Annotated in this window: 60 protein-coding genes (1 of these 60 only partly in view); 41 read left to right on the top strand and 19 right to left on the bottom strand. The window is 51.1% G+C overall.

Annotated elements, in window-relative coordinates; all coding sequences use genetic code 11:
* The 4 genes from hslO to WBL83_RS13545 all read right to left on the bottom strand — a co-directional run.
* Positions 1 to 79 carry the 5' end (the start) of an Hsp33 family molecular chaperone HslO gene (hslO, locus tag WBL83_RS13560; RefSeq protein WP_424589642.1) on the bottom strand. Its footprint begins 800 nt before the window's first position, so 79 of the gene's 879 nt are visible here — the first part of the coding sequence; its start codon is at positions 77 to 79; the stop codon falls past the left edge of the window.
* A gap of 91 nt (positions 80 to 170) precedes the next feature.
* Complete coding sequence (gene hslR / locus WBL83_RS13555; protein ID WP_424589641.1) at positions 171 to 572, bottom strand: ribosome-associated heat shock protein Hsp15; 402 nt, start codon at positions 570 to 572, stop codon at positions 171 to 173.
* Complete coding sequence (gene yrfG / locus WBL83_RS13550; protein ID WP_424589640.1) at positions 572 to 1,252, bottom strand: GMP/IMP nucleotidase; 681 nt, start codon at positions 1,250 to 1,252, stop codon at positions 572 to 574. Before yrfG ends, hslR begins: the two co-directional genes overlap by 1 nt.
* 61 nt (positions 1,253 to 1,313) lie before the next feature.
* On the bottom strand, positions 1,314 to 3,455 hold the full coding sequence (locus tag WBL83_RS13545) for an intracellular growth attenuator family protein (RefSeq protein ID WP_424589639.1): 2,142 nt from the start codon (positions 3,453 to 3,455) through the stop codon (positions 1,314 to 1,316).
* Between the two features lie 453 nt (positions 3,456 to 3,908).
* On the opposite strand from WBL83_RS13545, the gene nudE reads away from it, so the two are divergent.
* Entirely contained in the window at positions 3,909 to 4,469 is a 561-nt protein-coding gene (nudE, locus tag WBL83_RS13540) for an ADP compounds hydrolase NudE (protein ID WP_424589638.1), read from the top strand.
* Positions 4,470 to 4,539: 70 nt separating this feature from the next.
* On the opposite strand, the gene mrcA is transcribed toward nudE, so the two are convergent.
* On the bottom strand, positions 4,540 to 7,092 hold the full coding sequence (mrcA, locus tag WBL83_RS13535; RefSeq protein WP_424589637.1) for a peptidoglycan glycosyltransferase/peptidoglycan DD-transpeptidase MrcA: 2,553 nt from the start codon (positions 7,090 to 7,092) through the stop codon (positions 4,540 to 4,542).
* Positions 7,093 to 7,211: 119 nt separating this feature from the next.
* Between mrcA and WBL83_RS13530 the strand changes: the two genes are divergently transcribed.
* From WBL83_RS13530 to trpS, 12 genes are all read left to right on the top strand, one after another.
* Complete coding sequence (locus WBL83_RS13530) at positions 7,212 to 8,036, top strand: pilus assembly protein (RefSeq protein WP_424589636.1); 825 nt, start codon at positions 7,212 to 7,214, stop codon at positions 8,034 to 8,036.
* Positions 8,033 to 8,587 (top strand): PilN domain-containing protein, encoded by a 555-nt coding sequence (locus WBL83_RS13525; protein ID WP_424589635.1) that lies wholly within the window; start codon positions 8,033 to 8,035, stop codon positions 8,585 to 8,587. Before WBL83_RS13530 ends, WBL83_RS13525 begins: the two co-directional genes overlap by 4 nt.
* Positions 8,571 to 9,038, top strand: coding sequence for a hypothetical protein (locus tag WBL83_RS13520; protein ID WP_424589634.1), 468 nt, complete (start codon positions 8,571 to 8,573; stop codon positions 9,036 to 9,038). The genes WBL83_RS13525 and WBL83_RS13520 overlap by 17 nt, the downstream gene beginning before the upstream one ends.
* Entirely contained in the window at positions 9,028 to 9,414 is a 387-nt protein-coding gene (locus WBL83_RS13515; RefSeq protein WP_424589633.1) for a HofP DNA utilization family protein, read from the top strand. The genes WBL83_RS13520 and WBL83_RS13515 overlap by 11 nt, the downstream gene beginning before the upstream one ends.
* Entirely contained in the window at positions 9,353 to 10,600 is a 1,248-nt protein-coding gene (pilQ, locus tag WBL83_RS13510; RefSeq protein WP_424589632.1) for a type IV pilus secretin PilQ, read from the top strand. The genes WBL83_RS13515 and pilQ overlap by 62 nt, the downstream gene beginning before the upstream one ends.
* Before the next feature lie 319 nt (positions 10,601 to 10,919).
* Complete coding sequence (aroK, locus tag WBL83_RS13505) at positions 10,920 to 11,441, top strand: shikimate kinase AroK (protein ID WP_034460280.1); 522 nt, start codon at positions 10,920 to 10,922, stop codon at positions 11,439 to 11,441.
* Between the two features lie 60 nt (positions 11,442 to 11,501).
* On the top strand, positions 11,502 to 12,590 hold the full coding sequence (gene aroB / locus WBL83_RS13500) for a 3-dehydroquinate synthase (RefSeq protein ID WP_424589631.1): 1,089 nt from the start codon (positions 11,502 to 11,504) through the stop codon (positions 12,588 to 12,590).
* 97 nt (positions 12,591 to 12,687) lie between these two features.
* Positions 12,688 to 14,007 (top strand): cell division protein DamX, encoded by a 1,320-nt coding sequence (damX, locus tag WBL83_RS13495; RefSeq protein ID WP_424589630.1) that lies wholly within the window; start codon positions 12,688 to 12,690, stop codon positions 14,005 to 14,007.
* Between the two features lie 64 nt (positions 14,008 to 14,071).
* The gene (dam, locus tag WBL83_RS13490; RefSeq protein ID WP_424589629.1) at positions 14,072 to 14,890 is read left to right on the top strand and encodes an adenine-specific DNA-methyltransferase; all 819 of its coding nucleotides are present in this window, start codon (positions 14,072 to 14,074) and stop codon (positions 14,888 to 14,890) included.
* Positions 14,891 to 14,935: 45 nt separating this feature from the next.
* Positions 14,936 to 15,613 (top strand): ribulose-phosphate 3-epimerase, encoded by a 678-nt coding sequence (rpe, locus tag WBL83_RS13485; protein WP_424589628.1) that lies wholly within the window; start codon positions 14,936 to 14,938, stop codon positions 15,611 to 15,613.
* Positions 15,606 to 16,319, top strand: coding sequence for a phosphoglycolate phosphatase (locus WBL83_RS13480; RefSeq protein ID WP_424589627.1), 714 nt, complete (start codon positions 15,606 to 15,608; stop codon positions 16,317 to 16,319). Before rpe ends, WBL83_RS13480 begins: the two co-directional genes overlap by 8 nt.
* Complete coding sequence (gene trpS / locus WBL83_RS13475; RefSeq protein ID WP_424589626.1) at positions 16,312 to 17,316, top strand: tryptophan--tRNA ligase; 1,005 nt, start codon at positions 16,312 to 16,314, stop codon at positions 17,314 to 17,316. Before WBL83_RS13480 ends, trpS begins: the two co-directional genes overlap by 8 nt.
* Before the next feature lie 47 nt (positions 17,317 to 17,363).
* On the opposite strand, the gene WBL83_RS13470 is transcribed toward trpS, so the two are convergent.
* Positions 17,364 to 17,633 carry a hypothetical protein gene (locus WBL83_RS13470; RefSeq protein ID WP_424589625.1) on the bottom strand — a complete coding sequence of 90 codons (270 nt, stop codon included), beginning with the start codon at positions 17,631 to 17,633 and terminating at the stop codon, positions 17,364 to 17,366.
* A 51-nt stretch (positions 17,634 to 17,684) separates the two neighbouring features.
* Here WBL83_RS13470 and yhfZ point away from each other — a divergent pair, with 51 nt between their 5' ends.
* The 8 genes from yhfZ to WBL83_RS13430 all read left to right on the top strand — a co-directional run bounded on the left by yhfZ (position 17,685) and on the right by WBL83_RS13430 (position 25,163).
* Entirely contained in the window at positions 17,685 to 18,587 is a 903-nt protein-coding gene (gene yhfZ, locus WBL83_RS13465) for a GntR family transcriptional regulator YhfZ (protein ID WP_424589624.1), read from the top strand.
* A 25-nt stretch (positions 18,588 to 18,612) separates the two neighbouring features.
* On the top strand, positions 18,613 to 18,969 hold the full coding sequence (locus tag WBL83_RS13460; protein WP_424589623.1) for a PRD domain-containing protein: 357 nt from the start codon (positions 18,613 to 18,615) through the stop codon (positions 18,967 to 18,969).
* Between the two features lie 89 nt (positions 18,970 to 19,058).
* Entirely contained in the window at positions 19,059 to 20,234 is a 1,176-nt protein-coding gene (locus tag WBL83_RS13455; RefSeq protein WP_424589622.1) for a YhfX family PLP-dependent enzyme, read from the top strand.
* Complete coding sequence (locus WBL83_RS13450; protein WP_424589621.1) at positions 20,227 to 21,462, top strand: phosphopentomutase; 1,236 nt, start codon at positions 20,227 to 20,229, stop codon at positions 21,460 to 21,462. The genes WBL83_RS13455 and WBL83_RS13450 overlap by 8 nt, the downstream gene beginning before the upstream one ends.
* The gene (locus WBL83_RS13445) at positions 21,455 to 22,345 is read left to right on the top strand and encodes a phosphotriesterase-related protein (RefSeq protein WP_424589620.1); all 891 of its coding nucleotides are present in this window, start codon (positions 21,455 to 21,457) and stop codon (positions 22,343 to 22,345) included. Before WBL83_RS13450 ends, WBL83_RS13445 begins: the two co-directional genes overlap by 8 nt.
* 9 nt (positions 22,346 to 22,354) lie before the next feature.
* The gene (locus WBL83_RS13440; protein WP_424589619.1) at positions 22,355 to 22,708 is read left to right on the top strand and encodes a DUF2620 domain-containing protein; all 354 of its coding nucleotides are present in this window, start codon (positions 22,355 to 22,357) and stop codon (positions 22,706 to 22,708) included.
* 10 nt (positions 22,709 to 22,718) lie between these two features.
* On the top strand, positions 22,719 to 24,023 hold the full coding sequence (locus WBL83_RS13435; protein WP_424589618.1) for a YhfT family protein: 1,305 nt from the start codon (positions 22,719 to 22,721) through the stop codon (positions 24,021 to 24,023).
* 54 nt (positions 24,024 to 24,077) lie between these two features.
* On the top strand, positions 24,078 to 25,163 hold the full coding sequence (locus tag WBL83_RS13430) for an aminotransferase class V-fold PLP-dependent enzyme (protein ID WP_424589617.1): 1,086 nt from the start codon (positions 24,078 to 24,080) through the stop codon (positions 25,161 to 25,163).
* 43 nt (positions 25,164 to 25,206) lie between these two features.
* Here WBL83_RS13430 and WBL83_RS13425 read toward each other — a convergent pair whose 3' ends face one another.
* The 5 genes from WBL83_RS13425 to nirB all read right to left on the bottom strand — a co-directional run bounded on the left by WBL83_RS13425 (position 25,207) and on the right by nirB (position 30,720).
* Positions 25,207 to 25,380 (bottom strand): YhfL family protein, encoded by a 174-nt coding sequence (locus tag WBL83_RS13425; RefSeq protein WP_424589616.1) that lies wholly within the window; start codon positions 25,378 to 25,380, stop codon positions 25,207 to 25,209.
* A gap of 127 nt (positions 25,381 to 25,507) precedes the next feature.
* A complete protein-coding gene (cysG, locus tag WBL83_RS13420) occupies positions 25,508 to 26,881 on the bottom strand; it encodes a siroheme synthase CysG (RefSeq protein WP_424589615.1) in 1,374 nt (457 codons plus the stop codon).
* A gap of 18 nt (positions 26,882 to 26,899) precedes the next feature.
* Complete coding sequence (gene nirC, locus WBL83_RS13415; RefSeq protein ID WP_424589614.1) at positions 26,900 to 27,706, bottom strand: nitrite transporter NirC; 807 nt, start codon at positions 27,704 to 27,706, stop codon at positions 26,900 to 26,902.
* Between the two features lie 138 nt (positions 27,707 to 27,844).
* Positions 27,845 to 28,171: a nitrite reductase small subunit NirD gene (gene nirD / locus WBL83_RS13410; RefSeq protein ID WP_424589613.1), complete on the bottom strand. Its 327-nt coding sequence runs from the start codon at positions 28,169 to 28,171 to the stop codon at positions 27,845 to 27,847.
* A complete protein-coding gene (gene nirB / locus WBL83_RS13405; protein WP_424589612.1) occupies positions 28,168 to 30,720 on the bottom strand; it encodes a nitrite reductase large subunit NirB in 2,553 nt (850 codons plus the stop codon). Before nirB ends, nirD begins: the two co-directional genes overlap by 4 nt.
* A 227-nt stretch (positions 30,721 to 30,947) precedes the next feature.
* Here nirB and WBL83_RS13400 point away from each other — a divergent pair, with 227 nt between their 5' ends.
* The gene (locus tag WBL83_RS13400) at positions 30,948 to 32,231 is read left to right on the top strand and encodes a cytosine deaminase (protein ID WP_424589611.1); all 1,284 of its coding nucleotides are present in this window, start codon (positions 30,948 to 30,950) and stop codon (positions 32,229 to 32,231) included.
* A gap of 346 nt (positions 32,232 to 32,577) precedes the next feature.
* Here the strand turns inward: WBL83_RS13400 and tsgA are convergent, their stop codons facing one another.
* Positions 32,578 to 33,762, bottom strand: a complete 1,185-nt coding sequence (gene tsgA, locus WBL83_RS13395; RefSeq protein ID WP_424589610.1) for an MFS transporter TsgA — start codon at positions 33,760 to 33,762, stop codon at positions 32,578 to 32,580.
* Positions 33,763 to 34,041: 279 nt separating this feature from the next.
* Here tsgA and ppiA point away from each other — a divergent pair, with 279 nt between their 5' ends.
* The 4 genes from ppiA (at position 34,042) to argD (ending at position 37,232) form a co-directional block, all read left to right on the top strand.
* Positions 34,042 to 34,614, top strand: a complete 573-nt coding sequence (gene ppiA, locus WBL83_RS13390) for a peptidylprolyl isomerase A (RefSeq protein WP_154151319.1) — start codon at positions 34,042 to 34,044, stop codon at positions 34,612 to 34,614.
* Positions 34,615 to 34,721: 107 nt separating this feature from the next.
* Entirely contained in the window at positions 34,722 to 35,324 is a 603-nt protein-coding gene (locus tag WBL83_RS13385; protein WP_424589609.1) for a putative adenosine monophosphate-protein transferase Fic, read from the top strand.
* 33 nt (positions 35,325 to 35,357) lie between these two features.
* Positions 35,358 to 35,921: an aminodeoxychorismate synthase component 2 gene (pabA, locus tag WBL83_RS13380; RefSeq protein WP_424589608.1), complete on the top strand. Its 564-nt coding sequence runs from the start codon at positions 35,358 to 35,360 to the stop codon at positions 35,919 to 35,921.
* 87 nt (positions 35,922 to 36,008) lie between these two features.
* Positions 36,009 to 37,232 (top strand): bifunctional acetylornithine/succinyldiaminopimelate transaminase, encoded by a 1,224-nt coding sequence (gene argD / locus WBL83_RS13375; protein ID WP_424589607.1) that lies wholly within the window; start codon positions 36,009 to 36,011, stop codon positions 37,230 to 37,232.
* 42 nt (positions 37,233 to 37,274) lie between these two features.
* Here the strand turns inward: argD and WBL83_RS13370 are convergent, their stop codons facing one another.
* Positions 37,275 to 39,365, bottom strand: a complete 2,091-nt coding sequence (locus tag WBL83_RS13370) for a YccS/YhfK family putative transporter (RefSeq protein ID WP_424589606.1) — start codon at positions 39,363 to 39,365, stop codon at positions 37,275 to 37,277.
* Between the two features lie 189 nt (positions 39,366 to 39,554).
* On the bottom strand, positions 39,555 to 40,187 hold the full coding sequence (gene crp / locus WBL83_RS13365; protein WP_003852956.1) for a cAMP-activated global transcriptional regulator CRP: 633 nt from the start codon (positions 40,185 to 40,187) through the stop codon (positions 39,555 to 39,557).
* Between the two features lie 314 nt (positions 40,188 to 40,501).
* Between crp and WBL83_RS13360 the strand changes: the two genes are divergently transcribed.
* Positions 40,502 to 40,906, top strand: coding sequence for an OsmC family protein (locus tag WBL83_RS13360; RefSeq protein ID WP_183272338.1), 405 nt, complete (start codon positions 40,502 to 40,504; stop codon positions 40,904 to 40,906).
* A gap of 21 nt (positions 40,907 to 40,927) precedes the next feature.
* Here the strand turns inward: WBL83_RS13360 and WBL83_RS13355 are convergent, their stop codons facing one another.
* The 3 genes from WBL83_RS13355 to WBL83_RS13345 all read right to left on the bottom strand — a co-directional run bounded on the left by WBL83_RS13355 (position 40,928) and on the right by WBL83_RS13345 (position 43,198).
* A complete protein-coding gene (locus WBL83_RS13355) occupies positions 40,928 to 41,806 on the bottom strand; it encodes a phosphoribulokinase (protein ID WP_424589605.1) in 879 nt (292 codons plus the stop codon).
* A gap of 155 nt (positions 41,807 to 41,961) precedes the next feature.
* Complete coding sequence (locus WBL83_RS13350; RefSeq protein WP_034460225.1) at positions 41,962 to 42,180, bottom strand: YheU family protein; 219 nt, start codon at positions 42,178 to 42,180, stop codon at positions 41,962 to 41,964.
* Position 42,181: 1 nt separating this feature from the next.
* A complete protein-coding gene (locus WBL83_RS13345) occupies positions 42,182 to 43,198 on the bottom strand; it encodes a hydrolase (RefSeq protein WP_424589604.1) in 1,017 nt (338 codons plus the stop codon).
* 61 nt (positions 43,199 to 43,259) lie between these two features.
* Between WBL83_RS13345 and WBL83_RS13340 the strand changes: the two genes are divergently transcribed.
* Positions 43,260 to 43,859, top strand: coding sequence for a LysE family translocator (locus WBL83_RS13340; RefSeq protein WP_424589603.1), 600 nt, complete (start codon positions 43,260 to 43,262; stop codon positions 43,857 to 43,859).
* A gap of 34 nt (positions 43,860 to 43,893) precedes the next feature.
* On the opposite strand, the gene WBL83_RS13335 is transcribed toward WBL83_RS13340, so the two are convergent.
* Positions 43,894 to 45,798, bottom strand: a complete 1,905-nt coding sequence (locus tag WBL83_RS13335) for an ABC transporter ATP-binding protein (RefSeq protein WP_424589602.1) — start codon at positions 45,796 to 45,798, stop codon at positions 43,894 to 43,896.
* A 122-nt stretch (positions 45,799 to 45,920) separates the two neighbouring features.
* Here WBL83_RS13335 and kefG point away from each other — a divergent pair, with 122 nt between their 5' ends.
* The 4 genes from kefG (at position 45,921) to slyD (ending at position 49,181) form a co-directional block, all read left to right on the top strand.
* Positions 45,921 to 46,475: a glutathione-regulated potassium-efflux system ancillary protein KefG gene (kefG, locus tag WBL83_RS13330; RefSeq protein WP_424589601.1), complete on the top strand. Its 555-nt coding sequence runs from the start codon at positions 45,921 to 45,923 to the stop codon at positions 46,473 to 46,475.
* Entirely contained in the window at positions 46,475 to 48,283 is a 1,809-nt protein-coding gene (gene kefB / locus WBL83_RS13325; protein ID WP_424589600.1) for a glutathione-regulated potassium-efflux system protein KefB, read from the top strand. The genes kefG and kefB overlap by 1 nt, the downstream gene beginning before the upstream one ends.
* Before the next feature lie 14 nt (positions 48,284 to 48,297).
* Entirely contained in the window at positions 48,298 to 48,498 is a 201-nt protein-coding gene (locus tag WBL83_RS13320) for a YheV family putative zinc ribbon protein (RefSeq protein WP_424589599.1), read from the top strand.
* Positions 48,499 to 48,596: 98 nt separating this feature from the next.
* Positions 48,597 to 49,181, top strand: coding sequence for a peptidylprolyl isomerase (gene slyD, locus WBL83_RS13315; RefSeq protein WP_424589598.1), 585 nt, complete (start codon positions 48,597 to 48,599; stop codon positions 49,179 to 49,181).
* A gap of 55 nt (positions 49,182 to 49,236) precedes the next feature.
* On the opposite strand, the gene WBL83_RS13310 is transcribed toward slyD, so the two are convergent.
* Positions 49,237 to 49,455, bottom strand: coding sequence for a protein SlyX (locus WBL83_RS13310; RefSeq protein WP_034460204.1), 219 nt, complete (start codon positions 49,453 to 49,455; stop codon positions 49,237 to 49,239).
* A 227-nt stretch (positions 49,456 to 49,682) separates the two neighbouring features.
* Here WBL83_RS13310 and fkpA point away from each other — a divergent pair, with 227 nt between their 5' ends.
* From fkpA to WBL83_RS13265, 9 genes are all read left to right on the top strand, one after another.
* Complete coding sequence (fkpA, locus tag WBL83_RS13305) at positions 49,683 to 50,519, top strand: FKBP-type peptidyl-prolyl cis-trans isomerase (protein ID WP_424589597.1); 837 nt, start codon at positions 49,683 to 49,685, stop codon at positions 50,517 to 50,519.
* Between the two features lie 178 nt (positions 50,520 to 50,697).
* Positions 50,698 to 51,420 carry a helix-turn-helix transcriptional regulator gene (locus tag WBL83_RS13300; protein ID WP_424589596.1) on the top strand — a complete coding sequence of 241 codons (723 nt, stop codon included), beginning with the start codon at positions 50,698 to 50,700 and terminating at the stop codon, positions 51,418 to 51,420.
* Positions 51,420 to 51,806, top strand: coding sequence for a sulfurtransferase complex subunit TusD (gene tusD, locus WBL83_RS13295; protein ID WP_424589595.1), 387 nt, complete (start codon positions 51,420 to 51,422; stop codon positions 51,804 to 51,806). The genes WBL83_RS13300 and tusD overlap by 1 nt, the downstream gene beginning before the upstream one ends.
* Positions 51,806 to 52,165, top strand: coding sequence for a sulfurtransferase complex subunit TusC (gene tusC, locus WBL83_RS13290; protein ID WP_424589594.1), 360 nt, complete (start codon positions 51,806 to 51,808; stop codon positions 52,163 to 52,165). The genes tusD and tusC overlap by 1 nt, the downstream gene beginning before the upstream one ends.
* 6 nt (positions 52,166 to 52,171) lie before the next feature.
* The gene (tusB, locus tag WBL83_RS13285; RefSeq protein ID WP_424589593.1) at positions 52,172 to 52,459 is read left to right on the top strand and encodes a sulfurtransferase complex subunit TusB; all 288 of its coding nucleotides are present in this window, start codon (positions 52,172 to 52,174) and stop codon (positions 52,457 to 52,459) included.
* A 126-nt stretch (positions 52,460 to 52,585) separates the two neighbouring features.
* Positions 52,586 to 52,960, top strand: a complete 375-nt coding sequence (gene rpsL, locus WBL83_RS13280) for a 30S ribosomal protein S12 (RefSeq protein ID WP_003023654.1) — start codon at positions 52,586 to 52,588, stop codon at positions 52,958 to 52,960.
* A 90-nt stretch (positions 52,961 to 53,050) separates the two neighbouring features.
* The gene (rpsG, locus tag WBL83_RS13275; protein ID WP_034499040.1) at positions 53,051 to 53,521 is read left to right on the top strand and encodes a 30S ribosomal protein S7; all 471 of its coding nucleotides are present in this window, start codon (positions 53,051 to 53,053) and stop codon (positions 53,519 to 53,521) included.
* Between the two features lie 93 nt (positions 53,522 to 53,614).
* The gene (fusA, locus tag WBL83_RS13270; protein WP_424589592.1) at positions 53,615 to 55,729 is read left to right on the top strand and encodes an elongation factor G; all 2,115 of its coding nucleotides are present in this window, start codon (positions 53,615 to 53,617) and stop codon (positions 55,727 to 55,729) included.
* A gap of 72 nt (positions 55,730 to 55,801) precedes the next feature.
* Positions 55,802 to 55,929 (top strand): GTP-binding protein (locus WBL83_RS13265; protein ID WP_016197641.1); only part of this gene is annotated, 128 nt, incomplete at its 3' end.

Raw genomic sequence — 55,929 nt, 5'->3', positions numbered from 1 at the left:
TATCGGAAACCGTTACCAGTTCACCGCGCACGGCGAAGTTTTCAAACAGGTAACGATGTAATTGATCTTGTTGAGCCATAATTTTCTCTCATGCATATGACAGCTATACCCTTCAGCTTTCAAGTTGCAGGTGCGATAGCTGCCTTCCTGCATCTCGAAATCTATCGGGTCTATTCGTTGCCACCGTGTTTAAATTTCATCAAATCGCGACGCTCTTTTTTATCGGGGCGACGGTCGGGGTGGGGCATCGTCAGCGCATTCATTTTGCGTGCCAGCGCCACTTTTTCCCGCTTAGTAATACTTTCTGCTGTCTCTTCATAGAGCTGCGAAGCATCCGTGGCCGGACGGCGTTGCTCAGTGATTGCCAGCACTTTGACGGTCTTCTCGTCATTGCCCTGGCGTAACGTCAACATGGCGTTCAGCTCAACGATTTTACTCGGCTTGCTGCGCTGGCCGTTGTAATGCACCTTGCCGCCTTCCACCATTTCCCGGGCTAACGCGCGGGTTTTATAAAAACGCGCTGCCCACAGCCATTTGTCGAGACGTACACCTTCAGACGATTTTTCTTTCATCACGACTCCTTAAACATCAACTTCGGGAGTAGTCGGCGATAGTCGTTCAATGCCGGATGGCGTTGATAGGTTTTGTCGATCTCGCCTGAGTCGGGATTGGTCACGCCCAGGCAATAGCGAATGCCAAACTTCGCGGCAGAATCCAGAATCGGTTCGCTATCATCGATAAACAGCGTTCGCTCTGGTTCCAGCCCGGTATGTTCAGCAACAGCTTGCCACAACCGCTGATCTTCTTTCGGATAACCAAATGTGTGGGTGGAAAGTAATAAATCAAGGTGCTGAGCTAAACCGGTGTGTTCGAGTTTGACAGCCAGATTATGTGGATGCGCATTTGTCAGCAAAATGCGGCGCTTGCCGCAGGATTTCAGGGCATCGAGGAACGGAACCGTGTCTTCACGTAATATCGCGTTCGGCCCCTGGGCGGTAGTCATCGCACAAATATCCAAACCCAGCCGCTCACTCCAGTAATCCAGACAGTACCAGTTTAGCGTATGTTGCACGGCGTGATATTCGCGGGCTATCAGCTGGTGTGCTTCATCAAGTGGAATCGCTCTTTGCTGACTGACGCTTTCTGGCACCAGTTTCTGCCAGAAGTGATTATCGAACGACAGATCCAACAAGGTGCCGTCCATATCCAGCAAGACGGTATCGACATCTTGCCAGGCAATATCAATATGCATAGGGTCTGGGCCTGATTAAAAGAGACTGCGTGACAGGTTAGCACAACCTGTCACACGAAGTTTAGAACAGCGGGCGTACAGCGGAGATCGTGGTCAGCGATGGATTCATACAGTTGTCATAGTACTGCTGGATTTGCGTCAGCCGGTTGCGATTGCGGCGATAACGACGAATAGCCAGCCCACCGTTAACCAACAGACAAACAATCATGCTGATAAGCAACAACGTGGTACTAATGTAACTCCAAAGGCTGCTGCTGTCCGGAACGCGGTGCAGGGAAATATGCTTCGTTCCGTTCGCATCCTGCCGAATGCCGGTAATGATTCCTTCTGCTTTAAAAGGTGTCTGGAGCAGCATATCAGCCAGCCGTTGGAACTCAGTCCATTGCTCTTGCGCCGGAATGTCATACAACGGAACCGGTGGCAGAGGTTGGTCAACCAGGTCGCTGCCTTCGTCACTCATAATCACGTATCCGCCGGGCGCTGGGCTATTGAGAGCCTGTGCCGCACGAGACGTTTCACGGATAAAGAACGGAGCCGTAGAGGTGGTAACCAGATTATCCAGCGACTCGGCACTGACCGGGCGCAGCAGCACATTCACGCCAGTGAGTTTCCCGGAATCCGCTTTTTTGGTCAGCGTATCCCAGTCTTTAGTGTTGCCAAGGTTCACCAACGCATTTTTCAGGCGGATACATTCGTCATCGCTGGTGCACAGTGCCTGAGTTTTCTGAACAATTCCGGCGAAATCATCCAGTAACACCATGCCTGATTTCTGAATGGCACTGCGTAACTGTGGGTTAACTTTGGAATCATCGCTTTGTTGTGGATGAATTTGCCCACTGACAGCCTGCGTCAGTGCCGTGGCTTTATCCATAATTTCTGATTCCGGCACCGGCAGAGCCTGAGCGGTATTCCAGACAATTTGTGAACAGTCGAAGGGCGTAAACGGGTAAGTTTGTCGCGTGGTGTAGTTACCCGGCGTGTGGATATTACACATACCCGTGCCGTTAACTTTCAATGTGTCGCCAATGCGCAGCGTTTTTTTATCGAGATCCGCTACCGTTTTTGCTTCGATAGTTTGCGCGCCTTCCAACCACGACATACTCAGTTTGAGCGGCATTTCTAACGGTACCCAGATGGTGAGCATCGTCAGCACCAACAGGCTACCGATGGCGATAACCAGATTACGCACCCAATGCTGAATAGGGAAGTTGCGTACTTCGTCGTGCAACGACAAAAAACGCCCCTGGCGAATCACATGGCGGTCCAGGTAAATATCGATATCGGTCTTTTGCCCGAGATCCTGTGCAACATACGGTTGCCAGTGAGCCGGGTAAATCAGGTCGATTATCCCTAACGAGATATTGTTAATCTGTTCCTGATTAGATTCACCGAAAAGCCCCCAACGCTTAGGCGTACCGCGTAAGCAGTGAACTTCACGCAGCGCATTTTTGGCCGGAGGCGCAAATAAACCCCACAAGCTTGCCGCCAGCAGCATAAAAGCGCCACCTACTAACCAGGGTAAAACCACCGATGGGGTCACGAGGCACAAAAACAGCATGATGAAAGCCACACAAATGAGGATGGCCTCGCGCAAGCCATCAGGGCGACTAAGTGCGTACTCTTCAGGGGTTTCCTGACGAATATTCAGCAGCTCTATTTGTTCGCTTTCCTCACCACGAATGGAAGCCTGGCTATGAGGATTCTTTTCCAGAGCGAAACCAAAATTTTCGCTGCTGTACTCGATAAGTGTATGACCGTTAAGGGAAATGACTAACGGCATGGTTTCAGTACGTATCAACTCAACGTAGTTGTCGTTGGTAATATACTGTTCCCAGAATGGCGGCAGATGCACTTCTACAGAATCGAGGTAGTAACGCCACTTGTTAGGATCGTCAGTGGATAAGCCATAGCGGGTGATGGAGCGGGTAAGCGACAGCGCGGTGTTACTCAGCGCATTAAGAACCAGTTTGGTCGGCGCAGTACTGGCACCAGAAGGCCCTACGATATCCTGCGTACGAGCTAAAGATTCAATGTAGTTTTCAACAGCGGCGCGTTCTTCGGCGGTCAGCTTGCGCGAGGTCGCACCACTAAATGACGGTGCTTGTGAGACTCGAGCGCGTAAGCGCAGGCTTCGCCAAATCAGCCACCCCGCAATTAAGATGCAGGCCAGCATAGCAGCTAAAAGAAGTAATAAGGTGCTCATGCTTTCCCCATCAAACACTCGTTTTTTTATTAAAACGCAGCAAGTTGCACCCCATACACGTTCGGGTGTCTATCCAACAGACTTCAAGCTACATCTTTTTTGGCAATTTTCACTCACCTGAGTCACAGACTCACGCAAGCTTATGGAAACGTGTTCTCTTCCTGCCCCGATGAAACGCAAATTATGTTGGGCACAGAAGTCACTATCGGCAGCCATGACTTCAATCTTGAGATATTTATTTGTCCATAGCGCGCTGTAACATAATGTTAGCAAAGCGACTTTACGAGAAATATCAGCAAATTCCTATTTCATTTGCAACCTATTGACATGTAGCCGGGACTTTGAAAAATCACTTAAAGTTACAGAAATGTAAATAATATTGAATCTTCATTGCGTGAGATATGTGGCATACCGCACAATGAGGGACCTGCATTTACTGTTAGCCCAGCCACGATGAGTAAACCATTACAAAAACCGACCATTTTACATGTTGAAACCGTGGCCCGTTCACGGCTGTTTAATGTCGAAACGGTGGACCTGGAATTTAGCAACGGTGTGCGCCGCGTTTATGAGCGGATGCGACCGTCTGCACGTGAAGCTGTCATGATACTGCCAATCATCGATAACCATGTGATTCTTATCCGAGAATACGCGGTTGGAACCGAATCCTATGAACTGGGGTTCTCTAAAGGGTTAATCGATCCGGGTGAGAGTGTCTTTGAAGCAGCGAATCGCGAGCTGAAAGAAGAGGTTGGATTTGGCGCCAATCAGCTGACCTTTGTGAAAAAGCTGACGATGGCCCCGTCCTATTTCTCCAGCAAAATGAACATCGTCATTGCTGAAGACCTCTATCCAGAATCACTTGAAGGTGACGAGCCAGAAGAGCTGCCGCAAGTTCGCTGGCCGCTGGAATCGCTGCTTGATTTGCTTGATGAAGAAGATTTTAGCGAAGCGCGAAATGTGAGTGCGCTGTTCCTGCTGCGGGAATGGCTGAAAGAAAAGGGGCGTTTATAAAACGCCCCTCTGAATACTAACCAGGCTTTGAAGGGTGGATGTCGTTATCGCCAATCCACCCTAAACCTCTCTAGAACAACTCGTGACTCTCGCCGTTATCAATTATCGTCGTACCCACTTCATGCACAGCCTGCTGCGTCGGTTGGGTGCCTTCGATAAAGAACTCCGGACGACTACTCCCGCCATTCGCCAGTTGCCCGGTATAACGGTCGATATTCACGGTGACGATGCCCGGTGGCGGCGTTAATGGTTCTTCCGGCACGCCTTCCAGAGCGGCCTTCATAAAATCATCCCATGCCGGTTGAGCACTCTTCGCGCCACCTTCGTAACCTGAGATTTGATCTTTGATTGCGCCTGATGCGGATGTACGCCCGAGGTCACGACGGTGATCGTCAAAACCAATCCATACAGATGTCACAACCCCAGGCCCGTAACCTGAGAACCAGGCATCTTTAGAACTGTTTGTGGTACCGGTTTTGCCGCCAATATCATTACGTTTCAGGTCACGACCCGCACGCCAGCCAGTACCTTGCCAGCCCGGTTCGCCATAAATATTGGAGTTAAGCGCACTTTTGATAAGGAACGCCAGCGGCGTGTTAATCACATGCGGTGCGTACTCCGGTGGGCTGCTTTGGGCAACCAACTCGCTGTTCGCTTGTTCAAGCTTCGGCATAGGAACGCTGGCGTTCTGTTGTTCCTGTGACTGCGCGACGTCTTCCACATCCTGATTTTCCAGAACGTTAGACTTCTGTGTTTCGCCGTAAATCACGGGAATATCGCAATCAGGGCAGGCAATTTTCGGCTTCGCTTCAAAGATCGTCCCGCCGATTTCATTCTCAATTTTTGAGATGTAGTACGGGTCAACCAGGAAGCCACCGTTGGCCATCACGGAATAACCGCGCGCGACCTGCATCGGCGTGAATGAGGCTGAGCCTAATGCCAGTGATTCAGTATGCACGATGTTTTGTGCCGGGAAGCCGAAGCGCTGTAGATACTCCGCTGCGTAGTCAACGCCCATGGCTCGCATCGCACGTACCATAACCACGTTCTTCGACTGGCCAAGACCCTGACGCAATCTGATTGGACCTGCATATTCCGGTGGTGAGTTTTTCGGACGCCAGTCGGAACCGGCACCGGCATCCCAGCGCGAAATCGGCACATCGTTCAGTACGCTCGCCAGAGTCAGGCCTTTATCCATAGCCGCCGTGTAAAGGAACGGCTTGATGTTAGAGCCCACCTGACGCAATGCCTGAGTGGCACGGTTGAACTTACTCTGATTGAAGTCAAAGCCCCCCACTAACGCTACAACGGCACCGTTATTGGGATTGATGGAAACCAGTGCGGAGTTGACGTCCGGGACTTGACCAAGCCACCAGCTCTCATCAACTTTACGTACCCAGATTTGCTGCCCAGCTTGCACCACATCCGTCACTTTGCGTGGCGTTGGGCCTTGCGCGGTGTCCGAACGATAAGGTCGTGCCCAGCGCATACCATCCATATTGATAGACACGGAGCTGCCGTCAGCCATCAATGCGGTCGCTTCCGCAGGCGTTGCCTGAGTAATCACGGCCGGGAACAGCGGGCCATAGACCGGCAGATTCTTTAACGAATCGACAATCTTCGTTTTATCCCACGGCGTTTCGCCCACTTTCCACAGCACGTTAGATGGGCCACGGTAACCATGGCGCATATCGTAAGCCATGACGTTATTGCGTACGGCTTGTTGAGCAGCTTGCTGCGTTTTACGCGTGATGGTGGTGTAAACCTTATAACCATCTTCGTAGGCTTTCTCGTCATAACGCGCCACCATATCCTGACGCACTAACTCAGAAAGATACGGGGCAGAGAAGGCGATTTCTGGCGCGTGATAGTTCGCGTCAATTGGCTGGTTACGCGCTTCGTCGTATTGCGCCTGGGTAATATAGTTTTCGCTCAACATACGCGATAACACGACATTACGACGGGAAGTGGCGCGGTCCATCGAGTACAACGGGTTAAAGGTTGACGGTGCTTTTGGCAACCCGGCAATCACCGCCATTTCGCTGAGCGTCAGTTGGTCAATCGACTTACCAAAATAGACCTGTGCTGCGGCACCGACACCATAGGCGCGGTAACCGAGATAAATCTTGTTGAGGTATAACTCGAGGATTTCATCTTTGGTTAGCAACTGCTCAATGCGGATGGCGAGGAACACTTCTTTTATCTTACGCATCAGTGTGCGTTCAGGGCTCAAGAAGAAGTTACGTGCCAGCTGCTGCGTAATGGTACTTGCGCCCTGGGATGCATGGCCGGAAAAAAGCGCCACGCTGGCGGCACGGAAGATCCCGACCGGATCAACGCCATGGTGTTCGTAGAAACGGCTGTCCTCTGTCGCAATAAAAGCTTTCACCATCACAGGCGGAATTTGGTTGAGCGTCACCGGAATACGGCGCTTCTCACCGTATTGAGCAATAAGCTCACCATCAGCGCTATAAACCTGCATTGGGATCTGGAGCCGCACGTCTTTAAGCGTGGCGACATCAGGCAACTGGGGCTCAATAAATTTGTAGAGCCCGAAGATCGAGCCTGCTCCCAGCAGAATGCAACACACTGCAAGGATTAATAAATACTTTACGAACTTCACCTTAGATTTCCCATTACGTTTCCATTGGGCAGTTTATAAACAACCGCGCGGTAGTATAAAGGCAAGCCAGTGGCATTGGTATGGCATTTTCCTCGCACGGCGATAAGGAGATCGTAATCATGATGTTCGCAACCTGGCAAATAGGCCTGGATATTCAACATGAAAGCATTCGTGCTGTGGCGGTTCAACGCCAGCGGCAAGGTTGGCAGCTTCGGCATTGGTGGGAACTTCCTCTGCCCGAAGGGACCTTCCGTGACGGTTTGTTAATTGATGCGGAAACCTTCACTAACGTGTTGCTGGACTGGCGAAAAGAATTGCCCGTGCGCCATCAACTGCGTGTCTCATTTCCCACCCAGCGAACATTACAGCGCCCCATTCCTGCGCCGGATAAGCGCCTGGCTGAACCCGCGAGTGATGCCTATATCGCATCAGCAACCGCCCGGCAGCTGCAAATGACACCGGCTCAATTGTGCTGGGATTATTTAGCGTCACAAGATGTTGCTGAGCCGCATTTGATCATAGCTGCGCGCCAGATGGATGTCGCTGCGCTGATAAAAAGTCTGGCGGCGGTACAGCTCTATCCGGCCACCCTGACGCCTGGTGCGAGTGCATTGCCAGCGCTGATGGCTCCGTGCCATTTAGGGAAGTGCGAGTACTTAGTGCATCGCGAAGGGAATCACTGGTTGTGGGCCTCAACCGAAACCACGCCGCGTTGGGGTTGGGCTGATACCCATGCCGTACCTACGATTATCGATTGGTGTCAGCAATTTAAGACTGAGCCAGAGAAAGTGGCGCTGAGTTTTGCCCGGCCCGAACCATTGCCGACGGGTTTTTTACAGCTGGATGCCTGGTCCGCGCTTTCACGGTTTCAACCGCCGTTGCCACGCCATGGCGGGATATTTACGGTTGCTATTGGGCTGGCCATTGGTCGGGTTTCCCGATGAGCGCGCTGATTAATTTACTCCCCTGGCGTCAGACCTTGCGCCAACAGAGGGTGCGCCGTTGGAGCGTAATGTTTGTTGTGGTTTTAATCCTCGTGCCACTTTTAGCCATGGCTGGACGGCAGTTATCGGCCTCGATTGTCATCCAGCAGCAGATTCAAAGTGAATACCTGGCGATGACGCTTCCCGCATTGCAGGCCCTTTATGAGCAACGGCTGGGTTTAGCAGAGCAACACAGAAAACTGCTGCAGTTGCAGCAAGTTCGTGATTCGCAGCAACATGCCGTGCAGGTATGGGAGCGACGATTGATCCGACTGGCTGACGGTTTGCCTGCCGGTGCCTGGCTGTCCTCACTGGCTCTGCGAAAGGGGCGACTTGAGGTTAAGGGGCAGGCAACGGATCTGGAAGACATGCACAGGCTGGAAAAGAAACTCGCTCAGCTTGACGGTGTGGCTGCGGTTAAGACCGACGCGATTCAGCAGGAAGCACTGGGTAGATTTGGCTTCGGTTTCACGCTCACGCTTTCTGAGGTGGCAAATGCCCTGGCTCATTGAACGCTGGTTAAGTGGCGCGCGCTGGATACGGGTCGTCACGTTTACCGGCATAACGTGCCTCTTCACGCTTGCAGCCGGCTTGTTGCTGATTGTGCCGCAGTATTCTCAGATTCAACAGTCGCAGGCAAACAGTGAGCAAATCGGCCACCAGCAGGCGGTGCTGAGACAAAAGATCCAGCAACTGACTGCGCTTCAACAACCGTTGCCTGCGTTGACTCCACCATTGTTTTCCGTGACGGACTTTGTCAGGCAAGCGGGTGGACAATTGGTGAAGTGGCAGCCAGACGATAAAAGCGCCGCTCTGGACATGCTGGTTTCATGGGAAAAACTGCCGGAGTTGTTCATGCGACTTGCTGAATATCGAATTGTGGCAGACCACTCGTTCACCATCACGGCGCAAGGCGCGTTACTCAATCTGGAAATGAATTTGGAGTTTGCGGATGAGCCGTAGCCTTGGCGGGTTGTTGTTACTGGTTGTCTCCCCGGCGTGGGCGTTACCTCCAAATCCGTTTCTGCCACATGTTTCGCCTTGTGACAGTCTGTCTGCGCAACTTGGCAGTTGGGCGGTAAAGGGCGTTATCCATTCAACGGAAATAAACGCGGCTTTGATGCTCGGCCCACAAGGTGCATGGCGGCGTATTAAATCAGGTAGCGAGCTTTTTAAAGGCACGCAGATTGAAATTGTGGGCGAGGGATTTGTGGTCGCAAAACTCGCCCCCGGGTGCCCACTCACTACTTATCGCTGGGAAATAAAAGGAAAAACACATGCAATGGATGCGGGTATTACTGTTGATGCTGGTGCTGCCATTCACAAGCCAGGCCGATAAAGGTGTTTCGCTGGTACTGGATGACGCGCCGGTAGGTCAGGTATTGCAAGCGCTAGCCGAAGCTCAACGCGTTAACCTGTTGATCGCACCGGGAGTAGAAGGTTCCCTGTCGCTAAACTTAATCGATGTGCCGTGGAAACAGGCATTTCAGCTGGTGCTCAATAGTGCGGAGCTCAGTCAGAAACGGGACGGCAACGTTATTCAAATTTTGCCCAAGGCTCGCCAACGCGAGCAACAAGCATTAGCGCTGGAACAGCGCAAACAGCTCACACTCAATCAGCCGATATTGCAGCAAGTATTTGCACCCCATCATGCTGATGTCGAAGAGCTAGCCGCTGCGTTGAAATCAGCGGGGACTAAACTTATCAGTGCCCTGGGCTATATCACGGTAGATAAGCGAACAAACCGGCTAATCGTCCATGACAATAAAGATGTATTGAAACAGGTAGCTGCCTGGGTTGCCGAAATGGATTTACCAATAGGCCAGGTTGAGATTGAAGCCCATATTGTGACCATCAATCAGGATAAGTTGCGTGAACTGGGAGTGAAATGGTCTGCTACGGAACAAACGGGGGAAAGTAAAATCTACCAACCCACGGGGATTTCGGCTGATCTGTCAGTCGCCAGCGCAACGACCAGGGTCGGTTTCAATATTGCCCGCATTGATGGTCGGCTTCTGGAACTGGAGCTATCCGCTCTGGAACAGCAACAACAACTCGAGATTATTGCCAGCCCTCGTTTGATGGCAGCGCATCAACAGCCTGCCAGCATTAAACAAGGTACTGAAATCCCTTATCAGGTTTCCAGCGGTGAGAGCGGGGCGACCTCAATCGAGTTTAAAGAGGCGGTTTTGGGCATGGAAGTGACGCCAACCATTCAGCCGCATGGCAATATTCGTCTAAAACTGCGTATTAGCCAAAACATGCCGGGCCGTAGTATTCAGCAGGCTGACGGCGAGGTACTCGCGATAGATAAGCAGGAAATAGAAACAGTGGTGGCGGTGAAAAATGGCGAAACCCTGGCACTCGGTGGGATTTTCCAGCAGCACAATAAAGACAGTAATGATAGTGTCCCCCTACTGGGCGCGATCCCGCTGGTGGGGAGTCTGTTTCGCCATGATGCTAAAAACCATCAACGCCGAGAATTAGTGGTATTTATTACACCGCGACTTATCCCAGTTCCGTAGTGTTTTCGTTCACCATAGTGCAGTTTTTCTTTGAAACAATGCCCAGGTGTTTGACGGCAGAGAGGAATTAGCTTACAAGGTGTACCGTTTCGAGAGGCTGGTTGCTCAAGACTTGTGACAGATAACCCTGATTTATGTATTTTCTTCTACATGAGAACGCTGGGGAATATAATCGGTTGCCAAACCACCTTGAGTATTGAGATAATTTTCAGTCTGACTCTCGCACTATCGCTTATGAGGTTTCAGTTCATGTCCCGCTGCACCTGGTTTTAACAGGGCGGGTTTATCATCAACGAATTGTCTTAGTAGTACCGAAAAAATGGCAGAGAAACGCAATATCTTTCTGGTTGGGCCTATGGGTGCCGGCAAAAGCACTATTGGGCGTCAGTTAGCTCAGCAACTCAATATGGAATTTTTCGATTCTGATCAAGAGATTGAGAAACGTACCGGAGCTGATGTGGGCTGGGTATTCGACGTTGAAGGCGAAGACGGCTTCCGCGATCGCGAAGAAAAAATCATCAACGAACTCACTGAAAAACAGGGCATTGTGCTGGCAACTGGCGGCGGCTCTGTGAAGTCTCGTGAGACCCGTAACCGTCTCTCCGCCCGTGGAGTTGTGGTGTATCTTGAAACCACAATCGAAAAACAGCTTGCTCGTACACAGCGTGATAAAAAGCGCCCACTGCTGCAAGTTGAGACTCCACCGCGTGAAGTTCTTGAAGCATTAGCTCAAGAGCGCAATCCTCTTTATGAAGAGATTGCTGATGTGACGATTCGCACCGACGACCAAAGTGCCAAAGTGGTTGCTAACCAGATTATTAATATGTTGGAAAGCAACTGATTCTGGCTTAATCGAAAAAAACGCCTGCGGGCTAAGCAACATCAAGGTGGACTTCGCGTTATGGAGAGGTTAACAGTCACTCTCGGGGAACGTAGTTACCCTATCACCATTGCTGCTGGGTTATTTAGTGACTCGGCATCTTTTGGGCCGCTGAAAGCTGGCGACCAAACGATGCTGGTGACCAATGAAACCCTGGCGCCGCTCTACCTGGATAAGGTGCGTGGCGTGCTTGAGCAAGCGGGCGTTAAAGTCGATTCCGTCATCCTTCCGGATGGCGAACAATTTAAAAGCCTCGCAGTATTAGACACTGTCTTTACCGCGTTGCTTGAAAAGCCACACGGTCGTGACACCACTCTCATCGCCCTTGGTGGCGGTGTCGTTGGTGACCTGACTGGCTTCGCTGCTGCGAGCTATCAACGCGGCGTGCGTTTTATTCAAGTTCCAACCACATTGCTTTCGCAAGTGGACTCTTCTGTTGGCGGAAAAACAGCCGTTAACCATCCTCTCGGTAAAAACATGATTGGTGCGTTCTACCAGCCAGCTTCGGTTGTGGTGGATCTCGACTGTCTGAATACGTTACCGGCGCGTGAGTTAGCATCTGGCCTGGCAGAAGTCATTAAGTACGGCATTATTCTCGATGGTGAATTCTTCGACTGGCTTGAGGAAAACCTGGATGCGTTGCTTGCGCTTGATGGCAAAGCGATGGCCTGGTGTATTCGTCGTTGTTGTGAGCTGAAAGCAGAAGTTGTTGCCGCTGACGAGCGCGAAAGTGGCTTACGTGCTTTACTGAATTTGGGTCACACCTTTGGTCACGCTATAGAAGCTGAAATGGGCTATGGCAACTGGTTGCACGGTGAAGCTGTTGCCGCAGGTATGGTAATGGCGGCACGTACAGCCCAACGTCTTGGAAACTTCAGTGAAGCCGATGTACAGCGAATCATTAAGCTGCTGCAACGTGCTGGGCTGCCAGTGACTGGGCCGAAAGAGATGCTTGCTGCCGCGTATATGCCCCACATGATGCGTGACAAGAAAGTTTTGGCTGGTGAGCTGCGTTTAGTGTTGCCATTGGCTATCGGGAAGAGTGAAATGCGTGGCGGAGTGCCACACGATGTCGTTATGTCCGCCATTGCTGATTGTCAGCAGGCTTAATTATTAGAAATTTCGGTCGCTGCAGTCAGGCGATTTTTAACTTCGGGTGATGTGCTGAGTTCGAATTACTGGCATAAGCCTTTTAGTGGGGTGTTAAATGGATGAGTTTAAACCGGAAGACGAGCTGAAACCCGATCCCAGCGATCGTCGTTCAGGTCGTACCCGTAGAGCTGATGAGCGCGACAGTGAGCCACAGATCAATGTCGATGATGTTGAATTAGACGCCGACGAGCCTCGTCCAGCGCGTTCCCGCCGTGCTCGTGATGAAGAAGAGTATGAAAGCGAAGACGATCTGCAGGTTGATGCAGATGAACGTCGCCCGGCGCGTGCTCGTAAAAAATCCGCTAAACAGAAAGTTCCGGTATCCCGCCAGCATCTGATGATGGGCATTGGTATCTTAGTCCTGCTGCTTTTAATCATTGGAATTGGTTCGGCGCTTAAAGCCCCATCTTCTGATACTGAAACAGCGAATAAGAATCCGTCTGCCGAGAAGAATATTGATCTGTCTGGTTCTGCTACCGATCAAACCAACGGTGCGCAACCACAACCTGGTTCCACATCTGCTGGAAATCAGACAGAAAATGCAGCTAACCCACAAGAAGTGACGCTTCCTGCGATCTCTTCAACTCCAACTGATGCGCAAACGCAGCCTGCACCTCAAGGCCAGCAGCGTGTTGAAGTTCCGGGTGATCTGAATAATGCACTGACTCAACAATCGGGTCAGATTGATAATGTGGTGAGCAATTCAACATTGCCAACAGCGCCTGCGACCGTTGCAGCCGTTGCGGGTAGCAATAGCTCAACGACTGCTCCACGTCCGGTTGCTAAGTCAGAGCCTGCGAAACAAGCGGCACCACGTCAAGAACGTAAAACTGCTGTGATTGAGCCGCAACACAAAGCTCAACCCGCTAAGCAACAGCCAGTAGCGAAAAGCACGGTAACCGCGGAACCAAAACCGGTCACGACGGCGAAACGTAGCGAACCTGTCACTGCACCAGCAGCAACGGCGACCGCACCGGCTAAAGCACCCGTTACCGCAGTGGCTCCTACAGCCACCACTCAAACTGCAGCAGCTCCAGCCCCGAAAGCAGCGGCAGCAGCCCCTGTGACCGCGGCCACTGGCGCAGTAGCAGGTGATGCCGGTGCAATCAAAGGCGCTCCAGGCAGCCATTACACCTTACAACTCAGCTCTTCTTCTAACTCAGCAAACTTGAATGCCTGGGCGAAGAAAGAGAATCTGCAACACTACATGGTCTACCAGACAGTGAGAAATGGTCAGCCTTGGTATGTGTTGGTTAGCGGTATCTACGCTAACAAAGATGAGGCAAAACGTGCTGTTGCAACATTGCCAGCTGATGTGCAGGCCAAGAACCCATGGGCAAAACCTATCCATCAGGTTCAGTCTGATCTGAAGTGATGAACAAGCGCAGCCGCTGTTGGAACCTTTCCACAGCTGGAAAAGGTGTAAATAGTTAGGCAGCATGAAAAAAAATCGCGCTTTTCTGAAATGGGCGGGGGGGAAATACCCCCTGCTCGAAGACATTAAAAAGTATCTGCCGAAAGGTGATTGTCTGATTGAGCCGTTTGTCGGTGCTGGCTCAGTCTTTCTGAATACTGATTACTCCCGTTATATCCTCGCAGATATCAATAGCGATCTGATTAACCTATACAACATCGTCAAAACCCGCACGGATGAGTACGTTGAGGAGTCCCGAAAACTCTTCACCGCTGCACAAAACGACGAACAAGCGTTCTATCTCAATCGAAGTGAATTTAATCTGTGCAAAGATGAGTTCCGTCGTGCACTGCTGTTTTTATATCTGAACCGCCATTGTTACAACGGCCTTTGTCGTTATAACCTACGTGGTGAATTCAACGTCCCGTTCGGCCGCTACATCAAACCCTACTTCCCTGAAGAAGAGTTGTATCATTTCGCCGAACGAGCACAAAATGCCACGTTCCTGTGCCAATCGTATGATGTCAGCATGGCGAATGTAGACGCGGGTTCGGTTGTCTATTGCGACCCGCCGTACGCGCCATTGTCTGCAACTGCTAATTTTACGGCGTATCACACTGATAGCTTTAATATGGTGCAGCAACAACATCTGGCGCAGTTAGCTGAAAACTTGCAAGGGAATCGCATCCCGGTTCTGATTTCTAACCATGATACCGAGCTCACCCGGTTGTGGTATCAGCAAGCCAAACTGCATGTGGTACAAGTGCGTCGTAGTATTAGCCGGAATGGCGGAAAACGTAACAAGGTGGACGAACTGCTGGCGCTCTACAAAGTCGGTGCCTAAGCTGTTTCGCCCGCAGACGTTAATGATTTGCTACTGGAGAAGCGGATGAAACAGTTTTTGATTGCCCCATCTATCCTCTCAGCCGATTTTGCCCGCCTGGGTGAAGACACGGCTGCGGTACTGGCAGCTGGTGCGGATGTCGTCCATTTTGATGTTATGGATAACCATTACGTCCCGAATCTCACCATCGGCCCGATGGTATTAAAAGCCCTGCGTGATTATGGAATTACCGCTCCCATTGATGTGCATCTGATGGTGAAACCCGTTGACCGTATTATTCCGGATTTCGCCGCTGCAGGTGCCAACATCATCACCTTCCATCCTGAAGCGTCAGAGCATGTTGATCGTTCCCTGCAACTGATTAAAGAACACGGCTGCAAAGCGGGGCTGGTGCTCAATCCGGCTACGTCGCTGAGTTGGCTTGATCATGTGATGGATAAGCTGGATGTGATTTTGCTGATGTCCGTAAACCCAGGGTTCGGCGGGCAATCTTTCATTCCTCACACGCTGGAAAAACTGCGTCAGGTGCGTGAGCGCATTGATGCTTCCGGTTATGACATCCGCCTGGAAGTTGACGGCGGCGTGAAGGTAGACAACATCGCTGAAATTGCTGCTGCAGGCGCTGATATGTTTGTAGCCGGTTCGGCGATTTTCAGTCAGCCGGATTACAAAACCGTAATTGACCGTATGCGAAGCGAGTTGGCAAAGGTAAGTCATGGATAAGTTAAATAAAATTCGCGGTATCGCCTTCGATTTAGACGGTACTCTGGTAGACACCGCACTGGGTCTGGCACAAGCAATGGATCAGACGCTTTATGCGCTGGAGCTGCCGACCGCGGGTGAAGATAAAGTTGAAAAGTGGATCGGCAATGGTGCAGATGTCCTGGTTAAGCGTGCGCTGACCTGGGCATTAAAAGGCGAAGAGCCGGAAGCCGACAAGTGTCGGATCGCGCGTAAACTGTTCGATACTTTCTATGCTGAAACGGCAGAAGAGGGCAGTTTCCTGTTCCCTGAAGTGGCGACCACATTGGCGGCTCTGAAGGAAAAAGGCCTGCCGATGGGGTTAGTGACCAACAAGCCGACGCCATTTGTGTTGCCGATGCTGGAAAAGTTAGGCATTGCGCATTACTTCAAAATCATTATTGGTGGCGACGATGTGGAAAATAAAAAACCGCATCCAGAAGCGCTGCACAAAGTGATGGAACAGTTGAATCTGAGTGCTGAAGAGCTGTTGTTTGTTGGGGATTCCCGCAATGATATTCTTGCGGCGCAGGCTGCTGGCTGTCCTTGCGTTGGTTTAACTTACGGTTATAACTACGGGGAATCCATCGAGCTCAGTAAGCCAGACTTTGTCTTTGACCATTTCAACGATTTACTGCCCGCGCTAGGGCTCTCTAACAAAGAACATCAGGAATCGAAACATGAGTAAGCCCATTGTCTTTAGTGGCGCACAGCCATCAGGTGAATTGACCATTGGTAACTACATGGGTGCGCTGCGTCAGTGGGTCCATATGCAAGATGACTACCACTGCATTTACTGCATCGTTGACCAGCACGCGATTACCGCGCGTCAGGATGCAGCACAACTGCGCAAACGCACACTCGACACACTGGCGCTGTATCTGGCTTGCGGTATCGACCCGGCGAAAAGTACCATCTTTGTACAGTCCCATGTGCCGGAACATGCACAGCTGGGCTGGGTGTTGAATTGCTACACCTATTTCGGCGAACTGAGCCGTATGACTCAGTTTAAAGACAAATCTTCCCGCTATTCCGAGAACATCAACGCCGGTCTGTTTGATTACCCGGTACTGATGGCGGCCGACATTCTGTTGTACCAGACTAACCTGGTGCCTGTCGGGGAAGACCAGAAACAGCATCTGGAATTGAGCCGCGATATTGCTTCACGTTTCAATGCGCTGTATGGCGATGTGTTCAAAGTGCCAGAGCCGTTTATCCCGAAATCTGGCGCACGCGTGATGTCTTTGCTTGAGCCGACCAAGAAAATGTCTAAATCAGACGATAACCGTAATAACGTTATCGGCCTGCTGGAAGACCCGAAAGCCGTTGTGAAGAAAATCAAACGTGCAGTTACTGACTCCGATGAGCCGCCTGTTGTGCGCTACGACACGGCCAACAAAGCAGGTGTCTCCAACATGCTGGATATTCTTTCCGGCGTGACGGGTAAATCCATCACTGAGCTTGAGCAGCACTTCGAAGGCAAAATGTATGGCCATCTGAAAGGTGAAGTGGCTGAAGCGGTATCAGGCATGCTGACCGAATTGCAGGAGCGCTTCCACCGTTTCCGTAATGACGAAGCCTATTTGCAGCAAGTGATGAAAGACGGTGCCGGGAAAGCGCGTGCACACGCCAGCGCTACGCTTAAGAAAGTCTATGAAGTCATTGGATTTGTTGCACATCCTTAATTTTTAACACCATCCTCACCCTAACCCTCTCCTTGAAGGAGAGGGGATTAATCGGTTTTCTCCCTCTCCTTGAAGGAGAAGGGACTGACCTGTTTTCTCGCTCTCCTTGAAGGAGTTGGGATTGACCGGTTTTCTCGCTCTCCTTGAAGGAGTTGGGACTGACCGGTTTTCTCCCTCTCCTTGATGGAGAAGGGATTGATCGGTTTTCTCCCTCTCCTGGGGGAGAGGGCCGGGGTGAGGGCGACCCTTCTCAACCATTCCTCCACTAAATATCTTTTGTGACGCCATTCTCTTTTTGCATATTTCACCTTTGCCATTTATATTCATTTTTATGAAGATATAACCATTCAATAAAATGAAGATTAATTATGAGCCGTAGCTTTATCAAAAAAGAAGGGGTTGCTCAGGCCAGTCTGGCGCGCTATCTGTTGGGCGAAAAACGTGGTAACCGACTGAAAACTATTGATGAGCTTGCGACGGAATGCCGGTTTTCCGTTGGGCTGATGCAAGCGGCCTTAAAAACTCTGGAGAAAGCGGGCGCGGTAACAGTTGAACGCCGTGGTCGTAACGGCAGCTATCTGGTCAGCATGGACAACAAAGCCTTATTGGCTTTTGCCGACATCGGCAATGTCGTGTGTGCGATGCCGCTGCCTTATACCCGGCTTTACGAAGGATTAGCCAGTGGCCTGAAAGCTCAGTTTGATGGCATTCCATTTTATTACGCACACATGCGCGGCTCGGATGTCCGTGTGGAATGTTTGTTAAACGGCGTTTACGACCTGGCGGTGGTTTCCCGCCTGGCTGCGCAAAGTTATCTTGATAATACCGACGTCTGTATGGCGCTGGAATTGGGTCCGCATACCTACGTTGGTGAACACAAGCTGATTTGTCGCGCCGGGAGTCCAGAAATTAAGCGTGTAGGCCTCGACCCGCGTTCAGCCGACCAGCGCATTATGACCGACATCTATTTTGCCGGTCTGCCGGTTGAGATCCTCGATGTGCCTTACCACGAGTGTCTTAACCGTATCGCTAAAGGTGAAATTGATGCCGTTATCTGGAACGTGGGTGGTGAGGCCGATTTGGAATTGCTCGGTCTGGTTGCACAACCCTTAAACGGTGACCCTCGTTATGTGCAGGCCTCCGAAGCCGTGGTCCTGACTCGCGCCGACGATGCGCCAATCCAGCAATTGCTGCGCACGGTGGTGAACAAAAATGCCCTGCTTGCCCATCAACAGAAGGTTTTATTGGGCGAGCAAGAGCCAAGCTATTAAGTATTTCATCAAGGGATAATACAGGATGGAAGAGCGGCTGAATCTGCTGTGCGATGCGGGGATTATCGACCGGGATATTTGTGATGGCATGTTAGGTGTCGTCGACCAGCTTGAAAATGTCTGGGCAATTCCGGTGCGAAATGAGCAGGGAGAAATGGCGATCACTCATATGGCCAACGCGCTGATGCGTAGCCGAAAAGGTGAGGAAATTGGCCCGCTTGATGACGAATTACTGGAAGAAATTGTCACATCTCAGGCTTATGCCGAACTGCTGCCGATTCATCAGGCGATGCTGGCCCCCTTTGATGTCACGCTTCATCCCAATGAAGAAGGCTATCTGCTGGCAAACCTGTTTAGCCTGTGGATGGTCAGCAAAGGCTAAAACCTTTTTTGCAGCAAACAGTTTCGATTTAAATATTCAAAAAAATGATTATTTAAAATTTTTGCAGCTTGGAGTCGAGAGGCAAGGGCATGTTTATTGAAGCACTCAAGGCACAAAATCCGGCGCTGATTGAGGCCGCAATCAAGTTATGGCGTCAGGGCGAAATTCTGCCGGATACCTGTGTAATCGACGTTGATCAGGTATTGGCAAATGGACGCCGCCTGCTGGAAACAGCGCAAAGTCATGGCATCACGCTCTATCTGATGACCAAACAAATCGGGCGTAACCCGTGGTTGGCAAAACGCCTGATTGAGCTGGGTTTTCACGGCGCGGTGGCTGTGGATTTCAAAGAAGCCCGTACGCTGCGCAATGCCAAAGTCCCTGTATCCCACGTCGGCCATTTGGTGCAGGTGCCGGGCAGTCTGGTCACTGAGAACGTTGCGGCTCCGACGGAGATGATCACCGTATTCTCGCTGGAGAAAGCACAAGAAGTCTCAAATTCGGCGCAGCGTCTTGGGCTTATCCAGCCCATCATGCTGAAAATCTTCGATGAAAAAGACAAACTTTATCCGGGCCAGGAAGCGGGATTTGCATTGTCCGAACTTGCGGAAATCGTCGCGGCCATCGGCAACATGCCCGGCGTGAAAATCTCCGGGCTGACCCATTTTCCTTGCCTGCTTTGGGATGACGAATTACGCAAAACGCTGCCAACGCAAAATCTGCAAACGCTGTTACAGGCTCGTGACCAGCTTCGCCGATTAGGTGTGGAAATCACTCAACTCAACGCGCCATCAGCCACAAGTTGCAGCACATTATCGCTACTTGCTGAATATGGCGTGACACATGCCGAACCGGGTCACGCGCTGACCGGCACCATTCCCGCGAACCAGTACGGCGACCAGCCAGAACGCATCGCGATGTTGTATCTCACCGAAATCTCTCATCAATTTCAGGGCAATAGTTACTGCTTTGGCGGTGGCTACTATCGTCGCGGTCATGCACAAAACGCCCTGGTTTATCCGGCAGAAAGCGGCGACGCCACGGCTGCCAGCGTCTTACCTATGGATGACAGCAGTATTGATTACCACATTGGGCTGGCGGGGAAATTCCCCCCTGGCGCTCCGGTGGTGATGTGTTTTCGCACTCAGGTTTTTGTCACGCGCAGCGACGTGGCACTGGTTTCTGGAATCAGCCGGGGAAAACCCGTCCTCGAAGCGCTGTATGACAGTCTCGGTAACCCCATTTCTGGAGGTCGATGTGAGTAAGTTTGTGGTGGTAGTCATCGACAGCTTTGGTGTGGGCGCAATGGAAGATGTGCCGCAAGTTCGACCCGAAGATATTGGTGCGAACACCTGCGGGCATATATTGCAGCACTTCCCACAACTGCGTTTACCGATGCTGGAAAAGCTCGGCCTGATGAATGCGCTGGGCTATAGCGAAGGAATTATGCGTCCTTCAACCGATGCGGCATACGGCACGGCGGCGCTACAACATGAAGGTGGCGATACGTTTATGGGCCACCAGGAAATACTCGGTACTCGCCCGCAAGCGCCGCTGCGTATGCCTTTCTCTGACGTTATCGACGAAGTGGAAAAGGCATTAAAAGCCGATTGTTGGGAAGTTGAGCGCATCGGTACTGGGCTGCAATTTTTGTGGGTGAACCAGGCGGTGGCGATTGGCGATAATCTTGAGGCCGACCTCGGCCAGGTGTTTAACATCAGCGCTAATTTAAACGCGATTTCATTTGATGAAGTGCGCGCCATTGGCAGCATCGTGCGCCACTGCGTGCAAGTCGGGCGGGTCATTGCTTTTGGCGGATTGCTGGAAAGTAGCCAGCAACTTCTGGATGCCGCCGAAGAAAAACAGGGCACTTATATTGGCATTAACGCGCCGCGCTCGGGCGTTTATCAGCAGGGGTTCCAGGTCGTGCATATGGGGTTTGGCGTGGATGCGAGCGTTCAGGTGCCGCAAAAGTTGCATGAAAACGGCGTCAAAACGGTGCTGGTCGGTAAGGTCGCTGATATCGCGATTAACCCACACGGCGTGAGTTATCAGAATCTTGTCGATACGCAGCAGATCCTCGATATCACGCTCGATGAGCTGCAAAAGCCCGGCGACGTGTTCATCTGTACCAACATTCAGGAAACCGATTTAGCCGGGCATGCCCAGGATGTTGCGCGTTATGCCGGGCGCCTGGAAGTGGTCGATAAAAATCTCGCCCGCTTGATGGAGGCGATGCTGCCTGGCGATTGCCTGGTGGTCATGGCCGATCACGGCAACGACCCGACTATCGGGCATAGCAAACACACGCGTGAAAACGTCCCGCTATTAGTCTGGCAACCAGGAATTTCACCTTCATACCTGGGTGCCAGAAAAACATTATCTGATGTCGGTGCGACCGTCTGCGAATTCTTCGCCGCCCGCGCACCACAAAACGGCACCTCATTCCTGTCACTGCTCAACACCACCCACACCGGAGGCAATCATGGCTGAACCGCTGCGAATTGACGCGTCGGGTTATACCTATGCTCACGAGCATCTGCATATCGACCTGTCGTCATTCAAAAACAACATTGATTGCCGTCTGGATCAATACGACCTGATTTGCGGGGAAATGAAAACGCTTTACGGACTAGGCGTGCGCAACATCATTGAGATGACCAACCGATATATGGGGCGTAACCCGCAATTTATGCTCGATATTATGCGTGATAGCGGCATGAACGTGGTGGCCTGCACCGGTTATTACCAGCATGATTTCTTCCCGGCTCACGTCGCGACAACCCCTGTCGAAAAACTGGCGCAGGAAATGATCGATGAAATCGAAATCGGCATTGATGGCACGGAACTTAAAGCCGGAATCATCGCGGAAATCGGCTCGAGCGTAGATGTGATTACGCCAGACGAAGCAAAAGTTTTTGCCGCTGCCGCTTTAGCGCATCGTGAAACCGGGTGTGCAATCTCAACGCACACCTCTTTTAGCACCATGGGACTGGAACAACTGGCGCTGCTGAAAAGCCACGGCGTTGATCTTTCTCGCGTGGTGGTCGGTCATTGCGACCTGAAAGACAACCTCGACAACATTCTGCGCATGATTGAACAGGGCGCTTATGTGCAATTCGATACCATCGGCAAAAACAATTACTACCCGGATGCAAAACGCGTGGCGATGCTGCAAGAAATCGCCCGCCGCGGCCTGCTCGACCACGTCATGCTCTCCATGGATATTACCCGCCGCTCGCATCTTAAAGCTAACGGCGGCCTCGGTTTTGATTATTTGCTGACAACGTTCGTGCCTTTGTTGCAGGAGGCTGGTTTCTCTCAGGCCGACGTTGATTTGATGTTACGTGACAACCCCTCTGTGTTCTTTAAATAAGGATTTCCCATGAAAAAGATCGGTGTTGCTGGCTTACAGCGCGAACTTATTAAAAAAACTATCGAAACGTCTGCACCTGACTGCTTTGAAGTGTTTATTTACAACGATATGGAAGCGGCCATGAAAGTGAAATCGGGCCAGCTTGATTACTATATCGGTGCCTGTAATACCGGTGCGGGAGCCGCGTTGTCGATTGCTATCGCCGTGATTGGTTACAACAAAAGCGGCACCATCGCCAAACCAGGCATTAAGGCAAAAGAAGAGCAGGTTGCCAAAATGGTGGCGGATGGAAAAGTGGCTTTTGGCCTGTCGGTTGAGCATATCGAACATGCGATCCCGATGCTTATCGCTCACTTAAAATAAAGGCCGCACTATGGATTTCTACATTCAAATCGTTGTGGTGGCTTGTCTGACCGGGATGACGGCTCTGCTGGCGCATAAGTCAGCGGCGGTGTTCCACGACGGCATTCGGCCAATTTTGCCTCAGCTTATCGAAGGCAATATGAATCGCCGCGAGGCGGGCAGTATCGCCTTTGGCCTGAGTATTGGTTTTGTGGCCTCGGTCGGAATCTCGTTCACCCTGAAAACCGGTTTGCTGAACGCATGGTTGTTATTCCTGCCAACGGATATCCTCGGTGTTTTAGCGGCAAACAGCCTGCTGGCGTTTGGTTTGGGGGCGGTGTGGGGCGTCTTGATCCTGACGTGCCTGATCCCGGTAAACCATTTGCTGACGGCGCTTCCGGTTGATGTTTTGGGTTCACTCGGCGAGTTAAGCTCCCCTGTGGTTTCTGCATTTGCCCTGTTCCCGCTAGTCGCTATTTTCTATCAGTTTGGCTGGAAGAACAGCCTGTTCGCGGCCTTTGTGGTGTTGATGACGCGTGTGTTAATAGTGCGTTTCTTCCCGCATCTCAACCCTGAATCTATCGAGATTTTCGTCGGCATGGTGATGCTGCTGGGGATCGCGATTGTGCAGGATCACCGTACCCGCGATGCACGAGAGCACGATGACGGCGGCTTGTCGGTATTTGAGGAGCGAACGTCACGTATTATCAAACACCTGCCGTATATCGCTGTGGTAGGTGGTTTGATTGCGGTCGTTGCGAGCATGAAGATCTTCGCCGGTTCAGAAGTCTCGATCTTTACCCTCGAGAAGGCGTATTCCGCGGGCATCACGCCTGAACAATCACAGACGCTGGTTCATCAGGCGGCGCTTGCGGAGTTTATGCGCGGGCTGGGGTTTGTGCCGTTGATTGCCACCACGGCGTTGGCGACGGGCGTGTACGCCGTGGCGGGGTTCACCTTTGTTTACGCCGCCGGATATTTGATTGCTAACCCGCTCCTGGCATTTGCCGTCGGTGCGGTGGTGATTTCCGTGGAAGTGCTGCTGCTACGTTCGATCGGTAAATGGCTGGGGCGTTATCCGTCAGTGCGTAATGCGTCGGACAACATTCGTAACGCAATGAATATGCTGATGGAAATGGCGCTACTGGTCGGCTCTATTTTTGCGGCTATCAAAATGGCGGGCTATACCGGCTTCACCATCGCGGCAGCGATTTACTTCCTCAACGAATCGTTGGGCCGCCCGGTTCAGAAAATGGCGTCGCCAGTCGTTGCGGTTCTGATTACCGGTATCTTGCTCAATATCCTCTATTACTGCGGCCTGTTTATTCCGGCCTGATTTCTCTCTTTGCCCGCCGGCTTAAACGGCGGTGGGCTTCACGGAGTGCGTAACTTGAAAACCTGGCCTTTGCAAAGCCTGACGATGGAACAGGCGCAGTCTAAGCAATTTCAACTGGTAGATATTATTTGCCGCCATTTTCCCGGCAGTGATTTTCTTAACTCGGGCGATCTGGGATTAGTGCCTGGTCTGAATCAGCCGCAGATGACAATGCGTGTTGAAGCGGTTCTGGCGGATTTCTTTGGTGCACCCGCCGCAGTACTGGTGCAAGGTGCCGGAACCGGAGCGATCCGTAGTGGGTTAGCGGCTTTATTAAAAGCCGGAGAGAAACTGCTTATCCATGATGCGCCCCTTTATCCGACCACGGCCGTGATAGCCGGACAGATGGGGCTAGCATTGATTCGCGCCGATTTTAATCAGCCTGATGAAGTGAGCAAGGCGATTGAATTACACCGCCCGCAGGCGGCGCTAATCCAGCATACGCGGCAGAAAATGGATGATTCGTATGATTTGCAGGAGGTCATCGGTTGTTTTAACCAGCACGGTTTACCGTCGCTGACTGACGATAACTATGCGGTGATGAAAGTGGAGAGTATTGGTTCTGAATGTGGGGCCACATTGTCGACTTTCTCCTGTTTCAAACTCTTTGGCCCACCGGGAATTGGGGTGGTTGTGGGTAATGAAAAAGCCGTGAATGCGGTGCGCCAGAGTATGTATTCAGGCGGTAGCCAGGTGCAGGGTTTCCAGGCTATGGAGGCATTACGCGGGCTGGTATTTGCGCCGGTGATGCATGCTGTTCAGGCTCAGGTTAATGACAGCCTTGTGGAACAGCTCAATGCGGGGAGTATTCCCTCGGTTAAACATGCGTTTATCGCGAATGCGCAATCTAAGGTATTGCTGGTGGAGTTTCATCAGCCCATTGCTGAACAGGTTCTGGCGAAGGCTCAACTGCTTGGGGCGTTACCGTATCCGGTTGGCGCTGAATCAAAATACGAAATCCCGCCACTTTTTTACCGGGTGTCAGGTACTTTCCGCCAGTCTGACCCGACGCTCGAACAGCGTATGATTCGTATTAATCCAAACCGTAGTGGTGCCGAAACCGTGTTGAGAATATTGCGTGAAAGTTGTGAAGGATTATAAAACAACACCCTCATTAGAGGGTGTTGTTATTTAAACTAGCATTTTATTTTGATTCATCCGCAGGACCGCAGCCGCCGATAATTCTTGAGATAGAAATTGCAGGGTGAAGAAGATAATCATAACCGCAGTTTTTACTTTTATTTTCAATGTGGCCGCTACAGGCGGTCAGTGTTGAGACAACGGCGAACAATGCGGTAATTTTTACAAGCTTAATCATTGATATTCCCTATCATTATTGAATTGGACATATTTCTTATATAAAAAAGGCTACTCAGTATATGAGAAGCCTTTATTATTACTAAGTCCGTAATCAGACAGAAAATCAGCGAAATTAATCTTGCTTATTAGTGATTGGAGAACCAGTTTAATTTGTCACGTAATGCTACGACTCTGCCAACAATAATAAGGGCAGGGCTTTCAACCTGGGTTGATAACTCACCGAGCTCACTTAATACGCCGCTAACGACGCGTTGTTTCACCGCGGTGCCGTTTTCCACTAGCGCGACAGACATATCCGCTGACATGCCGTGCTCAATCAGTTTTTCCTGAATCGCTGGGGCCTGGTTCAGACCCATATAGAATACGAGCGTCTGTTTTTCAGCGGCCAGATTTGCCCAGTCCAACTCGCCACCGGTTTTCAAATGGCCCGTAACCAGACGGACACTTTGCGCGTAATCGCGGTGCGTTAACGGAATGCCTGAATACGCAGAGCAGCCGGACGCCGCAGTAATACCCGGCACCACAGAGAATGGAATACCGCCTTCGCACAGGGTTTCTAACTCTTCCCCGCCACGTCCAAAGATAAACGGATCGCCACCTTTCAGACGTACAACGCGTTTACCGCTTTGCGCTTCACGCAGTAAAATCTGGTTAATCTCTTCTTGTGGGACACAGTGATAACCCGCGCGTTTCCCTACGAATACACGATCAGCATCGCGACGAACCAGGTTCATGATGTCGTCGGAAACCAGGCGGTCATACACCACAACATCAGCCTGCTGGATTTGCTGTAACCCTTTTAACGTCAGTAATCCGGCATCCCCTGGGCCTGCGCCGACCAGGACTACTTCACCACGGTGATCCAATGGTGTCGCAAACATCGACTCTGTTTCTTTGTCGATGGCTAACCGATCTTCGTTGGCCAGATATTGCGCCAGACGGTCATTGGTAAAGAACTTCTCCCAGAAACGACGGCGCTCGCCCATCGTTTTGAAATTCGCTTTAACCTTACCGCGCAACGTCCCGGCATAAGCGGCGATTTTACCCAGATGCAGCGGCAGAATAGCTTCAAGTTTTTCACGTAACAGGCGGGCAAGAACGGGAGAGGTGCCACCGGACGAAACCGCAACCATCAGCGGTGAACGGTCAATGATCGATGGCATGATGAAACTGGCTTGTTTGGGTGCATCAACGACGTTACAGAAAATACGCCGGGATTCGCAGGTGTCACTGACTTGTTGATTCACGGTGTCGTCGTCTGTCGCGGCGATGGCTAGCCAGCACTCATCGAGCAACGCGGGGAGGAATTCACCCTGAACCAGGGTAATCATGCCCTGTTCAGCCCACACCTGAAATTGGGGGGAGAAGTCCAGGGCATTTACAGTGACCTTTGCACCTGCCTCCATCAACAAACGTGCTTTACGTTCTGCAACATCGCCGCCACCTACGAGTAGGCAGGCGCGACCTTGCAATTGACAAAATATAGGCAGGTGATCCACGGTCAATCCTCAATAAAATTAGTTACGTGCTGTCTCCGGCGCGGCGATAGGCTCAGGCTGTGGACGCTCCGCTTTCGGCGTAGCATACCAATAACCCAGACCCATGAATACTACACCAGAAAGGGTATTCCCAAGCGTTACCCACAGCAGGTTGTGACCGATACCGGCCATGGTATAAGCATCACTGTGATGGCCAAACCAGGACAGTGCAAACAGTGTCATATTGGCGATGGAGTGTTCGTAGCCGGAAGCGATAAAGGCCAGCAGGCACCACCAGATAGCGATGAATTTCGCCGCACCTTCGGTGCGCACTGCCATCCAGATTGCAAGGCAAACCAACCAGTTACACAACGCACCTTTAAAGAACAGCACCATAGCCGGAGCAGTGGTTTTAGCAAGTGCAGCAGTGTGAACAAGGCTGGTATCTAATGGCAGCAGGCTACCGCCACCCCATTTGTAGAGCAGGGCCACGAACACAGAACCAATCAAGTTACCTAACCAGGTCTTCGGTAAAATGCCCCACATCTGACCGTGGGTGATGGTGCCTGCTTTCACACCAAACGTCAGGAACATCGTGTGTCCGGTGAATAATTCAGAGCCGGCAATGATGACCAGTGTCAGGGCGATCCCGAAGGTCGCTCCCATAACCAGTGGACGCAGTGCAGGCTCAACCATATTGCCGAGAGTGAATATCAGGATGATCCCAAGACCCACATAAGCCCCCGCCATTGCAGAGCTAATCCAAAAACCGAGCGGGTTGTTTTTCGACAATCGGGCAATGCGCGCGGCATTCGCCGCACATTTGTTAATGGTATCGGTGAACATTTTTGTTATCCCAACAAATTGAAAGAAAAAGAGAATCTAAGAAATCGTAGGGTGGAAAAGCGTAGCGTCTTCCACCGTCTGGAAATGGCGGATGACGCGCTGCTTATCCGCCCTACGATGAAGCCTCAAGGGCTTGTTTTAAGCTTTAATCTGAACCTGGCCGTCTTGCACACGCGCTTTATAGTGCGCGATAGAGCGGCTCTCATCTTCCATGCACAATCCGTCTCGCAGTCTGAAACGCTGCTTTTTCAACGGGCTGGCAACCCAAAGTTCGTTCTGGTGTTCGGCAATCAACCCGCGAGACAGCACGCTGGCTTCAAAGAACGGGTCGATGTTGCTCAGAGCGAAAACCTGATCGTCATTACGTGGGCGGAAAATGGCGACCTGCTGATTACCCACCAGTGCGCAAACACCGGTAGCAGGCAGGATGTCGTTTAACTGGCAAACGGTAGTCCACTGGCTCATACATTTTCCTCCACTTCTTCTACCAGGGTGACCGGGATACGCTCGTATGGCGTCGCCGGACGGTGTTGCTCACGCTCAGGGACGATTTGTACATTCGGATCGCGCACCGGGCTGTTGATGAAGTGCCTGAAGCGAACCTGAGCTTCCGGGGTATTGACGGTTTCAGTCCACTCGCAAATCACTTTCTCGCGCAGACGCTCAAGCTCCGCTTCGAGCTGATCGTTCAGGCCCAGTTTGTCTTCGATGATGACTTTTTTCAGATACTCGATACCGCCTTCCAGGCTATCAAGCCACGGCGCGGTACGCGTCAGTTTGTCCGCGGTACGGATGTAGAACATCATGAAACGGTCGAGGTATTTGATAAGCGTTTCGCGGTCTAAATCTGCGGCCAGTAAATCGGCGTGGCGAGGTTTCATGCCGCCGTTACCGCACACATACAGGTTCCAGCCTTTTTCGGTAGCGATAATGCCGACGTCTTTACCCTGCGCTTCAGCACATTCACGAGTACAGCCGGATACGCCGAATTTCATTTTGTGCGGGGTGCGGATGCCTTTGTAACGGTTTTCCAGCTCAACGCCGAAGCCGACACTGTCGCCAACGCCGTAACGGCACCAGGTGCTACCCACGCAGGTTTTCGCCATACGCAGTGCTTTCGCATAGGCGTGGCCAGTTTCAAAACCGGCTTCAATCAACTGACGCCAGATTTCGGGTAAATCATCTTTCTGCGCACCAAACAGGCCGATACGCTGGGAGCCGGTAATTTTGGTGTAGAGATTAAATTCACGGGCGATACGACCGACTTCCATCAGGCCTTCTGGGGTAATTTCTCCGCCCGCAGAACGTGGAATGACAGAGTAAGTGCCGTCTTTCTGAATGTTGCCAAGGAAGTTATCGTTAGTGTCCTGCAGCGGCGTATGCTGCGGTGCCAGCACGTAATCATTCCAGCAAGAAGCCAGCAGAGAACCGACGGTTGGTTTACACACTTCACAGCCATAACCTTTGCCGTATTTTTCCAGCAGCTCGTCGAAGGATTTAATCCCTTCAACGCGGATCAGGTGGTACAGCTCCTGACGAGAAAACGCGAAGTGTTCACACAGGTTGTGGTTAACTTCGATGCCTTGCTTGCTCAGTTCGGCATTCAAAACCTGAGTAATCAAAGGAATACAGCCGCCGCAGCCGGTGCCTGCTTTGGTTTCTGCTTTCAGCGCGGCAACGGTATGACAACCTTTGTTGATAGCTTTAATCAGATGACCTTTGGTGACATCGAAGCAGGAACAGATTTGCGCGCTGTCTGGCAGTTTATCGACACCAATCGCGGGTTTACCCGAACTTGCGTGGGCAGGAAGAATCAACGCATCTGGGTTTTCCGGCAGTTCGATGGCATTCAGAACCAGTTGCAGCAAGTTGCCGTAATCGCTGGTATCGCCGACCAGAACCGCGCCGAGCAGAGTTTTGTTGTCAGCGCTAACAATCAGACGCTTATAAACTTCTTTGCTTTCGTCGAGATAAACATAGCTGCGGCAATCTGGGGTGCGACCATGCGCATCACCAATCCCGCCAACATCCACACCGAGCAATTTCAGCTTGGCGCTCATATCCGCGCCTTCGAACGCGTTTTCTGTGCCGAGCAGGTGGTCAGCCGTGACCTGCGCCATTTTGTAGCCAGGAGCGACCAGGCCGAATGTGCGGTTGTTCCAGCTGGCGCATTCGCCGATAGCGTAGATGTCTGGATCAGAAGTCTGGCAGCTATCATTAACCGCGATACCGCCGCGTTGCCCTGTTGCCAGGCCGCATTGTGTTGCCAGCTTATCGCGTGGACGGATACCGGTGGAGAAGACGATAAAGTCCACTTCCAGGTCTGTGCCGTCAGCAAAACGCATGGTCTTACGCGCTTGCGTCCCTTCCTGCACGATTTCCTGGGTATTTTTGCTGGTATGAACGCGAACGCCCATGCTCTCAATCTTGTTGCGCAGCTGCTCGCCGCCCATACGGTCAAGCTGTTCGGCCATCAGCATCGGTGCGAATTCAATTACGTGAGTTTCGACGCCGAGGTTTTTCAGCGCGCCTGCTGCTTCAAGGCCCAGCAAACCACCACCGACCACGGCTCCGCGTTTACTACGACGGGCGCACGCTTCAATGGCGTTTAAATCTTCGATGGTGCGGTAGACGAAACAGTCTTGCGTTTCGGAACCTTTAATCGGTGGGATCCACGGATATGAACCGGTCGCCATCACTAATTTGTCGTAATACACGGTACGACCGGTATTCGAGTGGATGACTTTTTCCTGGCGGTTGATGGTGATGGCACGTTCGCCAACCAGCACATTTACACCATGTTTTTCGTAGAAGCCGTCACGAACCAACGACAACTCTTCAGCGGTATGATGAGAAAAATAGGAAGAGAGGTGGACGCGATCGTAGGCTTTACGCGGCTCTTCACAAAAAACAGTAATGTCGAATTGGCCTGGCTGGGCTTTATCAAGTAGGTCTTCGATAAAGCGATGGCCAACCATGCCATTACCGATGATTGCGATTTTGACTTTGCTCATAATTGCCTCAATTTCTTTTCTATTACTGCCTACCTTAACGATTCAGCAATGGCGATTATTGATACAAATCAAATACACCTTTATATACCTCTTAATGGGTATATGTTTGATTTTAGTGAGTTTTTCTAAGTTGTGGAAATGTCTGGCTATTCAGGAGGAGACAATAAATGTCCTCATTTTGATGGCTGTGCTATGAAGTAGAGGCGGTTAATCAAGAAGAGGTGGATATGAGCAACAAAGCACTGGAGTTAATTCAAAATGTGCGTCTGGTTGGGTGCGAAGGTTTATGGCAATTAACCATTGAAAACGGACGCATCCAGGCAATCAAGCCGATGAGTGAAACGCCGCCTGCGAGCCAGCAGATCCTTGATGGGCAAGGCGGGCTGGCAATCCCCCCCTTTATTGAGCCACACATCCACCTTGATACCACGCAGACGGCAGGGCAACCCAACTGGAATCAATCTGGCACGCTGTTCGAAGGTATTGAGCGCTGGGCGGAACGCAAAGCGTTGCTGACGCATGAAGATGTGAAGCAACGCGCGTGGCAAACCCTGAAATGGCAAATTGCTAACGGCATTCAGTATGTGCGCACCCATGTTGACGTCTCTGACCCTACGCTTACGGCGCTAAAAGCGATGCTCGAAGTGAAAAAAGAAGCCGCGCCGTGGATTGAGGTGCAGATTGTTGCCTTTCCCCAGGAAGGGATCCTGTCGTATCCCAACGGCGAAGCGCTGCTTGAAGAGGCATTACGCCTTGGTGCAGATGTGGTGGGGGCTATCCCGCATTTTGAATTTACTCGCGAATACGGCGTTGAGTCATTGCATAAGGCTTTTGCGCTGGCGCAAAAGTACGATCGCCCGCTGGATATTCACTGCGATGAAATTGACGATGAGCAATCGCGTTTTGTCGAAACGGTCGCAGCCCTTGCGCTGCGAGATGGCATCGGAGCGCGTGTTACCGCCAGCCATACCACGGCGATGCACTCTTACAATGGCGCTTACACCTCACGCTTATTCCGTTTGCTGAAGCTTTCCGGGATTAACTTTGTCGCCAATCCCCTGGTGAATATCCATCTGCAGGGACGTTTTGATGATTACCCGAAACGTCGTGGTATTACGCGTGTGAAGGAGCTGCTCGGGGCGGGTATTAACGTCTGTTTCGGCCATGATGATGTGTTCGATCCCTGGTATCCGCTGGGCACCGCCAATATGCTTCAGGTGCTGCATATGGGGCTGCATGTTTGCCAGATGATGGGGTATCAGCAAATAGATGAAGGGTTAAAGCTGATTACCGGAAATAGTGCGCGCACGTTCGGTGTGCAGGATTACGGCATTGCTGAGGGAAATACGGCGAATCTGATTATTCTTCCGGCGCAAAGTGGTTTTGATGCGGTGCGTCGGCAGGTGCCAGTGCGTTGGTCGGTGCGGGCAGGAAGAGTGATTGCGATGACACAGTTGCCACAAACGTGGGTGATGCTGGACGAAGCCGAGGAGATAACGTTTCGCGGGTGAAAAGTGGTGGATGACGCTGGCGCTTATCCACCCTACAAAACCGCTTAGGTCGGATGACGCTGGCGCTTATCCACCCTACAAAACCGTCCAGGTCGGATGACGCTGGCGTTTATCCACCCTACAAAACCGCGTAGGTCGGATGACGCTGGCGCTTATCCACCCTACAAAACCGCCCTGGTCGGATGACGCTGGCGCTTATCTACCCTACAAAACCGCCCTGGTCGGATGACGCTGGCGCTTATCTACCCTACAAAACCGCCCGGGTCGGATGACGCTGGCGTTTATCCACCCTACAAAACCGCGTAGGTCGGATAAGCGTAGCGTCATCCGACGCTCTTAGACGCTCTTAGTGTGCCGGCACTACCGCGTTATGCTGACGGTGCTTCGTCACCAGGCCCAAAATCAGGCACATAATAAACACCACCGCATACAGCGCGTTTGCGGTTTGCAGCGCCGCATGCGGGCCGCTGTGAGCCACAATCGGGCCGGTGACAACAAAGGTCAGCATGGTCCCGATGGTGCCGCATGTCAGAACGAAGTTAACCAGTTTTGGCGAGGCAACTTTGGTCTGCAAAGAACCCAGCGTAATGACCGAGGTGTAAATAGCGCTGGAGAAGAAGCCCAGAGCCAGAATAAACCATGCCAGATGCGCAGGCTCGCTGGTGTTGAACAGGTACATTAGAACAGTAGCGGCACCCGCAAGAACAGTCAGAATGCGTTGCAGATCGAAGAAACGCAGAATGAAGCTGAACGCCCACATGCCGAACATATAAGACATCCAGAAGTCGCTCACCAACTGGCCTGCATCATTCAGATTCATGCCGAGGCTTTTGGCGTATTCCGGAACCCAGGAGATGAAGCCTAACTGACCCAGGATGTAGCACAGTGCGGCAACGGACAGGAACAGCACGCCCACACCCCATTTTTCTTTCTCAACAACTTTCTCGGTTGGCGCCGCGTGTTTGCCTAATGCCGGGAAATCACAGCCAATAGTCAGGATGAAAATCGCGACGTAAACCAGGCCGATGCAGACGTAAACCCAGTACCAGTTGAGGCTGCGTGCCAGAAGAATCGCTGCCACCATTGGGAAAATCATCCCCGCCATACTGAAGAAAGAGTCGGTAAACAACAGACGTGAACCACGCTCACGACCTTCGTACATATGGGTAATCAGGAAGGTCCCAATCGACATGGTGATGCCGCTGACCAGCCCAAGAACAAACATCGCGACCGAGAAAATGGTCAGGTTATCGCCCTGGATAAGCCCTGCAACTGCCAGAACCATCAGGATAAAACCAAAGCGAAGCTGAGTTTTGAGTGGCACGATTTCCATTAACCAGGCGTTCAGGAAGATAGAAATCAGAATGCCCGCGTTCAGGAAGGTAAAGGTATTACTCATACTGGAAACGGGGACGTGGAAGTATTCGGCGATATTGCCCATCACCATCCCGGTGACGATCACCAACGCGCCTGTGAGGGCGTAGGAGAAGAAGCTGATCCATGTGAGCTTAATGCGGTTGCTGTTAGTCATGACGAGCCTGTGAATAGAAATGTAAAGTGCTTTGACAGCACTCGAGAAGAATGGATTTTAGTCAAAAATGTGACTCATTCATACAATTTCTGAATCATTTGCAGTAACGACATACGTTTCGAGTGATATGAATCACCTATTTAGCGCTATCAATCGATTCATTCATTTAACTTATTGATTTACGTGAAAGTAAAAAACAGTAAATGGCTGGCGCAGAGTTGAGCACGTCTTTACAATCTAGCAACTTGCTTCATTCACTGCCTTCGTAAGGAATTATTCATGCTCAAATCGACTCTGGCGGCCGTAGCAACGGTGTTTGCTCTTACCGCGCTATCTCCTGCTGCGCTAGCTGCTAAAGGTGACCCACACGTCCTGCTGACCACTTCAGCGGGTGAAATTGAGCTTGAGTTAAACAGCCAAAAAGCCCCAGTTTCAGTGAAAAACTTTGTGGATTACGTTAACAGCGGTTTCTACAACAACACCATTTTCCATCGCGTGATCCCAGGCTTCATGCTCCAGGGTGGCGGATTCACTGCTGATATGAATCAGAAGCAGCCTAATCCGCCAATTAAAAACGAAGCTGATAACGGTTTGCGTAATACACGCGGTACCATTTCCATGGCACGTACTGCTGACAAAGACAGTGCAACCAGCCAGTTCTTCCTCAATGTGGCAGACAATGCTTTCCTCGATCACGGCCAGCGCGACTTTGGTTACGCGGTATTTGGTAAAGTTGTGAAAGGGATGGAAGTTGCTGATAAGATCTCTCAAGTACAGACGCATGATGTCGGTCCATACCAAAATGTTCCGTCAAAACCTGTAGTTATCCTCTCTGCAAAAGTCCTGCCGTAAAATATTCCTGCGCGGGTAGTTTCTACCTGCGCAATCTCCACCTTCCTGCACTTCCACCGATTGCTGCTTATACTTGTGGCAAGAAAGGGTCATGTTAGGGAGGCACCATGGCAAAGAAACTTACCGACAAACAAAAGTCCCGCCTGTGGCAACAACAGCGAAGCCGCTCATTTCAGGCCAGTAATCGGCTGGATATTCTTGAGCCTCATGCACAAGATGAGACTATCGCGCAGCGCGTAGAGACGATTGAACTTGGCCCGCTGCATCGCGGATTACCCTGGATGTGTGCCATCCATCAGCAGCTTTTTCAGGATGTTTTCGACTGGGCGGGCGAGCTACGTGATGTTGATATTTCCAAAGGGGAAACACGTTTCTGTCATTTCGAGTACATCGAAAATGAAGGCAACGACCTGATGCAGGATTTGGAAGACGAGCATTATCTGGGCGGGCTTGCCAGAGAAGAGTTCGTTAAGCGCCTGGCACATTACTACTGTGAAATTAACGTACTTCATCCGTTCTTTGTGGGCAGCGGTCGCGCACAACGTGTGTTCTTCGAACAACTGGCGATTCATGCCGGATATGTACTGGACTGGCGTGACGTCGTGCCTGAAGAGTGGCAAGCGGCGAATCAGGCGGGAGCGTTGGGTGATCTGGCTCCGCTTACGGAGATTTTCACTAAAGTGGTGAGCGAAGCGTGCGAAAGCGAATAGAATAGCGCGGTTCTTTTTTACCCCGGAGCCGCGATGCTACTGCTTATCGACAATTACGACTCATTCACCTGGAACCTTTATCAGTACTTTTGCGAATTAGGCGCGGAAGTAGTGGTGAAACGTAACGATGAGCTGACCCTTTCTGAAATCAGCGCGTTGGCACCAGAAAAACTGGTGATCTCTCCCGGCCCCTGCACGCCTGGCGAAGCAGGCATTTCCCTCGCAGCGGTTACTCACTTCGCCGGAAAGTTACCAATCCTTGGCGTTTGCCTTGGCCATCAGGCTATTGCCCAGGCATTTGGGGCAACAATTGTCCGTGCTGAAAAAGTGATGCACGGTAAAACATCCGCGATTACCCATAACAACAGTGGTGTTTTTAGCGGGCTGAACAACCCTCTGACCGTGACGCGTTATCACTCTTTGGTTATCGACCCGCCCACGCTACCTGCCTGCTTTGAAGTGACGGCATGGACAGATAAGCAAGAGATTATGGGCATCCGCCATCGTGAGCTGGCGTTGGAAGGGGTGCAGTTTCATCCGGAAAGCATTCTCAGTGAGCAGGGACATCAGCTGTTAGCCAATTTCCTTAAGCGTTGATTTCTTATTGCCAATAAATGATTTTTTATGCATATTTCATGATTATATTTTCATGTCTGTTCTTGCGTAAAAATGGGATGGCAATAAATGGCAACTGAACAATCAGCAATTACCCGGGCAACTTTCGATGAAGTTATTTTGCCGATTTATGCACCGGCAGAATTTATCCCGGTAAAAGGCCAGGGAAGCCGCATCTGGGATCAGCAAGGGAAAGAGTATGTTGATTTCGCAGGTGGGATCGCAGTTACGGCGTTGGGCCACTGCCACCCGGCATTAGTGGAAGCGTTAAAAAGCCAGGGCGAAACGCTATGGCATACCAGTAATGTTTTCACCAACGAACCTGCGCTGCGCCTTGGACGTAAGCTGATTGATGCCACTTTTGCTGAACGCGTGCTGTTTATGAACTCCGGCACCGAGGCCAACGAAACCGCCTTTAAACTGGCACGTTATTACGCATCCACCCGCCATAGCCCGTACAAAACCAAAATTATCGCGTTCCATAATGCCTTCCATGGTCGTTCGCTGTTCACGGTTTCTGTTGGTGGCCAGCCGAAATATTCCGATGGTTTTGGACCGAAACCCGCAGACATTATCCATGTCCCGTTTAACGATTTGCATGCTGTGAAAGCGGTGATGGACGATCACACCTGCGCGGTGGTGGTTGAGCCGATTCAGGGCGAGGGAGGGGTCACGGCGGCGACGCCAGAATTCCTGCAAGGTTTACGCGAGTTGTGTGACGAGCACAAAGCTCTGTTAGTTTTCGATGAAGTGCAGTGTGGCATGGGGCGTATCGGCGAGCTGTTTGCCTATATGCATTACGGCGTGACACCAGATATTTTGACCAGCGCTAAAGCGTTGGGTGGCGGTTTCCCGGTGAGTGTCATGCTGACGACTCAGGAAATAGCCTCGGCATTCCATGTGGGTACACACGGTTCAACCTATGGCGGGAATCCGCTGGCATGTGCTGTTGCGGGTGCCGCGTTTGATATCATCAATACGCCTGATGTGTTGAATGGTGTAACGGAAAAGCGTCAGCAGTTCGTGAAGCATTTGCAGCAAATCGATGAGCAGTTCGACGTATTTAGCGATATTCGCGGCATGGGATTGTTAATTGGTGCAGAGCTGAAACCGCAATACAAAGGGCGTGCGCGTGAATTCCTTTATGCGGCTGCTCAGGAAGGCGTGATGGTTTTGAATGCCGGTCCTGATGTCATGCGCTTTGCGCCAGCTTTGATTGTTGAAAATGTAGATATTAAAGAAGGTATGACGCGCTTTGCTAAAGCTGTGGCGAAAGTCGTTCAGGGCGTGTAAGCGCCCGCGTCATCCAGCAAAAAACGATGGATGACGCGGAGTCTATTTGCTCTGTGCGTGCCGTAAGCGGTTCAGCCAGATACCATGATGTGGGCGCTGACGCCATGCCACCGAAGAAATGGTGTGCATGGTGCTGAGGTGGCCCAAAATCCGCTGTAAATGTTGTTCCATCGTGCTCAACGGTCCAGTTGGAAGCCCTTCCAGCGGATCGAGAATATTCGCGTCGTTCGTTTCACCCGGCCCATCGTATTGAAGCCGCTGCTGGCACCGTTGCAACGCAATTTCACATGACTGCAAATAATGCTGGGCTAAGTCTGGAGTCAGCATGTTGTGCTCGCGCGCCAGTGTCGTCATCGCATTGATGTGTTCGACGATAAACTGACTGTGCGTCACCCACAGTTTCATGTCTGCCAGATAATGCGAGTTGAAGCCCGGTTCCTGCATCGCCTGATTCAGTGAGTTAAACAGAGCATTATGGGCCTGGTTGACCTTCATACGTTGCCAGGCCAAAGGCGTGGGTTCAGGGTCGCTGCTCAGGATCAGGCGAATGGCCTCCTGGTCTGTCTCCAGTGCGTCGTGGGCGTTCTGGCGCAGCAAGCCACTTTGCCATTGTGGCCATAGCCATACCATGCCACCGAAGGCAATCAGACAGCCCAGCAGGGTATCTATCAGGCGCGGAACGATAAACTGCTCGGCACTGAGCGTTAATAGTTGCAGGGTATAAACCGCGGTCACGGTGAAACCAATCGTCGCCCAGCCGTAACTCTGACGAATAAACAAATAGCTGACGAGTGTAATGACCAGCATCGCGCCCAGGGCAATATCTTGCGGGAAGTGGAAATGCAGAGCGATACCCGCAATTGCCAGCCCAGCAATAGTCCCTGCCGAACGGTGCAGAATACGAACCCGCGTGGCACCGTAGCCGTTTTGCGTCACAAACATCACCGTCATTAAAATCCAGTAAGGTTTCGGCAGATGTAAAAACGCCCCAAACAGACTGGCGATAGTTAACATCACGCCTAAGCGTGAGGCATTGCGCAGGGCTGCGGATTTCAACGACAAATAGCTTTTCAGTGCTGCCCACACCGGTAAGCGGCGCTGGCGGTCTTCCATTAAATCGCGGATATACAGTGGGCGTTGGGTGCGTAAAACGCGCGCGATACGGCTAAAGTGATAATGACAAAATTGTCCGACTGGATTATCTGGATTCTGGCGAGCGATTTTCTCGAGGGCTTCAATTTGCTTCTCCATCGAAAATCGCTGCGGATAACGATGGTAAAGAATGTCATCGGCCAGAACGCGCAAACGGGCCGCAATAGTTTGCGCATTCCAGCGGATGACCGCTTCCGCATGGCTTTGTGCGACAAGTTTTTGCACCTCGGCAGGTTGGTGCAAACTGACGGAAATGTGCTCCTGGAGATCTAATGCGACCTGAAAGGAGCGCAAAAGATGCTTGTAACCGTTCTGCTGATTCGCTGCCAGCATGTGCAGCTGTTGGTAGCAGACGGTGATTAAGTCGACGGCTTTTTGCTGGCGGGCCAGTAGCGGCGGGAGCGTGGTTTCCGGATCCGCGTGCTGGGTCAGCATGCCGTACTTGGCTTCACAGTAATCTGCTAACTGGCGATAGAGCAGACTTAACGATTCGCGCAACGGCTGCTCACGCCACATCCAGAACCAAAACCAGTTAAACACCCCGTACCAAATCGTACCGGAGACATACAACGCCATCGGTTTCCAGATAGGCATGTTGCCAGCCATGCTGAGCGTGAAGATAGCTGCAATCAGCGAGGCAGGAAGCAAACGAGCGTGCAGCGAGCTGATTTCAGCGGTCACGCCTAGCATTAGCGCCATGACCATGAGAATAAGCGGCAAAGGCACGTCGGTGTAGAGCAGCAAAAGCTGCATGATTAAACTGCTGACAGCAAACAGGGAGCCGCCAATAATCAGGCGTTTGAAGAAGCGCTTATGGGGAGTATCCAGACCGGCTATGTTGCAACAGGCAGGCACTAACGAGAAAAGCAGGCCTAACTGCAAATTTCCTAACAGTAGACCTACTCCCACAGGAAGGCACAGCACCAGCGTTTGCCGTAATGCGTAGTTAACTTCGGGGTGGTAGATCAGTCGGCGCCACATTTGCTCGTCATGGTTCAAGTTGCTGGGTTGTTGGTTGCACTCAGTCATCCCAGTCACTTACTTTAGTAAGCTCCTGGGATTCCTGAGCTTACCGCCTACCTGCAACATGAACTATTTAGAGCAAGTGAGGGAAGTGTAGAGACAAAAAAGGCGTGTCATGAAGCAACACGCCATTTTTTAGGACGGAGATTAACGAGTGCCGTAAACGACGATCGTTTTACCGTGAGCGGAGATCAGGTTTTGATCTTCCAGCATTTTCAAGATACGACCAACAGTTTCGCGAGAGCAACCCACGATCTGACCGATTTCCTGACGAGTAATTTTAATCTGCATGCCGTCTGGGTGGGTCATTGCATCAGGTTGTTTCGCCAGATTCAGTAGCGTCTGTGCAATGCGACCTGTTACATCCAGGAATGCCAGGTTACCGACTTTCTCAGATGTAACTTGCAGACGACGAGCCATCTGGGAAGACAGGCGCATCAGAATGTCTGGGTTGACCTGAATAAGCTGGCGGAATTTTTTATAGGAAATTTCAGCCACTTCACAGGCAGATTTAGCACGGACCCAGGCACTACGTTCCTGGCCTTCTTCGAACAGCCCTAACTCACCAATAAAATCGCCCTGATTCAGATAGGAGAGGATCATTTCCTTGCCCTCTTCATCTTTAATCAGAACAGCCACAGAGCCCTTGACGATGTAGTACAGCGTCTCAGCTTTTTCACCCTGGTGAATCAGTGTGCTCTTCGATGGATACTTATGAATATGGCAATGGGACAAGAACCATTCGAGAGTTGGGTCTGTTTGCGGTTTGCCAAGCACCATGCGCGGTTATCCTCTGTTTATAACTAGCTACCAACGACAAGACGCTAAACATCCTGTCTGGCGTTGCAAGTATTAGAATATTCCCCACCTTGGGGAGATGGCATGCAAGTCATTCTTGCTGCCTGTAATTAGTGACGTCCTCTGCATACATGCATTACGTCAATGTATCGCGATGTAGCATCTGGATTGTTTTAGCATAGCTTTTGACAAGTGTCTCCTATTGTCTCGTTTCAGCATGACGCAGGTCGCCTTCCGTTGCCAGTTTTGCTGCATCCGCGTACTCTGAAAGGGTTTTTTTCAACTGGAGAAGTCACATGCAGGCACGAGTGAAGTGGGTTGAAGGGTTAACCTTCCTTGGGGAGTCCGCTTCTGGACACCAGATTTTGATGGATGGTAATTCTGGCGATAAAGCACCCAGTCCGATGGAAATGGTTCTGATGGCTGCGGGTGGTTGTAGTGCCATCGACGTGGTTTCTATCTTGCAAAAAGGTCGCTACAACGTGACGGATTGTGAAGTAAAACTCACCTCTGAGCGCCGCGAAGAAGCACCTCGTCTTTTTACCACCATTAACCTGCATTTCATCGTGACAGGCAAAGAGCTTAAAGATAACGCGGTTTCCCGCGCAGTGGATTTATCTGCTGAGAAGTATTGTTCTGTTGCTCTGATGCTGGAAAAAGCTGTGAACATTACTCACAGCTATGAAGTGATCGAAGGCTAATGTGCGTCAAAAGGGCGGGAGCTATCCGCCCTGATTGATGTTTCGCCCTTCTGCAAGACGCTTAACCAGTGGCGTCATGATCAATTCCATTGCCAGCCCCATCTTGCCGCCCGGCACCACTAATGTATTGATGTGGGAAATGAATGAGCCTTGCAACATAGCGAGCAGGTACGGGAAATCGATGTTATCCAGCCCACGGAAATGAATCACTACAAAGCTTTCATCCAGTGATGGGATGGCTCGCGCGGCAAAGGGGTTAGATGTATCAACGGTAGGCACACGCTGGAAGTTGATATGGGTGCGGGAAAATTGCGGCGTGATGTAATTGATATAATCGTCCATCGAACGCACGACGGAATCCATCACTGCTTCTCTGGAGTGCCCGCGCTCACTGGTGTCGCGCACCAGTTTTTGTATCCATTCCAGGTTCACAATCGGTACTACGCCAACCAGCAAGTCAACGGCATTGGCGACGTCGTGCTGCGGGGTAACGACTCCGCCATGCAAGCCTTCATAAAATAAGACATCGGTCGGCTCCGGTAACGGCTGCCACGGAGTAAAGGTGCCCGGGATTTGGTTCCAGGGTACGGCTTCATCATAAGTATGCAGATACTTGCGTGATTTACCTTGCCCGGTTTTACCGTACTCGAGAAACGTTTGTTCGAGTAAGCCGAAGTCGTTCGCTTCCGGACCAAAGTAGCTGATATGTCGACCCAGATCGCGAGCTTTACGAATAGCCATGTCCATTTCAGGACGTGTGAAACGATGGAAGCTGTCACCTTCAACTTCGGCTGCGCGAAGATTGAGTTGCTGGAATATTTTACGGAAGGCAAGGCTTGTGGTGGTCGTTCCCGCGCCGCTGGAACCTGTTACGGCAATGACCGGATGTTTGGCTGACATAAGGCAACAACTCCGTGGGTTTCACAAATGTGTTTTGAATGTGGCCCTCACCCTAACCTTCTCCCCCAGGAGAGGGTATTGATCGAGCCGGGATTTGCACTCATTTTTCTGCCTCTCCCTCAGGGAGAGGGGTGGGGTGAGGGTAGTAGATAAACTTAGCCGCGAAATTGCCCGCGAGCCATGATATTCACCGTTTCATGGAGTTCCGACCAAACCAATACGGCTTCACCACTTTGCAGCTGGCGCTTAACATCGGCCACCTTTTGCTCGAGTGAGCGCTCTTGTTCACCATAATCTGTACCTTCGCGTAATACAAAGGATTCAATCAGATTATCAAGCGTTTCGGGAGGAAGATCTTGCCAGGGAATCATCATATTACTGGTCCAAAAATTGAGTCAGCCACTGTGGGATACGCTGTTCGAGCCACATTTCTGGACGGCGTAGTGTGCCGCCAACAAACCCAACATGGCCGCCGTAGCGAGTCAGTTGGTACTCAATGTTATCAGGCAGTATCGCTTTATCCGGGATAACATGGTGATCCATAAACGGGTCATCTTTAGCGTGAATGATGAGAGTCGGCTTTTTGATTTGCGGCAGGAGTGGCATGGCGCTGCATTGACGATAATAGTCCAGGGCATCAGCGAAGCCGTGAATCTTCGACGTAATCAAATCGTCAAACTCGCGCAGACGGCGCATACCTTTGAGTTGACGCATATCGACAGGCAGGGTTCCTGGATAACTTCTGAGTTTACGCGCCGCGTTTTTCTTCAGCAGATTCAACAGATAGTGCTGATAAACGCGGGAGAATCCTTTTTCGATATGTTTGCTGCAATGCTCAAGCATCAGCGGTGCAGAAACCACCACACCAGCCTGAAGCGTGCAATCAGCACCTTGTTTTGCCATCAAGCAGGCGAGCATATTGCCACCGAGTGAAAACCCGACGGCCGCCGTTGGTGCGGGGCCATAACGTGTGGTGAGCCAGTTGAGGAAGTAGCTACCATCCTCGGTTTCGCCGGAGTGATAGATACGTTTCATGCGATTTGGCACGCCGCTGCAACCACGAAAATGCATCACGACTCCCAACCAGCCTTGTTTACTCGCGGCTTCAATTAACCCATGTGCATACGGGCTGTGTAGACTTCCTTCAAGGCCATGAAAAACGACTAACCGTGGTTTATGCATTGCCTGACGCGGGTCTTCGCTCCAGGCAAGATCGACAAAATCCCCATCCGGCATATCCAGACGCTGCCAGTGAGGTTTGAAATTGAGGCGGCGGCGAATTAGGCGGGGGAGCATGGTTTGCAGGTGCGGATTACTGACACCCTTTAGCGGACGAAATTGTTCATCGTCTACGTGATTAAAATTCAATGCTGCGGGACTTGTCGTAGCCATATCACACTGTTAGTTTCATTTAGTTTGCTAATTAACTTCCCGGGTGTGGATCACCCATTTTATGGAAACGCTTTTCTTCTCAATGCTTGGTTTTCTTTGGGTCGCGGCGATCACACCCGGCCCAAACAATATGTTACTGACTTCTTCCGGCGCCAATTACGGCTTTTTGCGCACCATACCTTTGATGATAGGTATTATGCTGGGGATGCAGTGCATCTTGTTGCTAGTGGCCTTCGGCGTCGGTAGCTTAATCCTTTTGTATCCCGCTTTGCACCTTATCCTGAAGATTGCCGGGAGTGCTTACCTTTTGTGGCTTGCATGGAAAATCGGCACAGCGACTTATGAAAAGCTGGAAACCGATGCGCCACCACCGTCACCGATTCCATTCTGGCAGGGCGGTTTATTACAGGTTATCAACCCGAAAGCGTGGCTGATGGCGCTAGGTGCCGTGGCAAGTTTTAGCCTTGCCGGTTCTCAGTATCTGCACTCTGTGGTGCTCATCAGCATCGGTATTGCGCTGGTCAACATCGTTGCAGGTATCATCTGGATTGCATTCGGTAGCATGATTGGCAAGCTACTTCGTAGCCGTCGCGCCTGGGCAATCTTTAATATCTTTATGGGCTTGCTGACGGCGGCGTGCGTGTTGCTTATCTGGCATTGAGGAAGCTGGCCTCACCTTGAGTGAGGCCTGATTGTCATTCGGCTTGCATCATCTGCTCTAACTGGTCATGTGCATCCAGCCATTCCATCTCACATTCTTCCAGCGCCGCCTTGACCTTGACCTGAGTTTGCAGGCATTCGGTCATTTCCGCTTTACGACTTTGGTCGTAAATGGCGCTGTCAGCTAACTTCTCTTCGACTTCGGCAAGCTGCACATTCAACTTTTCCATCTGCTTTTCAAGCTGAGTAATTTGCTTGCGCAGCGGTTGGGTTTGGGTGCGTAACTCGGCTTCCCGGCGTTTTTGATCTTTACGCGCCTGAGCACTGTTGACGTTATCTTTTGCCGAGTCTTGCGGCTGGTTTTCCTGCTTTTGCAGATCAACAAGCCACTGCTGGTAATCTTCGAGATCGCCATCGAATGCCTCGACTTTGCCGTCATGGACTAAGTAGAGATCGTCGGTGGTCGAACGGAGTAGGTGACGGTCGTGCGAAACCACCACCAGTGCCCCTTCGAAATCAATCAACGCTTCGGTCAGTGCCTGACGCATATCGAGATCAAGGTGGTTGGTCGGTTCATCGAGCAGCAGCAGGTTAGGGCGCTGCCAGACAACCAGTGCCAATACCAGTCGCGCTTTTTCACCGCCGGAAAAACGTGCAGTCTGCTCGGTTACTTTATCGCCACGGAATCCAAAACCGCCCAGGTAGTCGCGAAGTTGTTGCTCGAGTTCTTTTGGCGCAATGCGTGCCAGATGCTGTAACGGAGACTCGTCAGCACGTAAATATTCCAGCTGGTGCTGGGCGAAGTATCCGAGCTTAATACCTTTAGCCAGGCCAATATCGCCCTGCAACGGTTGAATCTCTTCCGCCAGCAGTTTGATAAGTGTCGATTTACCGGCACCGTTGCGGCCCAGCAGGCCGATGCGTGAACCCGGAACCAGATTCAGCTTGATGGAATCAAGAATGACGCGGTCGCCATAGCCAGCGCTGACTTTTTCCATGCGCAACAGGGGGTTTGGCAAACTTTCCGGGGCACGGAAACTGAAGTGGAACGGGTTATCGACGTGTGCCGGGGCAATCAATTCCATCCGCTCGAGCATTTTTACCCGGCTTTGCGCTTGCTTCGCTTTGCTGGCTTTAGCTTTAAAACGGTCGATAAAACTTTGCAGATGTGCGACGCGCTCCTGCTGGCTTTCGAACATCGACTGCTGTTGAGCCAGGCGAGTGGCGCGTTGGCCTTCGAAGGAAGAGTAGTTACCGGTGTATTCAAACATCGATTCTTGTTCGATATGAATAATTTTCCCTACTACCGGGTCAAGAAAATCACGGTCGTGGGAAATAAGAATCAGTGTTCCCTGATAGCTTTTCAGCCAGCGCTCAAGCCAGATAACAGCGTCTAAGTCCAGGTGGTTTGTTGGTTCATCGAGCAGCAGTAAATCTGAACGGCAGATAAGAGCCTGTGCCAGGTTCAGGCGCATACGCCAGCCACCGGAAAAATCACTCACCGGGCGTTCGAGCTGTTCATTGCTGAAGCCCAGGCCGTGCAGCAAGCTGGAGGCGCGGGAGCGAATCGTCCAGGCATCAACCGCATCCAGCTTACCGTGGATCAGCGCGATAGCATGGCCATCATTGCGCTCGTTGGCTTTTGCCAGTTCCGCTTCAAGCTGACGGAATTCACGGTCGCCATCAATGACGTACTCAATGGCAGGCATCGCCAGTGCTGGGGTTTCCTGGTTTACCCAGGCTAAAGCCCAGTTTCCCGGGAAAGTCATACTTCCGCCATCGGCGCTGATCTCGTTCTTCAGCAGCGCCAGCAGCGTGGATTTGCCGCAGCCGTTTTTACCCACCAGACCCACTTTTTGGCCCGGATTAATGGTAGCGGTGGCGTTATCCAGCAGGACGCGGGTACCGCGACGAATTTGTAACGAGGAGAAAACAATCATAAAGCGCCGTATGTTCAGAGTATGTTAAATTGTCATTATATTTAGGTAACGTGAAGCTTCTGCCTTCGCGTCGGGCTGCATGGTAGCCCAAAATAAAGACTATGACGACGCCCTGGAGGGTAATGATGTTGCAGCCGCCGAAAGTTTTGCTGCTATATGCCCATCCGGAGTCACAAGACTCGGTCGCAAACCGCGTCTTACTCCAACCGGCGCAGAAGCTAGCTAATGTCACTGTGCATGACCTTTATGCGCACTATCCTGACTTTTTTATCGATATCTATCATGAGCAGGCATTGCTGAAAGAGCACGATGTCATCGTCTTCCAACATCCTCTTTATACTTATAGCTGCCCGGCGTTACTCAAAGAGTGGCTGGACCGTGTGCTAAGCCGCGGTTTTGCCAGCGGTGTTGGGGGTAATGCTTTGGAGGGAAAGTACTGGCGCAGTGTGATAACCACTGGAGAGCCGGAAGGGGCCTATCGGCATGACGGTTTTAATCGATTCCCGCTGACCGATATTTTGCGCCCGTTTGAGCTCACGGCAGCGATGTGCCGCATGCACTGGATGAATCCCATTATTGTTTACTGGGCTCGTCGCCAGACTCCGCAGGAACTCGCCACCCATGCGAAAGCCTATGGCGACTGGCTGGCTGCGCCGTTACTCCCGGGAGGTCGCTAATGGAAGGTTCCGATATCTTGCTGGCTGGCGTCCTGTTTTTGTTTGCAGCGGTGGTGGCGGTGCCGATTGCGGCACGTTTAGGCATTGGCGCGGTGCTGGGCTATTTGTTGGCGGGTATCGCCATTGGCCCGTGGGGATTAGGTTTTATCAGTGATGTGGATGAAATTCTTCACTTCTCTGAGTTAGGCGTGGTGTTCCTGATGTTTATCATCGGGCTGGAATTGAACCCCTCAAAACTTTGGCAACTCAGGCGCTCTATTTTTGGTGTCGGTGCCGCCCAGGTGCTGCTCAGTGCCGTGGTGTTGGCCGGATTGCTGATGCTCACCCAGTTTTCCTGGCAAGCAGCGGTGATCGGCGGCATTGGGCTTGCGATGTCATCTACCGCCATGGCACTACAGCTGATGCGCGATAAAGGGATGAATCACAATGAAGCCGGGCAGCTTGGATTCTCAGTACTGTTATTCCAGGATTTAGCGGTCATTCCGGCGATTGCATTGGTGCCACTTCTGGCCGGTAATGGTGACGACAGCCCCGACTGGATAAAAATCGGCTTCAAAGTCCTGGCCTTCGCAGGCATGTTAATCGGCGGTCGGTATCTGCTAAAACCCGTATTCCGGTTTATAGCGGGTTCAGGGGTGCGTGAAGTTTTTACCGCTGCGGCGCTATTGCTGGTGTTAGGTTCGGCGTTATTTATGGATGCGCTCGGATTATCAATGGCTTTGGGGACGTTCATCGCCGGCGTGCTGTTGGCCGAAAGCGAATACCGACACGAACTGGAAATCGCCATCGATCCCTTTAAAGGATTATTGCTGGGATTGTTCTTTATTTCCGTTGGCATGGCGCTAAACCTTGGCGTGCTCTACACCCATATTTTCTGGGTCATATTAGGCGTATTGGTGCTGGTGGCGGTTAAAGCCGGTGTGCTGTACTGCCTGTCATGGTTTTTCGGTTTACGCAGCTCGGAGCGCTTACAGTTTTCCGGCGTGTTAAGTCAGGGGGGAGAGTTCGCTTTCGTACTTTTCTCCACGGCTTCATCGCAGAAGATATTCAGTGGCGACCAAATGCCGCTGTTACTGGTGACTGTCACGCTTTCTATGATGACCACACCGTTGCTGATGAAAGGCGTCGATGCCATTCTTGCGCGGCGCTTTAATATTGATGATGACGAAACAGACGAAAAACCCTACGTCGAAGACGATCAGCCGCAAGTCATTATTGTCGGCTTCGGGCGTTTTGGGCAGGTGATTGGCCGTTTGCTGATGGCGAACAAGATGCGTATCACGGTACTCGAAAGAGATATCAGCTCTGTCAGTCTGATGCGTAAATATGGCTATAAGGTTTATTACGGCGATGCCACAGAACTTGAGCTGCTGCGTTCTGCGGGTGCAGAAACTGCCAGGTCGATAGTGATTACCTGTAATGAGCCAGAAGACACAATGAAAGTGGTGCATTTGTGTCAACAACACTTTCCACATCTGGCAATACTGGCGCGAGCCAGGGGCCGTGTAGAAGCGCATGAATTGTTGCAAGCTGGCGTGACCCAATTCTCACGTGAGACCTTCTCAAGTGCGTTGGAGTTAGGGCGCAAAGCGTTGATGACGTTGGGTATGCATCCGCATCAGGCGCATCGTGCACAACTCCATTTCAGACGACTGGATATGAGTATGCTGCGCGAATTAATGCCTATTCATACCGATAACGCGCAAATTTCCAGGGTGCGTGAAGCGCGCCGTGAACTGGAAGAGATTTTCGAACGCGAGATGCAGCAAGAGCGTCGCCAGTTCGATGGTTGGGATGATTTTGAATAATTAAGGTGAAGCTAATGCCGGTGCGTAAACGATTTATTGCCGGGGCGGTCTGCCCCGAATGTCAGGCGCGGGATTCTCTCGCGATGTGGCGTGAGAATAATGTCGATATTGTTGAGTGTGTTAAGTGCGGTCATCAAATGCGTGAAGAGGATAAGCAACCTCGGGACCGCGCTCGCGAACAAGAGCAAGTCATTGGGATTTTTCATCCGGACTAGCGAGATGCGCCAGCTTTTTTTAAGCTTAGGGGTACACCGGCGCTAAATTCCGCTACAATCGGCGCCAGTTTTTTTCCCATGCTCGCTCAGGAGATATCATGAAAGTAGCAAAAGACCTGGTGGTCAGCCTGGCTTATCAGGTACGTACAGAAGACGGTGTGTTGGTTGATGAGTCTCCGGTGAGTGCGCCGCTGGACTATCTGCATGGTCACGGCTCCCTGATTTCAGGCCTGGAAACTGCTCTGGAAGGCCACGTTGTTGGTGATCGTTTCGACGTGAACGTTGGCGCTAATGACGCTTACGGCCAATACGACGAGAATCTGGTTCAGCGCGTTCCTAAAGATGTGTTCATGGGCGTTGATGAGCTGGAAGTAGGCATGCGCTTCATGGCTGATACCGACCAGGGTCCAGTACCTGTTGAAATCACCGCTGTTGAAGATGAGCACGTTGTTGTCGATGGCAACCACATGCTGGCAGGCCAGAACCTGAGCTTCAACGTTGAAGTTATCGCTATTCGCGAAGCTACTGCTGAAGAACTGGCGCATGGCCACGTTCACGGTGAGCACGATCATCACCACGACCATGACCACGAAGGTGGTTGCTGTGGTGGTCACGACCACGACCATGATCACGAACATGGTAAAGGCGGTTGTGGCGGTAACGGCGGTTGCGGTTGCCACTAATCCCTTAGTGATAAAAAAAGGCGTGTCAGTGACACGCCTTTTCTTTTTTGTGCTGCTAGTAATGCGGTGGCGGTGTTTCTTCGGCTTCTGAGGCCACCATCGATGGTTGGCTAGCTTTTAGCTTCTCAACCAGCAAGCGGAAATGCTCGCGTAGTTTGACCATCTCTAATTCGTGAGCCGTTACAGTCTGATTTAACTCTTCTATCGTAATTTCCTGGAACGCGAGACGACTCTCAAGTTCTTCCAGCCGTTGTTCGGTCGATTTTTGTTGCATGGCTAATCTCTCCTGGCCTGCGGATGAACAATTTCCGGCGATTCTACTGAAAAATCCCCCTTGTTACAGCGCAGTTTTTCTCGGGAGGAAACTTCTTTAAACAAAAAGAGTCTGAATTTGTCTCGATAAGACGCGGAGAGATTGTGTAGATTTCTTCCACGACGTTATAGTACGTCTCTTAGTTGATAATAACCTTGGGGTTTGAGGCCCCGGCCCTGGAGAAATGGATGAAATCACTGTTTAAAGTAACGCTACTGGCGACCACGATGGCCGTTGCCCTGAGCGCTCCGGCGTTCGCAGCACCTGCTGCTGCTCCAGCGAAAGATGCTGCTGCACCTGCCACTCCTGCTGCAAGCAACGCGGCATTCAAAAATGACGACCAGAAATCTGCGTATGCATTAGGTGCTTCGCTGGGCCGTTACATGGAAAACTCTCTGAAAGAACAAGAAAAACTGGGGATCACGCTGGATAAAACTCAGCTGATCGCTGGTGTTCAGGATGCATTTGCTGACAAGAGCAAATTATCCGACCAGGAAATTGAGCAGACACTGCAAGCTTTCGAAGCTCGCGTGAAATCTTCCGCTCAAGCGAAAATGGAAAAAGACGCTAAAGAAAACGCGGATAAAGGCAAAGCCTTCCGTGATACTTTCGCAAAAGAGAAAGGTGTTAAAACTTCTGCTACTGGCCTGATGTATAAAATCGACAAAGCTGGTACCGGTGAAGCGCCTACTGATAGCGACACTGTTGTCGTGAACTACAAAGGTACGCTCATCGACGGTAAAGAGTTCGATAACTCTTATACCCGTGGCGAGCCACTCTCTTTCCGTCTTGACGGTGTTATCCCAGGCTGGACTGAAGGCCTGAAAAACCTTAAAAAAGGCGGGAAAATCAAACTGGTTATTCCACCAGAATTGGCTTACGGAAAAACTGGCGTTCCAGGGATCCCGGCTAACTCCACACTGGTATTTGACGTTGAGCTGCTGGATATCAAGCCAGCACCTAAAGCTGACGCTAAACCAGATGCCGCTCCTGCTCCAGAAGCTGAAGCAGCTAAGAGCAAATAAGGCATTATTAACCGCCGCCCCCAGGGGCGGCGGTTTTTTATTTGAGGCAGGATATAATAAAAGCTGGAAAGCGCATCTGACGCTGTATTACCTTAGCAGGCTGCGCAACAACTGAGTATGAGTCTGCCCTGACACCAATTAAGCGCGACAGGCTCTCTGTAGAGGGTGGTATCTTTAAATGTCCAATTCGCTTTTAACCAATGAAACCAGTGAGCTCGACTTACTGGACCAGCGTCCTTTTGAACAAACCGACTTTGAAATATTAAAATCCTACGAAGCGGTCGTGGACGGGTTAGCGATGCTGATTGGTTCTCATTGTGAAATTGTGTTGCACTCGCTGCAAGATTTGAAATGTTCCGCCATCCGTATTGCGAATGGTGAACATACCGGACGTAAAATCGGATCGCCAATCACCGATCTCGCCTTGCGTATGCTGCATGATATGACCGGTGCGGACAGTAGCGTTTCCAAATGCTATTTCACACGCGCTAAAAGTGGCGTTCTGATGAAGTCAGAAACTATCGCCATCCGTAATCGTGACGAACGCGTCATCGGCCTGCTGTGTATCAACATCAACCTGGATGTGCCGTTCTCACAAATTATGTCGACGTTCATTCCGCCGGAAACGCCGGAAGTGGCTTCGTCCGTTAACTTTGCCTCATCCGTAGAAGACCTGGTTATGCAGGCTCTGGAATTCACCATCGAAGAAGTGAATGCCGATCGCAATGTGTCCAACAATGCTAAGAATCGACAGATTGTGCTGAACCTCTACGAGAAAGGGATCTTTGATATTAAAGATGCTATCAACCAGGTGGCTGACCGTTTAAATATCTCTAAGCACACGGTTTATCTCTACATCCGTCAATTCAAAAACGGTGATTTCCAGGGGCAGGAAAAGTAATGCGTTTTGCTATCCTGGTGACAGGCCCGGCGTATGGTACGCAACAGGCGAGCAGCGCGTTGCAGTTTTCTCAGGCCGTCATCGCGCAGGGTCATACGCTAGAAAGCGTGTTTTTCTATCGTGAAGGTGTGCACAACGCGAACCTTTTGACGTCGCCCGCGAGTGATGAATTTAATGTCGTACAGGCATGGCAGCAATTGCATCAGCAGCATGGCGTTGAGTTGCATATTTGTGTCGCCGCAGCACTGCGTCGCGGCGTGACGGACGCCGAGCAAGCCACTCAGCTCGGTTTGCCGGGCCATAACTTGCAGCCAGGATTTACGCTCAGTGGTTTGGGAGCGCTGGCGCAAGCCACGCTGACTTGCGATAGAACGGTGCAATTCTGATGAAGCGTGTCGCATTTGTATTCAAATCAGCCCCTCATGGCAGTGCCGCGGGTCGGGAAGGGCTCGATGCCTTACTGGCGACATCGGCGTTAACTGAAGATATTGGGGTTTTTTTCATAGGTGATGGAGTATTGCAACTGATACCAGGGCAACAGCCTGGTCTCATCCTTGCCAGAGATTACATCGCCACATTTCGTGTACTGCCGTTATATGACATTGACCAGTGTTATCTCTGTGCGGCCTCCGTCCGCGAGCGGGGATTACCACCAGACGATGCATGGGTTCTCGATGCTCAACCTCTTGAACCGGATGCGCTAAGCGAAATGCTGCATCAGTTTGATGTCGTGTTAACCTTCTGAGGCAACATGCTGCATATTTTACAACGCTCACCTTTTCAAACCGATCTGGAATCGATACTGCGTTACGTGAAGCAAGGCGATGAGTTGTTATTGGTTCAGGATGCGGTTATTGTCGCACTCTCAGGAACGAAGGCCCTTGATTTGCTGCTCGCCGCCCCCATTTCTATTTATGCTCTGCAGGAAGATATCGAGGCTCGCGGGTTAACCGCTCAAATTTCGACCAGTATAGGCAAGGTCAGCTATACTGACTTCGTCAGATTGACAGTTAAACACGAACAGCAGATTACCTGGTAAAATCCAGGATTGTTGTATATTTCTTGACACCTTTTCGGCTCAGCCCTAAAATTCTGCGTCCTCATATTATATGAGGCCGTTTTATTACGTGTTTACGAAGCAAAAGCTAAAACCAGGAGCTATTTAATGGCAACAGTTAATCAGCTGGTTCGCAAACCACGCGCTCGCAAAGTTGCAAAAAGCAACGTGCCTGCGCTGGAAGCCTGCCCGCAGAAACGTGGCGTATGTACTCGTGTATATACTACCACTCCTAAGAAACCAAACTCCGCACTGCGTAAAGTATGCCGTGTGCGTTTGACTAACGGTTTTGAAGTTACCTCCTACATCGGCGGTGAAGGTCACAACCTGCAGGAACACTCAGTGATCCTGATCCGTGGTGGTCGTGTAAAAGACTTGCCAGGTGTTCGTTACCACACCGTTCGTGGTGCACTTGACTGCTCCGGCGTTAAAGACCGTAAGCAATCTCGTTCCAAGTATGGCGTGAAGCGTCCTAAGGCTTAATGGTTTCCGTTAAGTAAGGCCAAACGTTTTAAATAAATGTCAAACTCAATAGAGTTTTGGACAACCCTGAATTAACAACGGAGTATTCCCATGCCACGTCGTCGCGTCATTGGTCAACGTAAAATTCTTCCAGATCCTAAGTTCGGATCAGAATTGCTGGCCAAATTTGTAAACATTCTGATGGTAGATGGTAAGAAATCTACTGCTGAATCTATCGTGTATACCGCGCTGGAGACCCTGGCTCAGCGTTCTGGTAAACAAGCTCTGGAAGCTTTCGAAGTCGCTCTGGACAACGTTCGTCCGACTGTCGAAGTTAAGTCCCGCCGTGTTGGTGGTTCTACTTATCAGGTTCCAGTAGAAGTACGTCCGGTTCGTCGTAATGCTCTGGCAATGCGTTGGATCGTAGAAGCTGCTCGTAAACGCGGTGATAAATCCATGGCTCTTCGCCTGGCGAACGAACTTTCTGATGCTGCAGAGAACAAAGGTACTGCAGTTAAGAAACGTGAAGACGTTCACCGTATGGCTGAAGCCAACAAGGCGTTCGCTCACTACCGTTGGTAATCCCTTCGGAGTGTTAGTCACCAAGCGGGCGCTTCATGTGAGCTGCCCGCTTTGGGTTACTTAAATGAACGTCCCAGGATATAGAGGAATCAAATGGCTCGTAAAACACCCATTGAGCGTTACCGTAACATTGGTATCAGCGCTCACATCGACGCCGGTAAGACTACTACTACCGAACGTGTTCTGTTCTACACCGGTGTAAACCACAAGATCGGTGAAGTTCATGATGGCGCAGCCACCATGGACTGGATGGAGCAGGAGCAGGAACGTGGTATTACCATCACGTCTGCTGCGACCACCTGTTTCTGGTCAGGTATGGCCAAACAGTTCGAACCACACCACATCAACATCATCGACACCCCAGGGCACGTTGACTTCACCATCGAAGTTGAACGTTCCATGCGTGTTCTTGATGGTGCGGTAATGGTTTACTGTGCTGTTGGTGGTGTTCAGCCACAGTCTGAGACCGTATGGCGTCAGGCAAACAAATACAAAGTTCCACGTATCGCGTTCGTTAACAAAATGGACCGTATGGGTGCTAACTTCCTGAAAGTTGTAGATCAGATTGAAAAACGTCTGGGCGCAACTCCGGTGCCTCTGCAACTGGCAATCGGCGCGGAAGAGAAATTCACCGGTGTTGTTGACCTGGTGAAAATGAAAGCTATCAACTGGAACGAAGCCGATCAGGGCGTGACCTTCGAATACGAAGAGATCCCAGCTGATATGCAGGAACTGGCCGAAGAATGGCGCCAGAAACTGGTTGAAGCCGCTGCTGAAGGTTCTGACGAACTGATGGAGAAATTCTTTGGTGGCGAAGAGCTGACTGAAGAAGAGATCAAAACTTCTCTGCGTAAGCGCGTACTGAACAACGAAATTATCCTGGTAACCTGTGGTTCTGCATTTAAGAACAAAGGTGTTCAGGCGATGCTGGATGCGGTTGTTGAATACCTGCCAGCTCCGACTGACGTTACTGCGATTAACGGTATGCTGGACGACGGTAAAGACACTCCGGCTGTTCGTCACTCTGACGACAACGAGCCGTTTGCTGCTCTGGCGTTCAAAATCGCAACTGACCCGTTTGTTGGTAACCTGACCTTCTTCCGCGTTTACTCTGGTGTGGTTAACTCAGGTGACACCGTGTTCAACCCGGTGAAATCAGCACGTGAGCGTCTGGGCCGTATCGTTCAGATGCACGCTAACAAACGTGAAGAGATCAAAGAAGTTCGCGCGGGCGATATCGCTGCAGCGATTGGTCTGAAAGAAGTGACTACTGGTGATACCCTGTGTGATCAGGACAATGTGATCATTCTGGAGCGTATGGAATTCCCTGAACCGGTAATCTCCATCGCAGTAGAACCAAAAACCAAAGCTGACCAAGAAAAAATGGGTCTGGCTCTGGGTCGTCTGGCTAAAGAAGATCCATCATTCCGCGTATGGACTGATGAAGAAACTAACCAGACCATTATCGCTGGTATGGGTGAACTTCACCTCGACATCATCGTTGACCGTATGAAGCGTGAATTCAACGTTGAAGCTAACGTTGGTAAACCTCAGGTTGCTTACCGTGAAGCGATTCGCGCGAAAGTTACCGATGTTGAAGGTAAACACGCTAAGCAGTCTGGTGGTCGTGGTCAGTACGGTCATGTTGTTATCGACATGTACCCACTGGAGCCGGGCTCGAATGCGAAAGGTTACGAGTTCGTCAACGACATCAAAGGTGGTGTGATCCCAACGGAATACATCCCTGCTGTTGATAAAGGCATCCAGGAGCAGCTGAAGTCTGGTCCTCTGGCGGGTTACCCAGTAGTAGATCTCGGTGTGCGTCTGCACTTCGGTTCTTACCACGACGTTGACTCCTCCGAACTGGCGTTTAAACTGGCCGCTTCTATCGCCTTCAAAGATGGCTTTAAGAAAGCAAAACCAGTTCTGCTTGAGCCTATCATGAAGGTTGAAGTTGAAACTCCAGAAGAGAACACCGGTGACGTTATCGGTGACCTTAGCCGTCGTCGTGGTCAGCTGAAAGGTCAAGAATCTAACGCTACTGGCGTTCAGATTCACGCTGAAGTTCCGTTGTCAGAAATGTTCGGATACGCAACTCAATTGCGTTCTCTGACCAAAGGCCGTGCATCTTACTCCATGGAATTCCTGAAGTATGATGATGCGCCGAACAACGTTGCTCAGGCCGTAATCGAAGCCCGCGGTAAATAAGCCCAGGGTTTAAAAAACATTGATCCCGTGCTCTCTCCTTGAGGGGAGAGCACAACAGTAAGGAATATAGCCGTGTCTAAAGAAAAATTTGAACGTACAAAACCGCACGTCAACGTCGGTACTATCGGCCACGTTGACCATGGTAAAACCACTCTGACTGCAGCAATCACTACCGTTCTGGCTAAAACCTACGGTGGTTC

Origin of the sequence: Buttiauxella sp., assembly GCF_049686335.1 — a bacterium.
Taxonomy (GTDB): domain Bacteria; phylum Pseudomonadota; class Gammaproteobacteria; order Enterobacterales; family Enterobacteriaceae; genus Buttiauxella.
Note: the sequence above shows the minus strand (reverse complement) of the source record. Positions and strands in the feature narration are given on the sequence as shown.

What these genes read in the sequence shown, in the direction of transcription:
- rpe (WP_424589628.1), top strand. Translation starts at nt 14,936, where the DNA reads ATGAAACAGTTTTTGATTGCCCCATCTATCCTCTCAGCCGATTTTGCC.
- nirB (WP_424589612.1), bottom strand. Translation starts at nt 30,720, where the DNA reads ATGAGCAAAGTCAAAATCGCAATCATCGGTAATGGCATGGTTGGCCAT.
- WBL83_RS13545 (WP_424589639.1), bottom strand. Translation starts at nt 3,455, where the DNA reads ATGAGCACCTTATTACTTCTTTTAGCTGCTATGCTGGCCTGCATCTTA.
- WBL83_RS13525 (WP_424589635.1), top strand. Translation starts at nt 8,033, where the DNA reads ATGAGCGCGCTGATTAATTTACTCCCCTGGCGTCAGACCTTGCGCCAA.
- WBL83_RS13455 (WP_424589622.1), top strand. Translation starts at nt 19,059, where the DNA reads ATGTTTATTGAAGCACTCAAGGCACAAAATCCGGCGCTGATTGAGGCC.
- hslR (WP_424589641.1), bottom strand. Translation starts at nt 572, where the DNA reads ATGAAAGAAAAATCGTCTGAAGGTGTACGTCTCGACAAATGGCTGTGG.
- tsgA (WP_424589610.1), bottom strand. Translation starts at nt 33,762, where the DNA reads ATGACTAACAGCAACCGCATTAAGCTCACATGGATCAGCTTCTTCTCC.
- WBL83_RS13320 (WP_424589599.1), top strand. Translation starts at nt 48,298, where the DNA reads ATGCCGGTGCGTAAACGATTTATTGCCGGGGCGGTCTGCCCCGAATGT.
- rpsG (WP_034499040.1), top strand. Translation starts at nt 53,051, where the DNA reads ATGCCACGTCGTCGCGTCATTGGTCAACGTAAAATTCTTCCAGATCCT.
- WBL83_RS13425 (WP_424589616.1), bottom strand. Translation starts at nt 25,380, where the DNA reads ATGATTAAGCTTGTAAAAATTACCGCATTGTTCGCCGTTGTCTCAACA.
- damX (WP_424589630.1), top strand. Translation starts at nt 12,688, where the DNA reads ATGGATGAGTTTAAACCGGAAGACGAGCTGAAACCCGATCCCAGCGAT.
- ppiA (WP_154151319.1), top strand. Translation starts at nt 34,042, where the DNA reads ATGCTCAAATCGACTCTGGCGGCCGTAGCAACGGTGTTTGCTCTTACC.
- WBL83_RS13370 (WP_424589606.1), bottom strand. Translation starts at nt 39,365, where the DNA reads ATGTGGCGCCGACTGATCTACCACCCCGAAGTTAACTACGCATTACGG.
- WBL83_RS13350 (WP_034460225.1), bottom strand. Translation starts at nt 42,180, where the DNA reads ATGATGATTCCCTGGCAAGATCTTCCTCCCGAAACGCTTGATAATCTG.
- trpS (WP_424589626.1), top strand. Translation starts at nt 16,312, where the DNA reads ATGAGTAAGCCCATTGTCTTTAGTGGCGCACAGCCATCAGGTGAATTG.
- WBL83_RS13385 (WP_424589609.1), top strand. Translation starts at nt 34,722, where the DNA reads ATGGCAAAGAAACTTACCGACAAACAAAAGTCCCGCCTGTGGCAACAA.
- kefB (WP_424589600.1), top strand. Translation starts at nt 46,475, where the DNA reads ATGGAAGGTTCCGATATCTTGCTGGCTGGCGTCCTGTTTTTGTTTGCA.
- WBL83_RS13515 (WP_424589633.1), top strand. Translation starts at nt 9,028, where the DNA reads ATGAGCCGTAGCCTTGGCGGGTTGTTGTTACTGGTTGTCTCCCCGGCG.
- tusD (WP_424589595.1), top strand. Translation starts at nt 51,420, where the DNA reads ATGCGTTTTGCTATCCTGGTGACAGGCCCGGCGTATGGTACGCAACAG.
- WBL83_RS13460 (WP_424589623.1), top strand. Translation starts at nt 18,613, where the DNA reads ATGGAAGAGCGGCTGAATCTGCTGTGCGATGCGGGGATTATCGACCGG.
- nirD (WP_424589613.1), bottom strand. Translation starts at nt 28,171, where the DNA reads ATGAGCCAGTGGACTACCGTTTGCCAGTTAAACGACATCCTGCCTGCT.
- crp (WP_003852956.1), bottom strand. Translation starts at nt 40,187, where the DNA reads ATGGTGCTTGGCAAACCGCAAACAGACCCAACTCTCGAATGGTTCTTG.
- WBL83_RS13335 (WP_424589602.1), bottom strand. Translation starts at nt 45,798, where the DNA reads ATGATTGTTTTCTCCTCGTTACAAATTCGTCGCGGTACCCGCGTCCTG.
- WBL83_RS13360 (WP_183272338.1), top strand. Translation starts at nt 40,502, where the DNA reads ATGCAGGCACGAGTGAAGTGGGTTGAAGGGTTAACCTTCCTTGGGGAG.
- slyD (WP_424589598.1), top strand. Translation starts at nt 48,597, where the DNA reads ATGAAAGTAGCAAAAGACCTGGTGGTCAGCCTGGCTTATCAGGTACGT.
- kefG (WP_424589601.1), top strand. Translation starts at nt 45,921, where the DNA reads ATGATGTTGCAGCCGCCGAAAGTTTTGCTGCTATATGCCCATCCGGAG.
- WBL83_RS13440 (WP_424589619.1), top strand. Translation starts at nt 22,355, where the DNA reads ATGAAAAAGATCGGTGTTGCTGGCTTACAGCGCGAACTTATTAAAAAA.
- argD (WP_424589607.1), top strand. Translation starts at nt 36,009, where the DNA reads ATGGCAACTGAACAATCAGCAATTACCCGGGCAACTTTCGATGAAGTT.
- nudE (WP_424589638.1), top strand. Translation starts at nt 3,909, where the DNA reads ATGAGTAAACCATTACAAAAACCGACCATTTTACATGTTGAAACCGTG.
- aroK (WP_034460280.1), top strand. Translation starts at nt 10,920, where the DNA reads ATGGCAGAGAAACGCAATATCTTTCTGGTTGGGCCTATGGGTGCCGGC.
- WBL83_RS13530 (WP_424589636.1), top strand. Translation starts at nt 7,212, where the DNA reads ATGATGTTCGCAACCTGGCAAATAGGCCTGGATATTCAACATGAAAGC.
- WBL83_RS13480 (WP_424589627.1), top strand. Translation starts at nt 15,606, where the DNA reads ATGGATAAGTTAAATAAAATTCGCGGTATCGCCTTCGATTTAGACGGT.
- aroB (WP_424589631.1), top strand. Translation starts at nt 11,502, where the DNA reads ATGGAGAGGTTAACAGTCACTCTCGGGGAACGTAGTTACCCTATCACC.
- WBL83_RS13355 (WP_424589605.1), bottom strand. Translation starts at nt 41,806, where the DNA reads ATGTCAGCCAAACATCCGGTCATTGCCGTAACAGGTTCCAGCGGCGCG.
- dam (WP_424589629.1), top strand. Translation starts at nt 14,072, where the DNA reads ATGAAAAAAAATCGCGCTTTTCTGAAATGGGCGGGGGGGAAATACCCC.
- fusA (WP_424589592.1), top strand. Translation starts at nt 53,615, where the DNA reads ATGGCTCGTAAAACACCCATTGAGCGTTACCGTAACATTGGTATCAGC.
- pilQ (WP_424589632.1), top strand. Translation starts at nt 9,353, where the DNA reads ATGCAATGGATGCGGGTATTACTGTTGATGCTGGTGCTGCCATTCACA.
- tusC (WP_424589594.1), top strand. Translation starts at nt 51,806, where the DNA reads ATGAAGCGTGTCGCATTTGTATTCAAATCAGCCCCTCATGGCAGTGCC.
- nirC (WP_424589614.1), bottom strand. Translation starts at nt 27,706, where the DNA reads ATGTTCACCGATACCATTAACAAATGTGCGGCGAATGCCGCGCGCATT.
- WBL83_RS13345 (WP_424589604.1), bottom strand. Translation starts at nt 43,198, where the DNA reads ATGGCTACGACAAGTCCCGCAGCATTGAATTTTAATCACGTAGACGAT.
- WBL83_RS13400 (WP_424589611.1), top strand. Translation starts at nt 30,948, where the DNA reads ATGAGCAACAAAGCACTGGAGTTAATTCAAAATGTGCGTCTGGTTGGG.
- WBL83_RS13435 (WP_424589618.1), top strand. Translation starts at nt 22,719, where the DNA reads ATGGATTTCTACATTCAAATCGTTGTGGTGGCTTGTCTGACCGGGATG.
- rpsL (WP_003023654.1), top strand. Translation starts at nt 52,586, where the DNA reads ATGGCAACAGTTAATCAGCTGGTTCGCAAACCACGCGCTCGCAAAGTT.
- yhfZ (WP_424589624.1), top strand. Translation starts at nt 17,685, where the DNA reads ATGAGCCGTAGCTTTATCAAAAAAGAAGGGGTTGCTCAGGCCAGTCTG.
- WBL83_RS13445 (WP_424589620.1), top strand. Translation starts at nt 21,455, where the DNA reads ATGGCTGAACCGCTGCGAATTGACGCGTCGGGTTATACCTATGCTCAC.
- WBL83_RS13520 (WP_424589634.1), top strand. Translation starts at nt 8,571, where the DNA reads ATGCCCTGGCTCATTGAACGCTGGTTAAGTGGCGCGCGCTGGATACGG.
- WBL83_RS13310 (WP_034460204.1), bottom strand. Translation starts at nt 49,455, where the DNA reads ATGCAACAAAAATCGACCGAACAACGGCTGGAAGAACTTGAGAGTCGT.
- tusB (WP_424589593.1), top strand. Translation starts at nt 52,172, where the DNA reads ATGCTGCATATTTTACAACGCTCACCTTTTCAAACCGATCTGGAATCG.
- pabA (WP_424589608.1), top strand. Translation starts at nt 35,358, where the DNA reads ATGCTACTGCTTATCGACAATTACGACTCATTCACCTGGAACCTTTAT.
- yrfG (WP_424589640.1), bottom strand. Translation starts at nt 1,252, where the DNA reads ATGCATATTGATATTGCCTGGCAAGATGTCGATACCGTCTTGCTGGAT.
- WBL83_RS13300 (WP_424589596.1), top strand. Translation starts at nt 50,698, where the DNA reads ATGTCCAATTCGCTTTTAACCAATGAAACCAGTGAGCTCGACTTACTG.
- WBL83_RS13340 (WP_424589603.1), top strand. Translation starts at nt 43,260, where the DNA reads ATGGAAACGCTTTTCTTCTCAATGCTTGGTTTTCTTTGGGTCGCGGCG.
- fkpA (WP_424589597.1), top strand. Translation starts at nt 49,683, where the DNA reads ATGAAATCACTGTTTAAAGTAACGCTACTGGCGACCACGATGGCCGTT.
- WBL83_RS13470 (WP_424589625.1), bottom strand. Translation starts at nt 17,633, where the DNA reads ATGGCAAAGGTGAAATATGCAAAAAGAGAATGGCGTCACAAAAGATAT.